Source organism: Herbaspirillum sp. RV1423 (genome assembly GCF_000577615.1).
Lineage (GTDB): Bacteria > Pseudomonadota > Gammaproteobacteria > Burkholderiales > Burkholderiaceae_D > Herbaspirillum.
This window is the reverse complement of sequence record NZ_CBXX010000012.1, coordinates 1-57,671: the sequence shown is the minus strand read 5'-3', so window position 1 is coordinate 57,671 and position 57,671 is coordinate 1. Positions and strand designations below refer to the sequence as shown.

Genomic DNA, 57,671 nt, shown 5'->3' with positions numbered 1-57,671 from the left:
ACCCGGCCGCCCAACAGAGGGAAGTCGTCTGCTGCCAAGTCCAGCACCGGGGGAGCATAGTCCAGTTTGCCTTGAAACCAAGGTTTGACAGTATGGCGGTCGCTGGACTGAACTTGAAGCAGGGGGCCAACCCGGAGTGAGCGGACATGGTCGGCGACCAGTTCTTCGTCGATTGAGTTCAGCAAGCTCAGTGGCGGTATACGGGGGGTGAGTAACAAAGTGAGGGCGACTCCGAACAGGAAACTGATGGCCAGGTTGCGCCATCCAATGAGGTCGATGGCCCAGCTCTTGCCCAACCGGATCTTGGGGCGAATAGATTTCGGGGCCTTGTTCTTTGAGGCCGGGTCAGGTTGTCCGGCGGAGGCCAGCAGCAGTTGAGTGCGAAATTTGGCGCGTAACTGATCGTCCATCTTGTAGCGGGTGGCTTGTTGTTGAATCAGTGCGGAGAGTTCTTCGTCTTGCTTGTCCTTCATCTCAGTTTCCTTCTTCAGTGCTCAGCAGCAACACCTTGAGGCGTGCTCTTGCGCGCGACAGGCGTGACATCACCGTGCCGATTGGTAGTTCCGCGATTTGGGCGATTTCGGCATATTCCAAGCCTTCTAGCTCTCTCAGCACGATGATCTCCCTTAATTTGGTGGGCAAGGCTTGCAATGCCTGGTTGACTCGACCCACTTCTTGTTTTTGGTGGATCAACGTTGCTGGGTCGGGCGAATGTTGTCCATCTTGGTGATGTAAGCTCTCCAGTACGTCGTCGTCAAATCCGGTGATTTCCAGATGACCATTTTGCTGTTGCAGATGGGTATAGCAGGCATTGCGAACAATGCCCAAAAACCAGGGGCGGGCATCGTCTCCCTGCAAGTTGCCGAGAAAGCGGAAGGCTTTCAATGAGGCCTCTTGCAACACGTCGCCGGCGGCGACTTCATCGTGCAGCAACCAGCGTGCCAGGTTATATCCGGCGTCCAGCCAAGGCAGGATGAGGGTTTCAAAGTTGCGGGTTGATGGCTTCATGAAGTCAGGATTCAAGGGGCTTTGCTGGCGGGCTTTGGTATGGGCTCGATGTGGATGGGGGGGACGCTTTTGAGGTAGACCGCCATGGCGCGAAGGTCAGCATCGCTGAGTTTGGACGTCCCTCGAACGACAGCCTTCATACCGGAGCCAACCAGGTCGGAGTCGGGTGTCATGCCTGTTTTGAGCAGATTCTGGATGTCCGCGACGGACCAGCCTCCGATGCCTGTGCTTACATCAGAGGTGATGTTGGGCGCATTCTGCCCATCAGGGCCGCCGACATTGCCTGAGAAGGCCAATGATGTTTTCAGTCCACCCATGACATTGCGAGGTGTGTGGCATTCCTCGCAATGCGCCACCGCATGAACCAGGTAGTTGCCACGGCTCCACGCGGCATCTCGAACCGGCGGTGCTTTTTTCAGATCTGAGTCGAAGAACAGGGTGCGCCAAAAAAACAGCAAAGGACGCCAGTTGAAGGGCGGCTTAACCTCGTGCGGTTTGTTGGGGGCTGGTACGGCAGGCAGAGTCATCATGTAGGCGTAGAGATCGGCTATATCACTATCGCTGAGCTTGGAAAAAGAGGGGTACGGAAACACGGGAAACAGGTATTCGCCTTGTTTGCCAACGCCTTCGCGCAAAGCGCGTTTAAAGTCAGCTTCGCTCCAGTTGCCTATGCCGAAACGTTTGTCGGGTGTGATGTTGGGCACTCTAAATGTACCAAAAGGTGTATCGAGACTCAAGCCGCCAGACGGCAGCGATGAACTACCGTTGCCCGCGTGACAGCCGATGCAGTCGGCCGCGTTGTAAATGTATTTGCCATTGGTGATGTTGGCCCCCGCGTTGGCAGCCGGGGCGATGCTTACGGCGCAAACCAACCCGATCATCCAAAGCCAAGGCTTTGATTGTTGTGCGTTTGTCATGGATGTGATTCCTTGTGCCAACGGGGGAGTCTTAGGCCAACGAACGACGGTTAGGTTTGGATTCCCCTGCATGCTCGGTAATGGTGCTATAGCCCAAACCCTTGAATGGATGTGCCGCATCCCAGGCGACGGGGGTCCGCTTGGGCTGGCTGCCAGCCAAGGGGAAGGGGAAGATCAGTGATTCCGCGGCGTGGTGGGCGATGCGCCCCGTCATCTGGTGGTGTTCTTGGTGGATGTGACCAAAAAACACGGTTGTGTTTTGATATGGGGTCAGGATGTCAATCGCTTTGGCGCCATCTTTGGTGGCCCAGTCCCAAGCCGGGTACATGTCAAACAATGGGCGATGCGCAAAGACCACCACGGGGGCGGTTTTGTCGAGCCGAGCCAGGTCGGCATGCAACCACTCCAGTTGCTGTTCGCCAATCAGGCCGTTAGGGTCAGACACATTGTCGAGCGCGACAAAATGAACGCCTTTATGCTTGAAGCTGTAGTGCCCCGTGCCAAAGACATGCTGGTACATTTCACCGTTGTCGAGTCCGGCGTCGTTCTCACCCGGGATGAAGCGAACATCTTTGACCTTGAGTTCGCTGACGATGGCTTTGAATTCGGTCATGCGGCGTTGACGCTCTTTTTCATCGGCAGCGGCGTGGGTCAGGTCGCCGGTGAACATGATGAAGTCGGGCTGGCGCTCGAGGCTGTTGACAGCTGCCACCGCTTTGCGAAGCGTGTTCTTGGCTTCTGGGTTGGGTGGTCCCTCAAAACCCCAATGGGTGTCTGTCATCTGGACAAAGAAGAAGTCTTCTCCAGCGGCTGCCTGGGCGCTTCCCCAAGGCCCCAGGCCCGAGGCTAAAACAGCGCCGCCCACGCCAGCAAGTTTGAGGAAATCGCGACGGTCAAAGGGTTGATTCATCATTTGTATGGCTCCAGAGTTGGGCATCGAAGGTCGACGCCTTATAGAAGCAATACCCTGATGACTTCGTTTTTATTCCAATCAACCGACTTTGTTACATATGTCCGCAGGAAAACGGGCTTCCTTTTAGTGATGTGACGGCCAGATCGCGAATTACAAAACGCAGCGAGCATGTGTCGGGTATATCGCCGCGCTCCTGAGACGGCGCAGCCGGAAATCAGTTTTGCCGGGCAACTTCCGTATGCGGCGGCAGTTGATAGCTCCAGGTCTCGCTCAGCGCTTTTCCATTTCGCACCAACGCCGCGCGCATTTCCACCGGCTTGCGGGGATCTTTCACTTTCACGCGCAGCGTCAGGCGCCAGCCCTGGATCGCCGAGTTGGGCTGCACGGAACTGCTGAGCAACTCGGCATTGTCGTCAACGCTGATTTGAGCGCTCACGCCGGCGTCGTGAGGCAGTCTGGCCAGCGTCGGGCCTTCAAAATCGATCAGCAACGCGGTGCTGCCATCCAGTTGGCGAATCAGGTTGGCTTGCGTGAACTCCCCGGCGGTATGGAAGGTTTGCCTGACCCAGGCGACTTCCTTGCCGAGCAGGGCGGGTTCGTTCATGGTCCAGTGCATGCGATAGGCGAATTCCAGCGGGCTGCCTTTGGGAGGCAGTGCATCTGGCCGCCAGAAGGCCACGATATTGTCGTTGGTCTCATCCGGCGAGGGAATCTCCACCAGCTCCACCGATCCTTTTCCCCAGTCGCCTTTCGGCTCGATCCAGGCGCTCGGACGCAGGTCGTAACGATCCTTGAGGTCTTCAAAGCGTGAAAATTCGCGGCCGCGCTGCAGCAGTCCGAAACCTTTGGGATTGTCTATCCGAAAGGCGCTTACCGCCAGGCTTTGCGGGTTGTTGAGCGGTCGCCACAGCCACTCGCCATTGCCGGCATGAATGGCCAGCCCGTTGGAGTCATGGAGGGCGGGGCGGTAGTTGCGCCGGTCCGATTGCTGGTTGGGGCCGAATAGGAACATGCTGGTCAGCGGCGCGATGCCCAGCGTGTTGACGCTGTTGCGCAGGAATATCCTGGCCTGCACATCGACCATCGCATCTTCGCCGGGACGCAGGGTGAACTGATAGGCGCCGGTCGCGCGCGGAGAATCGAGCAGGGCGAAGATGACCAGTTGTTCGTCCTTCGGTGCCGGCCGCCTGATCCAGAATTCGCGAAAGTTGGGGAATTCTTCGCCGCTAGCCACGGCGGTGTCGATCGCCAGGGCGCGTGCCGACAAGCCGTAGACCTGGTTTTTGCCGATTACCCGGAAATAACTGGCGCCCAGGACGCTCATGATTTCGTCTTCCTTGTCTTTCCTGTTGACCGGATACAATACGCGGAAACCGGCATAGCCCAGTTTGGCGGTGGCGTTCTTGTCAAATGCCAGGCTGCCGAAATCGAAGCGCTCCGGATCGTATCTGATCTCATCGATTTGCGCGCCGTGGATTTCGTTGATCTTCACCGGCGTATTGAACTGCATGCCTTGGTGGTAAAACGCCAGCTTGAATGGCGTGGCAAGATTGCGCCATTCGAACTTCTCCGGCCGCGGCTGGATCTGCTGGTAATCGGCGAACTGCATCTGGCTGAAGACGGGCGGCAGATTGCTGGCCGGCGCAACATAAGCTTGTTCCATCAGCGCCTTCGCTCTGGCGGTCACATCTTCCAACGAAAATGCCTGCGCCTGCAAGGCGCAGAGCAGCAGGGAGGCGGGTGCCAGGCATCGCAGGGCGGATTTCGTTTTTTGACGCACGGATATTTTTGCAGCGGTGAAGATCACGAATCTCTCCAGGAAAACGAGATAGGAATAGGGGTGGTTTGCGCGCCTGTCATGGCGGAATCGCGGAGGCGTTATTGTTGCCGCTGGCAATATTTGCCATTAAGCTTTCGCGTTTCGACGTCACGACGAGTTTTTGCTCTCTGGCGGAAACCTTAAAGGGTATCACAGCAGGCAAAGGGGAGCAGGGAGCGGAAAGAGCGGAGGAAAGGCGTTAATTCTTCGCTTGCATGGCACAATGCGCATCGATTCGCCGTGCTTCTTGCATCGTCGGCGTCGACGGCGTTGATGCTCCCCGCATGCCCGCGTCTTTTTCAATCAAATCAATGGATAAACGGTGTCAATCGACTACGACAAGAAACAGGATGGCCTAAGTATTTTTCAGATTTTCCGCACGACCCGGACACGCAAGCGAATGGAGGTGTCGTATTTGCTGGCCGCGGCTGCATGGCTCGCCAGCCCTCTGGCGTTGGCCGACATGAATGTCGCGCTGCTGGACAACAAACCGGCTTTCATCGCCGATGTGATGCGCCAGATGACGCTCGACGAGAAGATCGGGCAATTGCGTCTGATTAGCATCGGTTCCGACATGCCTCAGCCGCAGCTTCTCAAGGAAATCGCCGCCGGCCGCATCGGTGGCACGTTCAACACGGTGACGCGCGCCGACAACCGTCCTTTGCAGGATGCCGCGGTCAAACGCAGCCGCCTGAAGATCCCGCTGTTTTTCGCCTATGACGTGGTGCACGGCCATCGCACCATTTTTCCGATCAGTCTGGCTCAGGCGTCGAGTTGGGACATGGACGCGGTCAGCCTGAGCGCGCGCACTTCCGCGATGGAAGCCAGCGCCGACGGCATCGACATGACGTTCGCGCCGATGGTCGACATCTCGCGCGACCCGCGCTGGGGCCGGACATCCGAAGGTTTCGGCGAAGATCCGTATCTCGTTTCCGAGATCGCCAGGACCGCCGTCCATGCGTATCAGGGCAAGTCGCTTGCCGCCGCCGACAGCGTGATGGCCAGCGTCAAGCATTTCGCGTTGTACGGCGCCGTCGAAGGCGGCCGCGACTACAACACCGTCGACATGAGCCCGATGCGCATGTACCAGGACTACTTGCCCCCTTACCGCGCTGCTGTCGACGCCGGAGCGGGCGGCGTGATGGTTGCACTGAATTCGATCAATGGCGTGCCGGCGACTTCCAACACCTGGCTGATGCAGGATCTGCTGCGCAAGGATTGGGGCTTCCGGGGCGTCACCATCAGCGATCACGGCGCCATCGCCGAACTGATCCGGCATGGCGTCGCGAAAGACGGCCGCGAGGCGGCCAGACTGGCGATCCGGGCCGGCATCGATATGAGCATGCATGACTCCCTTTATCTTCAGGAGTTGCCCGGACTCGTCAAGTCGGGCGAAGTGAAAGAGCCGGAGATCGACAACGCCGTGCGCGAAATCCTGGGCGCCAAATACGACATGGGCCTGTTCCACGATCCTTACCGCCGTATCGGCGCCGCCGCCGGCGATCCGCCCGACGTCAATGCCGAAAGCCGCCTGCATCGCGCCGCAGCACGGGATGTGGCACGCAGATCGATGGTCCTGCTGGAAAACAGCAAGCAGATACTGCCTCTGAAAAAGGCCGGCGTCATCGCTCTGGTCGGCCCGCTGGCCGATGCGCCGATCGACATCATGGGCAGTTGGTCGGCTGCCGGCGTCGCCAGACAGTCCGTCACGCTCTATCAGGGTATGCGCACAGCGTTGGGCGACAAGGCGCGGCTGGTGTACGCGCGCGGCGCCAACGTCACGGACAATCAGCACATCGTCGACTACCTGAATTACCTCAACTGGGATAAGCCGGAGATCACGCAGGACAAGCGCTCTCCGGAGGCCATGATCGCCGAAGCGGTCAAGGCCGCCGGGCAGGCCGACGTCATCGTCGCAGCAGTGGGCGAGGCGCGCGGCATGTCGCATGAATCCTCCAGCCGGACCAGCCTGGACATCCCGGCCAGCCAGCACGCCTTGCTGGCGGCGCTGAAGGCAACCGGCAAACCGCTGGTGCTGGTCCTGATGAACGGCCGGCCGCTGGCATTGAACTGGGAGCGGGAGAACGCCGATGCCATCCTGGAAACCTGGTTCAGCGGCACCGAGGGCGGGAATGCGATTGCGGACGTGCTCTTCGGCGACTACAACCCTTCCGGGAAACTGCCGATTTCCTTTCCGCGCTCGGTCGGGCAGATTCCGATTTACTACAATCATCTCAGGATCGGCAGGCCTTTCATCGAAGGAAAGCCGGGCAATTACACGTCGCAGTACTTCGAGGAGGCGAATGGCCCCTTGTATCCATTCGGCTACGGCTTGAGTTATACCGATTTCAGCCTCTCCGACGTGAAGTTGTCGACGCGCACGCTGGACCGCGACGGCAAGCTCGACGCCAGCGTGACGCTCAGGAACACCGGCCGGCGCGACGGCGCCACCGTGGTCCAGTTGTATGTGCAGGATGTCTCGGCGTCCGTGGTCCGGCCTGTCAAGGAATTGAAGGATTTCCGCAAAATCATGCTCAAGGCCGGCGAGGAGAAGGTCGTCCATTTCACCGTCGATGCCGAAAAGTTGAAGTTCTTCAACGCAGGATTGCAATACGTGGCCGAACCGGGCGAGTTCAATCTCCAGATCGGACTGGACTCGCGGACGGTGCGGCAGCAAAGCTTCGAATTGCGGTGAGGAAAACCGTCCGTTTCGCATATCGCGAACCGGGCGGCAAGCCGGAAACAGGCGTGGAGAGTGGTAATATGTCGGTACTTGATGGTTGCCGTCCGAATAGCGGCATTCCCGCTGCCCTCAATCCATTTTTGCGCCATCGGCATTCCAGATCACCGTGACTTACAGCATCAAAGAAATTTTTTACACCTTGCAGGGCGAGGGCACGCATGCCGGTCGTCCGGCGGTGTTTTGCCGTTTCAGCGGCTGCAACTTGTGGACCGGCCGCGAAGAAGACCGCGGCAAGGCGATTTGCCAGTTTTGCGATACCGATTTCGTCGGCACGGACGGCGAGGGCGGCGGCAAGTTCAAAACCAGCGACGAGCTGGCGCAAGCCATCGATCGCTTGTGGCCGGCGTCGTATGCCGCCAGCAAATACGTAGTGTTCACCGGTGGCGAACCTTTGCTGCAACTGGACGAGGCTCTGATCGCCAGCATGCATGCGGTCGGCTTCGAGATCGCCATCGAGACCAACGGCACTATCCCGGTGCCGCGCGGCGTCGACTGGATTTGCGTCAGTCCCAAGATGGGGGCCGAGCTGAAGGTCTTTAAAGGCAGCGAACTGAAGGTCGTGATTCCGCAGCAGGCCCAGGTGCTGGCCGATTACGAGACGCTGGATTTCCAGCATTTCCTGCTGCAGCCGATGGACGGGCCCGACTCCGCGCGCAATACCAGGCTGGCGATCGAACTGGTCAAGAATAACCCCAGGTGGAAGCTGAGCATCCAGACCCACAAGTTGCTGCAGATACCTTGAACGTGGCCGCTCTTGGCGACACATGAATGCTTGCCATCGTCGGCGGCCGGGGCCGCCCGGCTATGCGCTTGATGACAATCCGGTTCCACCTTTAAACTGTAGAGCACTTGTACCGACCTTATGCTGACCATTACCCGTAAACTCGAATTCGACGCCGGCCACCGCATCCCGGATCATAAAAGCCAGTGCCGCAACCTGCACGGCCATCGCTATACGCTGGAAATCACTCTGGTCGGCAAGGTCATCGAAGTCGAAGGCAGTTCCGACAACGGCATGATCATGGATTTCTCCGACATCAAGACCTTGGCAAAACAGCATCTGGTCGATGTCTGGGACCACGCTTTCCTCGTGTACGAAAAAGACCGGCCGGTACGCGATTTCCTGGCCAGCCTGCCGGACCACAAAACGGTCGTGATCGACCGTATCCCAACCGTGGAAAACCTGGCGCGCACGGCATTCGACATTCTCAATGCCGCCTACAAGGATGCCTATGGCACGGGCCTGCACCTGCAAAAGCTGGTGCTGCATGAAACGCCCAACTGCTGGGCGGAAATTACTGCGGACTGAAGCATTAACGGACAACGGACCATGACCGAAGCGATCCGGTTAACGCAGATGCACCAGCACATGCGCCTGGCCTTGGCGCAGGCACAGCATGCCCGGGAACTCGGCGAAGTGCCGGTCGGCGCGGTGGTGGTGAAAGACGGCGAAGTCATCTCGACCGGCTTCAACCAGCCGATCGGCAAGCACGACCCGACCGCGCACGCGGAGATCATGGCCCTGCGCGCGGCGGCCGAGATCCTCGGCAACTACCGCTTGCCCGGCTGCGAGCTGTATGTCACGCTGGAACCTTGCGTGATGTGCGCCGGCGCCATGATGCATGCTCGGTTGGCGCGCGTGGTGTACGGCGCCGCCGATCCCAAGACCGGCGCCTGCGGCTCGGTGGTCAACCTGTTCGAACAGGAGCAATTGAACCACCATACCGAGCTGGTCGGCGACGTGATGGCGGAAGCCTGCGGCCAGATGCTGAAGGATTTTTTTGCAGAGCGGCGCGAACAACTGAAACAGGAGCGATTGCAGCGCCAGGCGATCGCGCATGCATTCGCAAACGCGCATTCAACCGATGATGAAGCCAATGACTGACCTCGCCCCCGATATCCATATACCCGCCGGCACCTGCGTCGCCATCGTCGCTCCGGGCGGTTACGCTCCCGACGAAGCCGCCGTCGGCCGCGGCATTGCCTTGCTGGAAGCGCAGGGATGCAAGGTCAAAAGCTACTATGATCACGCCGCGCGCCACCAGCGTTTCGGCGCTACCGATGCCGGTCGCGCCGCGCACATCCAGGAAGCGGCAGCCGACCCCGAAGTGCAGATCGTCATTGCATTGCGCGGTTCCTATGGCATGTCGCGCATCTTGCCGGTGCTGAACTATCGTGCGTTGGCAGCCAGCGGCAAACTGTTCGTCGGTTACAGCGACATTACCGCCTTGCACCTTGCCCTGCTGACGCAAACCAGGGCCGCCGGTTTCGCTGGGCCCATGCTGTGCGGTGATTTCGGCGCCGAAACGCCCAGCGCGATGACCATGAACAGTTTCTGGCGCACCGTCACGCAGCCGACGCAGACGATCCGCGTTGCCGAGACCGGCAACCCGACGCTGAAGACTTCAGGCATGCTGTGGGGCGGCAACCTGGCGATGATCGTGCATTTGCTCGGCACGCCGTATTTCCCGGAAGTCGACGGCGGCATCCTGTTCGTCGAAGACGTCAACGAGCATCCCTACCGCGTCGAGCGCATGCTGCTGCAACTGGAGCATGCCGGCGTGCTGGGGCGGCAGAGGGCAGTGCTGCTGGGCGATTTTTCCAACTACCGCCTGTCGGACTACGACAACGGCTACAACTTCGAGCAGATGCTGGCGTATGCGCGCCAGCATCTGTCGGCGCCTCTCCTGACCGGCTTGCCGTTCGGCCATATCCCCGATCGCGTGACCTTGCCGGTCGGCGCGCATGCCGACTTGCAGTCGGACGACAAGGGGTTTGTGCTGGAACTGAGCGGCTATCCTACCTTGCGCGCTTCCCTATAAAGGCTTGATCTCGACCTTGATGCCGTCGTTCAGCACCGTGATCGTGCCGGGTTCAAAGTGTTTGCCGTTCATCTCCAGTTGTTCCGGCTTGAAGGTATAGATCGGGTAGTCCTTCAATATCTGTTCGGCGGCGGCGTTGCCGATAGCATTGATCTGTGCCGCGTATAGCGCCGGCACGCCGGCAATGTCGACTTTTTCCACTGCCGGCGAGTCCAGGCGCACAGCGCGCGAGGCGGCATCATATTTGAGCGCGCTACTCAGTGACAAGGTGCCGACCACCGGCTTGCTCATCAGCAATTTGTTGTCGATCCGGGCATCCACCACCGTGGTCAGCCGATTGGCTGCTTGGTCCAGCGTCAGGCGCGGATTGCTGAGGTTGACGTCGAACATTTCCATATAACGCAGCTTGCGCGGGAATTGCGTGGCGATCGCCGATTGCAGGTCCTGCTGCGGGAAGGTGTATTCATTGGTCCAGATGTTGTAGGCCGCCCAACTGGCGCCGGATGCGGCCAGCGCACCGCAGGCGAGGATGGCGGCGCCCAACAGGCCGCGCAGGCGTTTGCCGGGGAGTCGTGTTGTCGTTTTGATCATGGGTCTTGTCCGGTGATGGGAAGAACTGGTTGGAACTCGTCCCGGCGCAATAATTCCTGGGCATTTTTCCTGCTCAGAGTGCCGGCGCGCCGGACTTTGCCTGCAATGGTAAAATTACCGGTTTACACCCGGCTCGTCAGACTCGATTTCGGGCAACTTTGATACGTAAAGGCTTTTTTCAGTGTTATCCACGGCAAACATCACCATGCAGTTCGGCCCCAAGCCGCTGTTTGAAAACATCTCGGTCAAGTTCGGCGAAGGCAACCGCTACGGTCTGATCGGCGCCAACGGCTGCGGCAAGTCGACTTTCATGAAGATCCTCGGCGGCGACCTTGAGCCCTCGGCCGGCAATGTCAGCCTGGATGCCAATGAACGCCTGGGCAAGCTGCGCCAGGACCAGTTCGCCTATGAAGAAATGCGCGTGCTGGACGTGGTCATGATGGGCCATACCGAAATGTGGGCGGCGATGTCCGAACGCGACGCCATCTACGCCAATCCGGATGCCACCGACGACGACTACATGAAAGCGGCCGACCTGGAAGCCAAGTTCGCCGAATACGACGGTTATACCGCCGAAGCGCGCGCCGGCGAGCTGCTGCTGGGCGTGGGGGTAGCGATCGAACAGCATCAAGGCCCGATGAGCAATGTGGCGCCAGGCTGGAAACTGCGCGTTTTGCTGGCGCAGGCGCTGTTTTCCAATCCGGACATCCTCCTGCTCGACGAACCGACCAATAACCTTGACATCAACACCATCCGCTGGCTGGAAGACATGCTCAACGAGCGCAATTCCACCATGATCATCATTTCCCATGATCGTCACTTCCTGAACCAGGTCTGTACGCACATGGCCGACATGGACTACGGCACGCTCAAGATTTATCCGGGCAACTACGACGATTACATGCTGGCGTCCTCGCAGGCACGCGCGCAGCAATTGTCGGTCAATGCCAAGGCCAAGGAAAAGGTTGCGGAACTGCAAGACTTCGTGCGCCGCTTCTCGGCCAACAAATCCAAGGCGCGCCAGGCGACATCGCGCGCCAAGCAGATCGACAAGATCAAGGTCGAAGACATCAAACCATCGAGCCGCGCCAATCCTTTCGTGCGTTTCGACGGCGAGAAGAAGCTGCATCGCCTGGCCGTTGAGACACAAGGCATCAGCAAGACCTACGATCGTCCGATTTTCAAGAACTTCAGCATCATGGTCGAAGCAGGCGAGAAGATCGCCATCATCGGCGCCAACGGCGTCGGCAAAACCACGCTGCTGCGCTGCATCGGCGGCGACGTTGCCGGCCTGCATCCCGACAGCGGACTGGTCAAGTGGGCGGAAAACGCCAACGTCGGCTACATGCCGCAGGACCCGACCGAAGAATTCGCCAAGGGCGAGACGCTGACCGACTGGATGGGCCAATGGACCCAGGAAGGCGACGACGACCAAGCCGTGCGCTCGATTCTCGGCCGCCTGCTGTTTTCCGGCGACGACGTCAAGAAATCGGTCCAGGTACTGTCCGGCGGCGAAAAAGGGCGCATGATGTACGGCAAGCTGATGCTGGGCAGGCATAACGTCCTGCTGATGGACGAGCCGACCAACCATATGGATATGGAGTCGATCGAATCGCTCAATATCGCACTTGAAAAATACGCCGGCACACTGATCTTCGTGTCGCACGACCGTGAATTCGTTTCGTCGCTGGCGACGCGTATTCTGGAAGTGAAGGAAAACGAGATCATCGACTTCCACGGCAGCTACGAAGACTATCTGGCCAGCCAGGGCATCCAGTAATTTTTTTCAGGCGCGCGTTTTTATGCGTCTTTTTCGCTCGCTTTTTTATCATCTAAGCCATGCAAGCAACCGCAATGAAGGTCGTCGAATTTGAGCGGCCGCAGATGGAGACCGGCAGTAGTTGCACAGCCAACGCGTGGGCCAGGGTGCCGGCTGCGCCCTCGGCCGGCGAGCGCCAGGCCCTGAAGGCGCGCATCCGGCAACTGCTGAAGGAAAAACAGGCAGTATTGGTCGCGCACTATTACGTCGACGGCGACTTGCAAGACCTCGCTGAAGAAACCGGCGGTTGTGTGTCCGACTCGCTGGAAATGGCGCGTTTCGGCCGCGACCACGCCGCGCAGACGCTGGTGGTTGCGGGTGTGCGCTTCATGGGCGAAACCGCCAAGATACTCAGTCCCGAAAAACGCATCCTGATGCCCGATCTGGACGCCACATGCTCGCTCGACCTCGGTTGCCCGGTCGACGAATTCACCGCCTTCTGCGACGCCCATCCCGACCGCACCGTGGTGGTGTACGCCAACACCAGCGCCGCCGTCAAGGCGCGCGCCGACTGGATGGTGACGTCCTCGATCGGCCTCGATATCGTCAAGCACCTGCATGAGCAAGGCAAGAAGATACTGTGGGCGCCGGACAAGCATCTGGGCAGCTACATCCAGAAGCAGACCGGCGCCGACATGCTGCTGTGGCAGGGTTCGTGCCTGGTGCATGACGAATTCAAGGGCGTCGAGCTGGAACTGCTGCGCAAGGAGCATCCCAAGGCCCTGATCCTGGTGCATCCGGAGTCGCCCGAAGCGGTGGTCGCGCAAGCCGATGTCATCGGCTCGACCTCGCAACTGATCGCGGCGGTGCAGTCCTCGGACGCCCGGGAGTTCATCGTCGCCACCGATAACGGCATCTTGCACAAGATGCGCGCCGCCGCACCGGGCAAGATCTTTATCGATGCGCCCACTGCAGGCAACAGCGCTACCTGCAAGAGCTGTGCGCATTGCCCGTGGATGGCGATGAACGGTCTGCAGAACCTGTTGCATGTGCTGGAAACCGGCAGCAACGAAATCCATGTTGATCCGACCATCGGAAAAAAAGCTGTGGTCTGCATCGACCGCATGCTGGATTTCGCGGCGCAAAGGAAAGCCAATGTGCGCCCGACCGGCGCCTTGGAGAATGAACAAAAACTGTTTGCAGGAATCGGCCCAGCATGAGTCTTACCGTCAGCAGTACCAGCAATCTGCGTAATCCGTTTGCGCCTTTCGACGCCGCGCTGGCGGCAGCCTTCGACGCCAATGTCAACCTCGCCATCGCCGAAGATGTCGGCAGCGGCGACCACACCGGCCAACTAGTGCCGGAAAACGAATACGTCAATGCACGCGTGATCGTGCGCGAGGAAGCGGTCCTATGCGGCGCCCCATGGTTTGAAGCGGTGATGGCGCGCCTTGATCCGCGTCTGCGTATCGACTGGAAATTCGGCGAAGGCGATCTGATGAAGGCCGATGCCGAAGTCTGCCGCATCGAAGGTCCGGCCCGGGCCTTGCTGACTGCGGAGCGCGGCGCGCTCAATTTCCTGCAACTGCTGTCCGGCGTGGCCACCGCGACGCATCGCTATGTCAATCTGGTCAAGGACACGCGCGCGCGCATCCTCGACACGCGCAAGACCTTGCCGGGACTGCGTCTGGCGCAGAAGTACGCGGTGCGCGTCGGCGGCGGCATGAACCAGCGCCTGGCGCTGTACGACGGCATCCTGATCAAGGAAAACCACATCGCCGCAGCCGGCGGCATCACCGCCGCGGTGACCGCCGCCATCAAGCTCAACGCCGGCGTCACCATCCAGGTTGAAGTCGAGAACATCGACGAACTGGGTGAAGCGCTGACTGCGGGCGCGACCTCGATCCTGCTGGACAATTTCTCGCTGGACATGATGCGTGAAGCCGTCATGATTACCGCGCGCCGCGCCGTGCTGGAAGCCTCCGGCGGCATCAACATGGAAACCGTGCGCGCCATCGCCGAAACCGGTGTGGATCGCATCTCGGTCGGCAGCCTGACCAAGGACGTGCAGGCCATCGATTATTCCTTGCGCATCGTGACCTGATCGACACTTCCGTTTTCTTTTTTACAAAACAACCCGCATTCCTTCGAGGCATGCGGGTTGTTTTGTTTTGGGGCCGGGGCCGTCGACGGCCCTGATAAAATGCCGCATCAAACGCTCGCGCCGCATCGGTCGATGCGCCCATCAGACCTGCCGCCAATCTCCGGGGAATCCATCGTGGAGTCAAACAATCTCGTCGCACCGTTGCTATGGGCCGCGTTGTACTTCGTATTCGGCTTCCTGTCGCATGCGCTGAACGGTTCCTTCGTCGCCACGGGATACATCTGGCTCCCCGCCGGCATCACTGTCAGCGCCTTGCTGCTGACGCCGACGGCGCGCTGGTTCCCGCTGGTGGTCTTGCTGTTCGCCGCACAGATATTGCTGGGATGGCTGGAGCATCGCGAACTCTGGCGCATGGCCTTATTCTGCTTCGACGAAATCGGCGTTGCGGCGATAGCCGTGTGGCAGGTGCGGCGCGCGCCTTTCCCGATGGAAGGACTGTATTTCGTGCGCGGCCTGCTGATGGTCGGCGTCGGCGCCAGCGTGATCAGCGGCATCTTCGGCGCGGCCTGGTTTGTGATGACGCAGGAGACGCCGTTCTGGCCGACATTGCGCGCGTGGGCCTTGTCGGATCTGGTGGGTATTCTCATCATGACGCCGGTGCTCGTCGGCTGGTCGCAGTTCCGGGCCACACGTTCGGGCGGCATTGCGCGGACCGAATTCCTGCTCGGGCTGGCGGCGTTCATCGCGGTGATTGTGAGCGGCTACGTGGCGTTCGACAGCGACCTTGACCGCGTTATTTTCGACATCGATTTTGCGTCGACCTATGTGCCGCTATTTTTTATCGCACTGGTCGCGCTGCTGTGGGGCGGTCGCGGCGGCGCGCTGGCGGTGGCGGTGCTGTCTCTGATGGCGTTCGTCTACAACTCGCTGGGACGCGGGCCCTTCGCTGAGCTGGTGCAACTGCATTCCAGCAATGCCTTGCTTGAGTTGCAGATCTACCTGGCCGTGGCGTCCATGCTGTCGCTGCTGATCAGCGCCCTGAAGACCACACGCGAACAATTGCATGAAAACGTCGCGCGCTGGAAGAGCGAAGTCGAGTTGGCGCTGGGCGTCAGTCGTCAATTGGTCTACACCATTGACCCGGTGCGCAAAACGTTCGCCTGGAATGGCAACGTGGCAGGCATGCTGGACCGGCCGGCCGAACAGTTGTCCACGCTCGATCAGGTACTGGCCTTGCTGCATCCGCTCGATCAGGCGCGCCTGCGCCAACGCTGGTTCGACGACGCAGGCGACGAGCGTGCAAGCATGAAGTTCCGCCTGCAACTTTCGGCAGGACGGACGATCACCGTCACCGACATGAGTCGCAGTCTGCTCGATCCGGACGACAGTCCGTCGATCATCGCCGGTGTCTGGCATGTAGACGATGAGGAAGCAATCGTATCGGAGCGGCGCGAATAATGACTGCTCGTGTCGGCGCCATGCCCATTCACGGGCTTGGCGGTACGCAATACGATCTCGGCGCGATGTACGAGATCCTGAAAAAGTCGGAGTGGAAACGCACGCCGTCACCTTGCCGGGCCACGGCACGCAGCCGGAGGAATTGATTGCGGTGCACGCCGAGCAAAGGATCGATGCCGTGATCGCCCAATATCGCGAACTGCAGTCGCAATACGAGCAGTTGCACATCATCGGCATGTGCATGGGGCCTTGCTGGCGTTGGTGTTGAGCGCAAGCGTTCGCGTCGCGGCGGCGACGATGCCGCCAACTGATTCCGCAGACGATTGTAGACGTCCACTGAATTGATTTGTCGTCAAACTGAGTTAGGAAAAACGCTGTTAGCGTCTCTCCATCACAATCAGATAAAACAAACAGGCTAATACCGCAATGTTCTTCGTAATAGCGCCAAATGGATGGACCAGGAAGACAGGTAACCATATGGCGATTGCGACAGAATAAGTGATAACTACCATACACTGCACTTGCCAAAGTCGCCGGCTAGCAAAAAATAAGGAAGCCAAGCCAAGGCCAGCATCGAGTAAACATGCAGAGGAAAATATCTGCTCTGTCTGATATGTGAGTCCTAACGTGCGCAACCATTCAAGCGATATGGCATGAGGATAAAAAAACCAGGAAGTAATGGCCGTCCATATCCAAATAAAGGCGATCCCTGTCCGCGTGATCCAATAAAGCCGGCGCAAGCTTGTTTCACGATCATCTTGGCTCATAAATCTCTTGTATTCACAGCGTTGGTTTAAAGACCATCAGCCAGTACACTACAATCAACGCACTGAAAGCCGGCACGCCAAGCCAAAACCAGATTCTGGCATGACGCCAATATTGTGCCGGTAGCGGTATTCCACGCCGATCTGCAATTCTTGCAAGATCGCGCATTTTGATCTGCAGTACGAGCACGGGTAACCAGCAACATCCGGCAAATAGATACAGTAAAAACGAATAAAATACCCAGCCGCTCAGTAATGGAAATCCAGCCAAATAAACCAAAATCAGTCCGGTTACCGGCTGTAATATCACTGCCGGAGTTGTAAATATCCAATCCGCAATCACCGTGCGCTCGGTGACGATGCGGATTGCCCGCACATCGCTGCTGCGATCCGTGATCCATTTGAAGAATGCGATCCCGATCCCGGTGCCGAACAAGACGGTGGCGCTGAGAATATGCAGCCATTTGATCAGGAAATAGATACTCAAGCGGCCACCTCATGAACGTCCAAACCGTCGAGCGCTGTCAGATAATCTTTCACGCTGAGCATGCCCATGCATGGCTGGGCACCGAGGTGTAATTTATCTCCTCTAGCCAGTTTTATCGCCAAGGCGATCGATGCACCGCACGGGATATGCGGGCCATGATTGCTTCCGGCAATCAAATGCCACGTCAAGGTTTGAGGTAATCCATTTACGTCGTCACCTTCCATAGAAACAAACATCCCACCTTTGTCGCTCACAAGCGGCTCAAGCCATTGGCTGATCTTATGCAATGGCCCGACAAGAGGAACTATGCTGCGCAATAGTCCGAGGCGAACAAGTTGCGAGGCCGCTGCTACAAGAAGATGTCCCGAGACACTGGCGAAACCAGCGTGGAAACTGACCGTCGTGACCTGTGGATAACGTTTGGGGAAAAGGATGAGATCCGGCACATCACAACTACCCAGAAAACGTGTCCCGACCGGAGAAGGAAACCGGTGACGTCGCGTATCAAGCCATCCTCTTACAGAAGTCCAGTGACCGGAATCTAAACGGAGAAATGGCTTCCCGCAATATCCGAACACTCCCCGCATGGTGGCCATTCCCGGTGCTCGAGCTCCCGATCCGATTCCATGACGTATTGAAGTCAGCCGGCTGAATCTGCTCAAATAGTGATCGACCACTGCCGAGGAAAGCGCAGGCAAGGAACTGGCACCACTGGTGACTACTAAGCCTCGCTGACGGGCAGATTGGTCCAGATTGACGATTCCGGCAACAAAATCGCGCCCATCGGCCAAGTCAATGTAATTGGATTCTGCCGCTATAGCGGCACGCGCTACACCGTAATCTTGCCCTTGAAACGGCCCGGCAGTATGAATGACCGTGTCAACGTTGAGCGCCAAAAGTTGTTGCGCAAGGTCTGCTGCATTGGCGTCAATAGATAGACCTTGAGAGGCGTCTAAACCAAGTCGTTCCGCCATCGACTGTGCCTTGTCAGCGTTACGCCCACCAACGAGAAGATGGATGTTTTTTTCTTTGGACAAGGCATGACAGATACGACTCCCAAAAAAACCGTAGCCACCAAGAACAAGAATAGTGTGCATATTTGAATTGTTTTTGCATCCAAAATGGGTTTATTAATCTCACAGAGTGCCGCCTCTTGGCGCAATCATGGTTTAGAGCAACTTATCATTCGCATTTGCGGCCCCCAAGATTTCTTGTCTGGCATTTTTAATAAATTGATCAACGGCAGCTAATGGTGGCGGAAGCCGACACCCGAATACTCGACGTTCCGTTGCGTTTAAAACAGCATCGTCACTGTGCTGATCTCGAATCGCGGCTAGACCTCGAACAAAGTCATCCAGTTGTGCCGGATTAACGCGCAAATGGACTTGCTTTCATTTGCAACAGTCTTCCCGCCAAACTCAAAGAATTCTGACTGTAAATGCGCAACGATATCTAGCTTTCCACGAGCATTGGAATGCAAGAACAGATGACAAGCACCAGCTCCAACCTCAGGGGAAAACTCTCCAAACTGCATATCACATTGGCCTCTTCCTCAGGATGTCAGCGTCTGGCGATTGCGAACATCGGACGCCGGTTGAAGCAGAACTCTATCAGGATTTCTCGCTGGGGAATATTGCGACCAAAGCACGATCAATGAGGACTTGGCATGACTTTGCAGAACGCCGCCGATATGTTCTTTTGACGTCATTCAGAATACCCGCCCCAGTTGCAGATACAGATTCCACACGCCCTGTTCGCCCAATGCCGCGCCGAAGTAGAGCGGTCCGACCGGGCTGCTGCCGCCGAGGAACAGGCTGATGCTCTTCTTGTAAGGACCGTCGCCGAAGGCCTCGCGCGTCTGCCAGACGTTGCCTGCTTCCAGGCTGGTGCCCAGCACAGGATTGCGCAAACCAGGGATCGTGAATTCGTTGAGATCGCGTAAATAGGTCAACCGACTGTACAGCAGGTAATTGCCGAAGAACTGGTCTGCCGCATACGCCGACAAGCGCTGGAATCCTCCTAGAGAAAATCCCGTACCTGAACGGTTGGAAGACAGGCTGTTGGCAGCCTCCAGCGCGACATTCACCGTGTTGCGGTCGTGGCTGAAGGCCCAGAGCGTTCGCAACTGGACATCGCTGTAACGGTCGTCGCGGCTACCGAAACCGCGATGCGCTTCACCGAAGATGTAATACCCCTTGCGCGGAAACAGCGGATCGTCGAGCTGGTCTATCGTCAGTCGTGCGCGGGCTACCGGCTGCCTGCTTTGCGTCGTGTTGTACAGGGAGCCGAAGCTTGGGTCGGTCAGGTTGTAGGTCGGCGTGTATTTGTTGTACTGGTAGCTGACGCCGAGTCGCACTTCGCCCAACCGGGCCAGCGGCATGCCGATATCGAGGCCCGCAGAATCGGTATCGATGCGGTACTGCGTGACAGGAGAATCCTTGGCGTCGCTGCCGTCGGCATAGATGTCGACGTAGCGGCGATTGATGTCGAGATAAGGAGACAGGTAGATGCCCGAGGTGCCGAGAATCGGCTGCCGCAGTTCGCTGTGCAAGTTGGCCTGCTTGTTGCCCAACACCAGGTCGTTGCGCCATTCCAGGCCGCTCTGGTTGATCCACGGATAGCGATGGCCGATCTGCAAGTTGACGCCGCCGCGCCCGTTGAAGTTGTTGGACAGGCCGAGCCCGAACAATAGGTATTGCGGCCCCCAGGATTTTTCCTCGGCATCGATCACCAGCACGTTGCGGCCGTCCTTCCTGATCAATTCCTGGGTCAGCGCATTGAAGTCGCCGTTGGTCGAGAGCCGCGACAACTCCTGGTTGATCCGGTTGCCGTCATAGATGTCGCCTTCCTTCACGTCCAGCCTGCTGCGCACATAGGCGGTGGGGATGCGCCCTGTTGTCTTGATGTCGATGGCGTCGATGCGCGTGTCTTTTGCCAGCGCGAGGTCGGTACGGCGCGCCGCCAGATAACTCTGCCATTCGGCGGGCGGCAGCGACAGTTCGGTCAGCCGCGCGCTTTGCGCCTGGGCCGCGTTCCAGCCGGCATTGACGCCGTCCCTGCCGCGCGCGAAGTCGGTGAAGGACACGCCGCTCAATTCCGGTTCGATCAGGATATCGTTCTTGCCCAGCAATGCTTTCTGCGTCTTGACGTTCTGCTGGATCAGGATGCCGACCATCTGCTGGGCGACGGCGGTCGGCGATTGCAGGTTGGCGGGATCCTGCAGCGGCGTCGCGATGTTGACGGCGATGATCACGTCGGCGCCCATGTCGCGCGCTTCCTGGACCGGCAGATTGCTGACCAGGCCGCCGTCGACCAGGGTGCGGCCATCGATCGCATAAGGCGCAAACAGTCCCGGCACGGCCATGCTGGCGCGCATGGCGCGCGGCAGGGAACCTTTGTCGAGAATGACCTCCGTGCCTTTGCCCAGGTCGGTGGCGACGGCGCGGAAAGGAATCGGCAAGCGCTCGAACGAGATATCCGCAGGCAATTGCGCCGTCCAGTTTTGCAGCAACGCCAGCAGGTTGTTGCCCTGTACCAGGCCGGGCGCGAGCTTCAGCTTGCCGTCGTCGTAGCCGGCCGCGATGGAAATCGGATACTGGAAATCGTCTTCGCGCTGCGCTTGCGGCAGCCTGGAGCGCTCATTGCGGTCGAAAGCAATATCGCTGAGATTGGTCTGCGACAGGCGCTGCTCCAGTTCTTCCGCCGAAATGCCGCTGGCGTACAGGCCGCCGACCAGTGCACCCATGCTGGTGGCAGCAATATAGTCTACCGGCACATGCAATTTTTCCAGGTATTGCAGCACGCCCAGGTGCGCGTAGCCGCGTGCGCCGCCGCCCGACAGGACCAGACCCACGCGCGGCCGCGTTTTGCTTGCCGCAGCACTGGCCGGTCCGGTATCGGCGGCGATGGACGGCGTGAAGCATGCGGTCAGCGCGACGCCAAGAAGCAGGCAGGAGAAAAGATGCAAACGGCAATGACGTATCACGGATGAGGGCAGATGAAGATGGCGATACGACAAGTGTAAATCGGCCCGTGCAGAACAGGCAATGCGGGACGCGGTAGGCGCCGGATCGCCGTACAACAGATCTCCCGCTACTACTGGTAGTAGCCGCCTACCGGAGGCGCAGCCAGTATGCTCTTCACCTGATCGATGCTTTCCTGCGAGACGTGCAGCAACGATTCATGATGCGCTTCGATGCTGTCCCAGATTTCGATGATCACCATGCGCGCCGGGATGGTCTGGTCCTGCAGCAACTGGCAGGACTGGCAACCGGTCGAGGCGCGGATCGTCGGCAGCAGCGACATCAGGAATTTCTTCAAATCGTCGACATGATCGTCGAGCGCCCGGAATGTATTGATACGCGTGATGCTCATCGTTTCCTCCTTCAGCAAGCCTGGGTTGAATGGCGTTGTCGTTGCTGTTGTTGCGTCTATTATTACTCCGAAGCCGCGTCCCTCGCTTTTATTTTTGTGGCGACAACACCGTCGGCAAAGCCTTCGCCAGCGTGTCCGGATAGTCCAGGCTGTAATGCAGACCGCGGCTTTCCTTGCGCGCCAGCGCGCTGTTGACGATCAGCGAGGCTACTTCGACCAGGTTGCGCAGTTCCAGCAAATCGCGCGTGATGCGGAAGTTGGCGTAGTACTCGTCGATTTCTTCGCGCAGCAGGCGGATACGGTGCTGGGCGCGTTCCAGACGCTTGTTGGTGCGCACGATGCTGACGTAATTCCACATGAAGCGGCGCAGCTCGTCCCAGTTGTGCGAGATCACGACTTCTTCGTCGGCATTGGTCACGCGGCTCTCGTCCCAGGCCGGCAACGCGCGTTGCGGCGTCGGTGCTTGCCGTTCGATGTATTGTGCAGCGGCGCGGCCCAGCACCAGGCATTCCAGCAGAGAATTGCTGGCCAGCCGGTTGGCGCCGTGCAGGCCGGTGTAGGCGGTCTCGCCGACCGCATACAGGCCGGGAAGGTCGGTCCGGCCGGCCATATCGGTCACCACGCCGCCGCAGGTGTAATGCGCGGCCGGTACCACCGGGATCGGTTGTCTGGTGATGTCGATGCCGAACTCCAGGCAGCGCGCCTGGATGGTCGGAAAATGTTCCTTGATGAATTCCGGCGGCTGGTGGCTGATGTCGAGATCGACGTGGTCGAGGCCGCGCTTTTTCATTTCAAAGTCGATGCTGCGCGCGACGATATCACGCGGCGCCAGTTCGGCGCGCTCGTCGTGTTCGGGCATGAAGCGGGTTCCCGCCGCCGCGCCGGCGGCGGCCGGCAGCTTCAGCAGCGCGCCTTCGCCGCGCAGCGCTTCGCTGATCAGGAAAGACTTGGCGTAAGGGTGATACAGGCAGGTCGGATGGAACTGGATGAACTCCATGTTGGCGACCCGGCAGCCGGCGCGCGACGCCATGGCGATGCCGTCGCCGGTGGCGGAGTCCGGGTTCGAGGTGTACAGGTAGACCTTGCCGGCGCCGCCGGTGGCCAGCACGGTGTGATCGGCGGCGATGGTGACGACCTTGCCTTGCTTGACATCCTGGACATAGACGCCGACGCAGCGCGGCGTGCCTTTGCTGTTCGGGTCCAGTTTTTTGGTGGTGATCACGTCGATGGCGCAGTGATGTTCCAGCAAGGTGATGTTGGGATGGGCGCGCACCCGTTGTTCCAGCGTGACCTGCACGGCGTGGCCGGTGGCATCGGCGGCGTGGATGATGCGACGCTGGCTATGGCCGCCTTCACGCGTCAGGTGATAGCCGAGTTCGGCGCTGTCGTCGCGGGTAAACGGCACGCCCTGTTCGATCAGCCATTCGATTGCCTCGCGGCCGTGCTCGACGATAAAGCGGGTAGAGGATTCGTCGCACAAGCCGGCGCCCGCAACCAGCGTGTCGCCGATGTGCTGCTCATGGCTGTCGCCGGAATCCAGCACGGCGGCGATGCCCCCTTGTGCCCAGTTGCTGGCGCCGTCGAGCAGTTCGCCCTTGGAGATCACGACGACATTTTTCTTTTCGGCAAGATGCAAGGCGACCGACAAACCGGCAAGTCCGCTGCCGATGATGGCGACATCGAATTTCATGAGAGCTGACGAAGATGTTGAATGGAATGCGCAATTATATCCGGCAATCGCACAACACCGTTTGACGCCGGCGGAACGGCGATGATGCTGCATCATTGCATCGCCGAGAGGCGGCGCAGCGATGCAGCGAAGGTAAGAAACGCTGTTACGCAGTCTTGACCGGCTTGACCTTGGCGGCGGCCTGCTTGGCGCGGATGCGCGCGTCGCCGACGTTGTCCGCCGCGGCCAGCGCCACACCCATGCGGCGGCGTTCGAAGGATTCGGGCTTGCCGAACAGGCGGATGTCGGCACCGGGGATACGCAGCGCATCGGCCACGCCTTCAAACGCGATCGCCTTGGCGTCGTGCTGGCCGTAGATCACGGCCGAGGCGCCCGGTGTGCGCAGCGCGACGTTGACCGGCAGGCCGAGGATAGCCTTGGCGTGCAATTCGAATTCGCTCTGCACCTGGCTGACCATGGTGACCATGCCAGTGTCGTGCGGACGCGGGCTGACTTCGGAGAACCACACCATTTCACCCTTGACGAACAATTCCACGCCGAACAAGCCGAGGCCGCCGAGATTTTCGGTGACCTTGCGCGCGATGTCGCGCGCCTTGTTCAGCGCGGCAGGATGCATCGGATGCGGCTGCCACGATTCGACGTAATCGCCCTTGACCTGGACGTGGCCGATCGGCTCGCAGAAGCTGGTGATGGTGTCGCCGTTTTCATTGAGCGAGCGCACCGTCAGCAGTGTGATTTCGTAGTCGAAATCGATAAAGCCCTCAACGATCACGCGACCGGAATCGACGCGACCGCCGGCTGCGGCATACTTCCAGGCGGCCTCGACTTCGGCGACGCTGTCGATCTTCGACTGGCCCTTGCCGGAAGACGACATGACCGGTTTGATCACACAAGGAAAACCGATTTGTTCGGTAGCCGCTTTCAGTTCTTCCAGGCTGTCGGCGAAACGGTAAGGCGAGGTCGCCAGACCCAGGGTTTCGCCGGCCAGGCGACGGATGCCTTCGCGGTTCATGGTCAGCCAGGCGGCGCGAGCGGTCGGGATGACGCGCGCCTTGCCGGCTTTTTCCAGTTCGACCAGGGTTTCGGTGGCGATGGCTTCGATTTCAGGCACCACCAGATCGGGTTGTTCCTTGGCAATTAATGCAGCCAATGCCACGCCGTCGGTCATGTTGATCACATGGGCGCGATGCGCGACCTGATGGCCGGGCGCATCGGCATAGCGGTCCACGGCAATCACTTCCACGCCCAGGCGCTGCAGGGCAATGATCACTTCTTTACCAAGCTCGCCGGAGCCCAGCAGCATGACTTTGGTGGCCGAAGGGGAAAGTGGGGTGCCGAGGCGGACTGGAGTTTTCATGGAAATAAATGCGAATTGAAAGTCGACGAATCGCGCGACGATACCAAATCCTGGCGGTTTTGGACAGTCATACTTTCAATGCCGTAACGGCATGAACCACGATGCCGGGATATTGGCATTCTTGAAGTTGTTATCGACAGGCATTGATATTTCAATAATATTTTCCCAGAAAAAAACGGAAAAATAACAGATTAATGCGCTTGGTGCGATTGAAGGCCTCACATTTCTGTTTCAATCTTCTTCCTCGTCTGTCAGGTCGCAAGATGTTTTCTTGAACATGACATTCGACATGACTCTCATCGGCTAGCCAATCGTCAAGCCAATTTCCGCAATTCCGTTTTTTAATCTTTATAAAAAGTCAATCACATGCATCGCCTCATCATCGGCATGGGAGTTCTCGTGCTCCCGTTCACAGGCGTTCTGGCGCAATCCAGCATTACGATCTACGGCATCGCTGACGCCGGCATACAAATTTCCCGCTTTGGCAACGGCACGCAATCCAGCCTCGCCAGCGGGCAAGCCGACGGATCCAGGCTTGGAATAAAAGCAATGGAAGAACTGGGCAACGGCTATAAAGCCATGATCAATCTGGAAAGCCGGGTAGAACTGGATACCGGCGGCATATCGAACGGCTATATCGCACACAACATCGGCGTCAATCTGACGCGCGGTCTTCCCGTTGCGCTAAGCCGCACTCTCGGTTCGCAACTGACGCCTCGCACCGTCGTCAATCCCGACGCCGCGCTATTCGACCGGACGTCGGCAATCGGCCTCATCGCTCCCGCCGGCGCGATTCTGGCGGGAAGACAATACACACCCGCCTATGAAGTTGTCGCAATGGCCGACACCTTCGAAACGGGGACCGCTGCCGGCTGGGGGCAGATCTTGCAAGGCGCCGGAGGATTCATCACTTCCGGCGTGGCGATCCGCGCCAGCAATGCATTGCAGTATCGCGTCAAATCGCATGGCGTCGGCGCATCGCTGATGGCGGCCTTCGATCGCACCGGTTCGCTCAATCATTCCCGGCGTTTTTACGGCGGCAACCTGCGTTTCAAAAACAGTACGTGGAATGCAGGCATCAGCTATCAGCAGGAACAGGATCAGCACGGGCGCGCATCGCTCACCAGCATCGTCGCCGGCGGCTCATACATGATCGGCAAGGCGAAATTATTGGCCGGATACGCACGCATGCGCAACGACCATTCGGCCATCGTGCCATTGTTGACATCCGTGATTGGCGCAACCTACGCCAATATCGTCGGCAACAACGCCAAGCTCGACGCGCATAGCATCACCATCGGCATGCAATACCGCCAGGGGCGCGGCAGGATAGTGACGGCCATGTCCCACACCGACGACCACGCGTCGCATAGCAAGGTCTGGCTCTACGGGCTGGGCTACCTGCATGACTTGTCCAAACGTACCGACATATACACGATACTTGCCCACGCTCGCAATCGGGACAACGCCCAATATGCTGTGGGCGGCGCCGGTTATGCGGGAGGCTTCACCAGCAGGAGCGGACAGAATGCAAGCGCCTTACAGTTTGGCGTCCGCCATCGTTGGTAGGTCCTCATCGCCTTGCGGTCCATGCGTGCGTTGCCGACCATCCAGAAGGCCCAGCTCAATCGCCATGGCAACCGCATGCATTCTCCCCGAAGCGCCAAACCTGCGCACCAGGGCGGCGACATGATTGTCCACGGTGCCAGGACTGATTCCCAATTGGGCTGCGATTTTTTTCGACGAGAATCCGCGCTGAAGAAGGCAGAGCATTTCCTGTTGCCTTGGCGTCAGCAACGCGGCACAAAGCAGCGGCGAAGAGCTGTCCTGATAAGTGGCCTCTCCCTTGAGCGTCGAAACCAGGCTGTTCTTGAAATCCTGAATCAGCGAATTTTTTTTGATAAACCCCAATGCCCCGATTTCTTTCACCTCTTCGCTGCGTTGCGTCGAACAGGTTCCGCTCACGATCACGCAGTGTTGCGCGACTTTCAATTCAGCGCAGCGCTGCAAGAGGGACAGACCTTGCGAACCCGGTATGTCCAGGTCCAGAAAAATGCGGAACCAGGGCTTTTCCTGTCCGTCTTTCTGCAACGCCGCCAAGGCAGTGTTGGCACAGGATTTGATCGTGATTTCCAGATCCTTGTCGATATCCAGCAACATCGAAGTCATCACGTGAGAGACGATGGGATGGTCTTCGACGATCAGTATGCGTTTATTTTCGGTAGTCATTTAAAAATATGTTTGGTTGTCTGAATTATTTTTCATTTTTCAGGCATGACTGCGATGTCGGATGAGTAGCAGTCCTGGTTGCCAATTACACTTTTAACTTCGAATTGTGCGGTCCCATGATATCGGGAAATTTTCCCGTGACAACCACCCAGCGTCTTCAGAACAACGCAATTTTTCGAGCTTTTCCATTTATTTTTGATCACGACAAAATACGCAGCTTCCGATGGTGACGAATCAATTGATCCAGCGATGAAAAATATCCCGACAACTGCGCCTGCCTCACGACAAAAAACAGGTGCGACAGAAGTGCATAGCCAAGCGGTCATCATTTGCGACGACCATGCCGCCATACGTGCCGGCGTGACCCGCATCCTCGAAGAACGGAACAAGAGAGTCGTCGGCGGCTGCGGCGCCGTCCCCGACTTGCTGGCGCTGGTCAAGCAGTATCCCGGTGCAGTCGTAGTCATGGACCTGGGAATCGATCAACTACCGTTTCCGGAATTGATGACCATGTTGCGCGCGGCATCCCCGGGCTGCCGGATCGTCGTCTACAGCATGCGCGAAGCGCCCGGCACCATCGCGCTGTGCTACGACGCCGGCGCGATCGCATTCGTACCGAAAAGCGCTGATCCGGAGGAGATCGTCAAGGCGGTGGATTGCGCACGCCATGATGAAAGATATCTTCCGCCGTCCGTGGCGGCAGCCCTTGCCAATTTTCATATTGAAGATCGCCGGTCGCCGCTGGCAACGCTGTCGGCGCAGGAAAAAGAGATTTTTATCGGCTATGCGAAAGGAGAAACGGTGGATGCATTGGCCAGAAGACTGAGCGTATCCGAGAAGCGGATACAAAACCTGTTGTCGCAGATCGCCAAAAAAATAGACGCTCCGAGATCGACATTCTTTCAGGTGGCGCGACGGCATGGAGTGATCGATGTGGAATAAAGGAGCGCGTATGTGTTTACCGACGACGCCGGTATTGCGAGCTGGTACTGCGCTCGGACGACCGTTAAAAATTTTCGGATGAAGATCAAACATTCATGCCCAACATGACTACTTTCCGGTTTGGCGATATAAAAATCGTCAGCATATTTATCTGTTCACAAATCTACTGATGCATCCCAAGAAATTTATTCTCAAAGCGATCCATGCGATCCATGCAATTGGACTTCTCGTGCTTCTGGTTTACACCGGCTCCTCGTTCGGAGGAACACATATGGCGGTATTCATGCCGACAGGGAAGATGACGCAAACCTTATCTTCCTATCTGCAATATCTGGAAGATCCGAACGGCACATACACGATCGATGAGATGCCTGCCAGAAGCCAGGCCTTTCATCCCGTCAACGGATCCACCAACCTCGGTTATACCAAGGCTGTTTATTGGGTCCGGTTTACTGCGGATCTGAGCCGATATACCGATCCTTATTGGTTTCTCACCAAAGAGTTTCACCGTGGCGGCGTCACTTTGTACTACCCGACAGCCAATGGTTTTTCGTCGTTTCACGTCGATGACCAGTTGCCTCTGGAAAGCCGGAACTTCAGAACCAGGGACTATATCTTCAAGGTTCCTGTTTCAAGATCGGGATTGACAACTTATTACATGAGGATCGATCCGCGCGGCAATACCATCGATCTGAATTTTTCGTGGTCGACGATCAAAGGAGTCCTGGAAAACACCTACAGAATGGATTTCTGGCTCGGCCTGTTCTTCGGCGGACTGGTCATCATGTTGTTCTACAATTTGGTGCTCTACATCTCGGTTCGCGATCGCGCCTACCTGTATTACGTCTATTACCTTGGTTGCTTCATCGGTATTTTTCTCGATGCAACAGGAGTACTGGCCTTATTTTTTGATATTCCCCAATTCTGGATCGGTTTCCTGCCGCTTTGCACCTATGGTGCATCACATGGCGCATTGTTATTCACCCAGCGTTTCCTGAATCTGCAATCCACCTTGCCATGGGTGAACGATTACTTAAAATATTTCCAATGGATATTGCTGGTCAGTGCCGCCAGTACATTATTTCTCCCGGCAGGCCTGAGCTTTCACCTGACGGGCTACGTGGTCCTCGCCGTCTTTCCCGTTCTGCTTGGCGCGGGTCTGTATTGCTGCTACCAGGGTTATGCCCCGGCGTGGTTTTATTGCGCTGGATGGCTGGTGTTCGGAATACTCACCATACTTTACATTTTCTGCATACAAGGACTGATTCCGGCTACACCGATTGCGTCAAATGGTGTTTACGTCGGCGCCTTGTGGGAAAGCGCCTTGTTCTCGCTGGCCCTCGGCTACCACATCAGGCTGCTCGACAAGGAAAAAGAGATCGCCCTTGAAAATGAGCGAAATCAACTTGAACAGCGCGTGACGGAACGCACAGAACTGCTGAAAGCCTCGCTGGAATCGCGTCGCATGATGCTCTCCAATGTCAGTCGGGAGCTGCGTACGCCGGTCAACGCACTATGCCTTCTGCTCGACTCCGCGTCGGATCCGGTCAGGATCAACACCAGGGTGATCTCAAGCGTCTCCAGCATCGCCGGCCACATGTCCCAGTTGGTTGAAAATCTTTTACTGCTGGACGACGGCCAGGGAACAGTGCAATGCGGCCTGATCCAGGATTTTGACCTGGGCGACGAAATCCGCGCCACCGCCAGCATGTTGGGCCCGTTGCGACACGGTTCGACAGCGCAATTCGACCTCGACATCGACCCACGCCTTCGTACCACGGTACGCGGCGACCTGACCTCATTGCGGCGCGTGATCATCAGCCTGCTATCCAACGCGTTCAAATTCACAGAACGCGGCACGGTCTTGTTGATCGCAACAATGATCGACGTGGCCGCAACGGACAAACTCCACTGCCTCATTCATGTGACCGACACCGGTATGGGTATTCCGCTTCCCATGCATGAACAAGTGTTTGGCGCTTTTGTGACCAGCGGCGGACAGGAAGGCCGTACCGGAACAGGCCTGGGCCTGGCGGTTTCGCGACAGCTTGCATTGAACATGGGCGGCAATCTGACATTGACCAGATCGACGCTGGATGCCGGCAGCGAGTTCTTGTTCCGCGTCTGCTTTAACGTACCAAGGTACCGAAAAGCAGAACTCGCCGATGGGCAGTCGCCGATGTTGTCCGCGACCCGTCTGAATGTGCTGGTGGCGGAAGACGACCCCATCACGGCAGAGGCGATCCTGCTGATTGTGCGGCAGTTGCGGCATGACGTCACGCATGTCGCGACCTATGCTGAACTCACCAAAGCCTTGCAGCAATCCGAGCCGGCATATGACGTTGCGTTGATTGACCATCGACTGCCCGGCGGCAACGGCCTGGGCGCAATCGTCGATTGTCGTACCTCGGGCCGTGCTGCAACGACACGCATGGTGCTGGTCACCGCCGACGTCACACCCGAAGTACTCCACACAGCCCGGGAGATATGCGACGACATTGTGACCAAACCGACGACGGCACAGGTCTTGCGCAAATTGCTGGGAGCAGGGCCCGACGATGGATATTCGTCTCGGGAAGGGGCGGAAATGGTCGATGGCGGTCCCTTGAAAATGCTGCGCCGTTGCGGTGCGAGGCATGAAGCCCTGGTCCGCATGTGTGCAACATTCAACAAAACCATCGGCGAAACCCTGATTGACATCGAATCGCGATTGGCGGCTTCCGGCGAAATCGGAGCGATGTTGGCCGATCTGGAAAAACTCATCCATCACATGCGCGGATCTTGCTCCACCATCGGCGCCACGGCGCTTTCCGAAGAGTTCCGCAAATTTGCCGCATGCGACGGCCGCCTGGCCGCGCAACGGCAATACGCGGCGATGGTCACTACCTTCCATTCCACCCGCAGGGCATTGCATGCTTTGCTCGCCAGCATGAAGAATGTGTGATCAATTCAGACTAGACCTTGATGCTGATCGTCGATGACGAGAGGCGATTGTTTCAGATTCTATTTATTATTTTTTACAACTAGCAAAAAGCAAAGAGATTATGCAAATCACCGACCTGACTTCTCCAGAATTTTATGCCGATCCCTATCCTTTTTATTAGCAGGTGAGAGAGCAGGGGCCTATCGTTAATCTGGCACCCAAGCTTTGGGTCACGGCAAGTTAGATTTTTTTTGTTTTCGGACGACGACCAGAAATTGACGCTGAAGACTACCCCTTTTCAACTAAATAATGAAGATATTGTGGGGACGTTAATTTGGTCAAAAATAATTTGAGATGCTCGAATGCATAAAGCCATTCACATATATGGAAAGATTTTCTAATGCGGCCTAAATTATTGTTTTCCCATGTGATTCGTGCGATTTTTTGTATTTTATTTTTGGGCGCTGTTCATTCTTCATTTGCTAATGGACCGGACAAGATTTTTCGTCCAACAGAAAATAAAGCGCAGTCGCTATCCGCCTATCTTCAATATTTAGAGGATCCAGAGGGGATATACAACATTGACGATGTGGTCCATGAAATACCTCATTTCAAGCCTGTGAGCGGATCAACTAATTTAGGCTACACGAAGGTGGTCTATTGGATCAGATTTACTTTGGATCTGAGTCTGTATACCGATTCAGAGTGGTTTCTGATTAAAGAATTTTATCGCGGCCTCATCACACTATATTACCCAACGACCAATGGATTTTCTACTCTATCTGTTGATGATACTTTGCCGCTGAAAAGCCGAGAATCAAAACTTCGAGATTATATTTTCAAGGTTCCTTCTCCTGGCTTGGGGGCGGTTACTTACTATATGAGGATTGATCCCAGAGGTAATGCTATCGATTTAGACTTTGAATGGTCAGGTATCAATGGCGCATTGGAGTACATGTCTCAGAGAGACTCTTGGTTGCATCTCTTTTTTGGTTGCTTGTTGGCGATGTGGCTTTACAACGCATTTTTATATTTCTACATTCGTGACAAGGCATATCTTTATTACATTTATTACCTGGGATGTTTTATAGGGATTTTTCTCGACGCTACGGGAACGATCGCGTTATTCGTCGATATTCCTCCGTTTTTTATTGGTTTATTTCCCATATTCACATATGGAGCGCTACACGGAGCATCATTATTTGCGCAACGATTCTTGAATCTACAATTTACGTTACCGCGGGTAGATCAATATCTGAGATATTTAAAATGGGTTCTGTTATTGGGGGCTTCCAGCACATTGGTTCTTCCAATCAGCCTTAATTTTTATCTGACCAGCTATGCAGTCTTGGCAGTTTTTCCAGTCTTGCTTGGGGCAGGTCTATATCGTTGCTATCAAGGCTATACCCCCGCTTGGCTCTATTGCGCGGGATGGTTGGTATTTGAAATTATTTCCATACTTTATATCCTTTTTACACAAGGAATATTGCCTGCCACTTCAATTGCATCGCATGGAATTTATATCGCTGCAGTATGGGAAAGCATTCTCTTTTCACTTGCACTTGGTTATCGCATAAAACTGATCGATAAAGAGAAGAATGAGGCACTTGAAGTTGAGCGCAATCAACTGGAACAACGCGTAGCCGAGCGCACAGAGTTGCTAGAGGCATCGCTGAAATCGCGGCGCATGATGCTCGCCAATGCCAGCCACGAGTTGCGCACCCCCGTCAATGCGCTGCGCCTGCTTCTTGATTCCGGATCGAACCATGTTGCGTCGAACGCCAAGATCATCTCCAACGTCTCGACTATCACCAACCACATGTCCCAGCTTGTCGAGAACCTGTTGCTATTGGATGAGGGCGCGCAGGCCGATCAACGAGGTCCGATCAAGGACTTCGACCTGGGCGACGAGATACGCGCCACCGCCACCATGCTCGGCCCGCTGCGGCATGGATCGGCCGCCACATTCAATCTCGATGTCGATGCCTGTCTCGGCGTCATGGTGCGCGGCGACCTGACTTCATTACGGCGGGTCATCATTAACCTGCTGTCCAATGCATTCAAGTTCACAGAGAGAGGATTGGTGACGTTGACAGCCGCCGTCGGCGATACCTCAGACGAGGGCAAGACCCATTGCATCATCAAGGTGGTCGACACCGGTTCAGGTATTCCGGCAAACATGCACGACCAGATATTCGGCGCCTTTGTGACCAGCGGCGGACAGGGCGGTCACACCGGCACCGGCCTGGGTCTCGCCATTTCGCGGCAGCTTGCGCACAACATGGACGGCAGCCTGATCCTGGTCAGGTCTGCGCCGGATGTCGGCAGTGAATTTGAGTTCCATGCCTGCTTTGAAGCAGCGGCGTATCACGAGGCGGAACCGCCTCATGGACAGCCGGCATTGCCGCAAGCGGCACCGTGCGGGCGTCGCTTGAATGTGCTGCTAGCGGAAGACGACCCGATCACGACCCAGGCGGTGCAATTGATTGTGCGTCAGTTGCAGCACGACGTCACTCACGTCGCGACTTATGAAGAATTAAGACAAGCGCTGATGCAAGCCGACACCGCCTACGACATTGCCTTGATTGACCATCGTCTGCCCGGCGGCAACGGCCTGGGCGCAATCATCGACTGTCGCGTCCTGGGGCGTGCGACGACGACGCGCATGGTGCTGGTCACCGCCGACGTCACGCCGGAAGTACTCGACGCAGCGCGGGAGATATGCGACGGCATCGTGACCAAACCGACAACGGCACATGTCCTGCGGCAGCTATTGGGCGAGGGGCCGCGGACTGCGCCGCCGCTCGCGGGTGCGTCCGCGGTGGTGGATGTCGAACCGCTTAAGATGCTCGGCCGCTGCGGGGCGAAGCCTGATGCCTTGGCCAGGATGTGTGCGACTTTCAATCAGACAGTCAGCGAAACCCTGGCCGATATCGAAGTCAGGTTGACGGCTTCCGGCGAAACCAGGTCCGCCCTTGCCGAACTGGAGCCGCACATCCATCGCATGCGCGGTTCCTGCGCCACTGTCGGCGCCACGGCGCTTGCCGAGGAGTTCCGCAAACTGGCGGCATGCGATAGCCGCATGACGGCGCAACGGCAGTATGCGTTGATGGTCGATACCTTCCATTCCACCAGCAAGGCATTGGACGCCTTGCTCGCCACCCTGCAGACAGCATGATTAATACCAGCAAAATCCCCATTCTGATCGTTGATGACGATCCGGTGTTTCGTCAATCGCTGTGCATTGTGTTGGGCCAGGCGCCAAACGAATGGCATTGCTACGAGGCGGAAAACGTCCGTCAGGCCACGACCTTGATGACGGAACACGTCATTGCGCTGGCCATCGTCGATATCAATCTGCCGGACGGCACCGCCGCCGATGTCGTGCGCAATCCTGACGCGCCGCCGTGTCTGCTATGTACTCAGGACGACAAGGAACCAACCTTTCAGAGCATGTTTGCCGATCCATCGATTGCGCAGAATCTGGTCGGATATCTCATCAAGCCCATGCAGCAAAGTGCAATCTGGAGCATCCGCGCCGGACTGGAAATCGGACGCGAGCGCCAGATGCGCAGTCGCCTGATCGCAGAGGCGACCGCGCAACTCGAAGAAGAGCGGCGCCTGATTGCACAGAACCTGCATGACGCAGTGGGCGCGGCCATTACCCAACTGACCTGGATATTCGCCGGGATCGGAAAAGCGGCATCGACACTGTCGGTCGATACCTCGTTGTCGCAACATATGCAGCATATTGAAACGTCCTGCATGGACGGAAAGAAAATTCTCGCGCAGGCACACGCCGACGTCTCGCAGGCAATCACGCAACTCCGTCCCGAGGCGATCAGCGTGGGAGGCTTGACGATTGCGATTGAGGACATGGTCGGGCAATGGCGCAAAGCCGCGCCGCAGGTTTCTTTTGCGCTTGCTCATGGCTCGTGTCTCGACAAGGTCGATGCGCGTCGCGCCGGTACACTCTATAGGTTGGTTCAGGAGGGTATCACCAACGTCATGCGGCATACGGACCCGGCCGAAGTGTTGATCGAGATGATCGACAGGGGACCGAGCCTGATCCTGAAGATACTCTCCAGGGGAAAAATACTGGTGGAGAAAGATACCTACAAACTCACGATATTGCGCGAGCGGACCTCGTCGCTTGGCGGCGTGTTGCAGTTTTTCTGCGATGCGGAGCGGGAGGAGACTTGTCTGGTGGTGAGTATTCCTGTGTAGTCATCCATTGTCGGCGAAGTCTGTGTCTGTATCGTTGTGAGTGACGCCACGATGTCTTTGGTCTGCTCAAACGACTGGGTCGTATCTGGAAAGCCCGAGCAAGAAAATCTTTCCTCTCCCTACAAGGAAGTATGAGAGGCGACAACTTTTTGCCCGATCATTGTCTTGTATCCCGCTCAGGTTACGTCAGATATATCCATCCCCAACATCGCCCCGCTCAGACATTTCCCATGCGCATCAAGCGCCAGCGAGCGTGTCACGCCGCCGCCCAGCGCATGCTGCATGACGAAGTTCAGCGCGCCCAGGTGAGGCAATGCATAGCGCACGACGTCGCCGAGCACGATACCTGCGAAATGGGCCTTGACGCGTTCCGGCGTCAAATATTTTTCCAGCAGGGGATAGTCGTTGACGTCGTAGGCGATGACGGAGATATTGGAGATGTCGCCCTTGTCGCCCGCGCGTGAATGCGCGATGTCTCGCAGCAGCATGTCAGCTCTCCTCGAAATGGATGGTCGGTGTGATGAGGTCGCGCGGCACCAGCGCAGACAGCACGGCGACGATTTCCTTGGCCGATTTGGTGGCGCCGCCGCCGCCGGCTGGGCCGCAGGTGTAGAGCGTTTCAACCTCGTTGCCGATGCGGACGGCTTCGCGCATGTTGTTTGTCCTGCCGGCGACGCGGGCGCGGACTTCATATGGTTCCGTCGCTGCTGCCGTTGCCGCGATGTGCGGCCCGTGGATGGCGTTGACGCCGATCAGGTCGTAGCGCATTTCATCGGCCTGCACGCCCATGATAGCCAGGCGTTCCTTGACGATGTCCAGCGCCAGTTGCCCGCGTGCCCGGGCGCCGGGGCCTGCGTAAGATATCTGGCCTTCGCCGATGTAACTGTCGACGTAGCCGAGCGTGGTCTTGAGCGTGTCGGGGTGGGCGCGTCCGCTGCCGCCGCTGACGGCGACGCGGTCCGGACCGATTTCCGTGATGTGGACTTGCGAGAAATCGGCGATGACGTCGGGCGTCAGGTAGGCGTGCGGGTCGTGGATTTCGTACAGCAATTGTTCCTTGCAGGTGGCGGCGCTGACTTGTCCGCCGGAGCCTTCCACCTTGGTAATGACGGCGCTGCCGTCTTCGGCCACTTCGCCGATGGGAAAGCCCAAGCGCGCCAGGTCTTTGACGTCCTTGACGCCTGGGTCGGCGAAATAGCCGCCGGTGATCTGTCCCGCGCATTCGAGCAGATGGCCGACCAACGTGCCTTGTCCGAGCAGTTTCCAGTTATCCAAGGCCCAGCCGAACTCGTGGATTAACGGGCCCAGCACCAGCGCCGGGTCGGCGACCCGGCCGGTGATGACGATGTCGGCGCCGGCTTGCAAGGCATCGACAATCGGTTGCGCGCCGAGATAGGCGTTGGCCGAAATCAGTTTGTCGCCGAGCGATTTGACGGGCTGGCCGTTGTCTTCGATGCGGTAGTCGCCGTTCTGCAAGACGTCGAGCACGTCGTCGCCGGTGATGGCGGCGATCTTCAATCCATGCAGTCCCAGTGAGGCGGCGATCTCCTTGATCTTCGCGGCGCCCGCGAGCGGGTTGGCTGCGCCCATGTTGGTGACGATCCGGATGCCCTTGTCGGCGCACAATTTGAGCACGGCGTGCATGCGCTCGGCCAGCAGCGGGTCATAGCCTTTTTGCGGATCGGCGCGGCGCGCCTGCTGGCCGATGGCGATGGTGCGTTCGGCCAGACATTCGAAGATCAGGTAATCGAGGTTGCCTTTTTCGGCTAGCTCGACGGCGGGTTCGATGCGGTCGCCGGAATAGCCAGCGCCGGCACCTATGCGGATACGTTTCATGATGGCTTCTTTACAGCAGGGGGAACAGTCCGAGCAGCACGCAGGCAATCGTCATGACCACCGATGCGCCGAAGAGGAAGGGAATCGTGTACTTCTGGTGATCGGCCAGTTCGATGCCGGCCAGGCCGCACACCAGGAAGGTCGCGGGTGTCAGCGGGCTGACCGGGAAGCCGGTGGTCATCTGGCCCAGCAGCGCTGCTTGCGCGACCTGGATGGATGGCACGCCGAGCATATGGCTGACTTCGGCAATCACCGGCAGCACGCCGAAATAGAAGGAATCGGGATCGAACAACAGGCTCAGCGGCATCGACAGCAGGCCGAGCACGACCGGGATGTGCGACGCCATTTCCGGCGGCACGAAGCCGACTGCCGTTTTGGCCATTGCCGACAGCATGCCGGATTTGGTCATGATGCCGGTGAACACGCCGGCGGCGAACAGGATGCTGGCCATCAGCAAGGCTGCCTTGGCGTGCGCATCGATGCGGGCGCGCTGCATGTTGACGTCGGGGTAGTTGATCATCAGGGCGAGCACGACGCCGATCATGAACATGACGACGGGATCGACCTTGCCGCTGATCATGACGCCCAGCACGAATACCGTCAGCACGATGTTGATCCAGAAATTGCGTGGACGGCGGATCTTCTTTTCTTCTTCGGTCAGCGTGTGTTCCTGCACAAAACCGGCGGCGGCGCCTTTGCTCAGGCCTAGGCGCTTTTCTTCCTTGAGACCGAGCAGGTAAGCGGTGATGAAGACAAACGCCAGACCGACCAATTGCACCGGGATCAGCGGCGTGAAGATGTCGCTGACGGGGATATGCAAGGCGGCGGAAGCGCGGATCATCGGTCCGGTCCACGGCAGGAAGTTGACGCCGGCCGCCAGCGAGGCTACGCACGCGAGGATGCGTTTGTCGATGCCGAGGCGGTTATAGAGCGGCAGCATCGCCGGAATGGTGATCAGGAAGGTCACGGCGCCGGAACCGTCGAGGTGGATCAGCAGCGCCAGCAGAGCGGTGCCCGGCACGATGCGGCTGGGGCGGCTGCCGACGGTACGCAGGATGCGACTGATGATGGGGTCGAGCATGCCGGCGTCGGTGACGATGCCGAAGAAGAGGATGGCGAATACGAACATGCCGGCCACCGGCGCAATCGAGGTCACGCCGGAGACGATGAATTTCGATGTCGACATGCCGAAGCCGCCGATCAGGGCGGCGGCAATCGGGATCGCGATCAGCGCGACCAGCGGCGACATCTTTTTGGTCAGGATGGCCGAGAACAATAGAACAATCGTGATAAAGCCGAGCAGGGCAAGCATGCGTGTCTCCGGTATTTTTTTGTTGTGGCATCCCGGGGTGGGAGTGCCGTGGATTCTTGTCGATCCGTCTGGCGACGTCTGGTCCAGACGCTTTGCAAGGAATGCAGGGCGAGTGTAGGCGGCGAGCGATTTTGTTGTAAAGTGCATTTTTTCGATTGATTAATCGTTTTTACCGATTAATTGGGAGCCGCCATGCAAGCCAATATTTCGACCCGACTGTTGCAGGGATTCCTTGCGCTGAACGATTGCCGCCATTTCGGCCATGCGGCAGAACGTTGCCACGTCTCGCAATCAGCCTTCAGCGTGATGATCCAGAAGCTGGAGGCAGCCGCCGGCGCAAGATTGTTCGAGCGCGATACGCGCAACGTCACGCTGACGCCGGAGGGGGCGTTGTTCGTCGAAGTCGCCCGACAATTGATGGCCGATATCGACGCCGCGTTTTCCAACATGAGCGACTATGTTGCGCGACGCAAGGGCAAGGTGTCGATCGCTGCCTTGCCGTCGCTGGCGGCGGGCTGGCTGCCACCGGTGATTGCCGCTTACCGGATGCAGCATCCCGGCGTGACGGTGGAGTTGTTCGACGCGTTGTCGGACCATTGCCTGAATTATTTGCGTCAGGGCAAAGCGGATATTGCGTTGACCGCCCCAGGACCGAATCTGATGGAGTTCGATACCCAGCCGCTCTGCGAAGATCCGTTTTACCTGGTGTGCAGGCGCGACCACAAGCTGGCGAAAAAGCGCATCATCCAGATCCCGCAACTGGCCGGCTGCGAGTTGATCCACCTGGCGCGTTCGACCAGCGTGCGCCAGCATCTGGATGCCTTGTTGCAGCCGGTGGGCGTGATCAATACAGGCTTGGAAGTGGAGCACCTGGCGACGGTCGCCGGGCTGATTGAAAGCGGCCTGGGCGTGAGCCTGGTGCCGGAGTTGACGCTATTCCAGTTCCGCCATCCGAATCTGGTGGCGATTCCGCTGAACGCGCCGGACCTGGTGCGGCCGCTGCTGATCGTCAAGGCCAAGGAGCGTAGTTTGTCGATTGCGGCGCAGGGCTTGCTGGAGCTGATCCAGGAAAAAAGCCGGTCAGGATTTGCACCCTGACCGGCCGACGTTCTCTCTCACTTGTATTTTCTACCGCTTTCAAGCAAGGGAGTCGTCTGGCTTCCCCCTCGTGATTCTTTTAGTCAGCAGCGTAGATGTCGTTGTCTTTGGTTTCTTTGACGAAGAGCAGGCCGATGACGAAGGTGATCATGGCGATCACGATCGGATACCACAGGCCGTAGTAGATGTCGCCCTTGAACGCCACCAACGCGAACGATGTGGTCGGCAGCAAGCCGCCGAACCAGCCGTTACCGATGTGGTAGGGCATGGACATCGAGGTGTAGCGGATACGTGTCGGGAACATTTCCACCAACGCGGCAGCGATCGGGCCGTAGACCATGGTCACGTAGATGACCAGGATGAACAGCAGCAACAGCACCATCGGCTTGTTCATTTGCTCAGGATCGGCCTTGGTCGGATAGCCTGCCAGCTTGATGTCGTCAGCCAGTTCTTTTGACAGCGCCTTGTCCTTGGCTGCGGCATCTTCCTTGGACAGGCCGGCAGCATCATACGAAGTGATGATCTTCTCGCCGATCTTGATGGTGGCGACCGAACCAGGTGCGCCGGCTACGTTTTCGTAATTCACCGATGCGGCGGACAGCTTTGCCTTGGCGATGTCGCACGACGACGTGAACTTCTTGGTGCCGGTCGGGTTGAACTGGAATTGGCAGGTCGCGGGATCGGCAGTGACGATCACCGGCGATTTTTGCAGTGCGGCTTCCAATGCCGGGTTGGCGTAGTGGGTCAGCCCCTGGAAGATCGGGAAATAAGTCACTGCCGCAATCAGGCATCCGCCGAGGATGATCGGCTTGCGGCCAATCTTGTCGGACAGCGAGCCGAACACGACAAAGAACGGTGTTGCCAGCAGCAGCGCCAGTGCGATCAGGATGTTGGCCAGTGCGCCGTCGACCTTCAAGGATTGCGTGAGGAAGAACAATGCATAGAACTGACCGGTGTACCAGACCACAGCCTGGCCGGCAGTCAGGCCGACCAGCGCCAGGATCACCAGTTTCAGGTTTTTCCATTGACCGAAAGCTTCCGTCAGCGGCGCCTTGGAGAGCTTGCCGTCGGATTTCATTTTCAGAAACGCGGGCGATTCATTCATCGACAAGCGGATCCAGACGGACACACCCAGCAAGATGATCGACACCAGGAAGGGAATACGCCATCCCCAATCGGCAAATGCGGCTTCGCCGACGGCAGTACGCACACCCAGAATCACCAGCAACGACAGGAACAGGCCCAAGGTTGCCGTGGTTTGGATCCATGCGGTAAATGCACCGCGTTTGTGATCCGGAGCATGTTCAGCAACGTAAGTCGCGGCACCGCCGTATTCGCCGCCCAATGCCAGACCTTGCAGAATACGCAGGGAAATCAGGATGATCGGTGCAATGATGCCGATGGAATTGTAGTTGGGCAGAATGCCAACGATGAAAGTCGACGCACCCATGATCAGGATGGTCATCAGAAAGGTGTATTTACGACCGATCAGGTCGCCCAGGCGGCCGAACACCAGCGCGCCGAAAGGGCGCACGATGAAGCCGGCAGCGAATGCCAGCAAGGCGAAAATGAATCCAGTGTTGGGGTCTGTACCGGCAAAGAACTGCTTGGCGATGATCGCTGCCAGCGAGCCGTACAGATAGAAGTCGTACCATTCAAAAACGGTACCCAGCGAAGAGGCAAAAATAACTTTGCGCTCTTCAGGCGTAATGACGTGCGCAGTGGAAGCTGTCGCCATGCTTGTCTCCTTGATTATTAATGTAATGGATGTACAAACGGGCGACCAAACTGCGCTGGCGCCATTTGTGCACGCATGGAGTGTGCGACGCTAACCTTACGCAATACTTGCTTGAAACTTACACAACCTTACAGCGAATCCGCAAGACGCAAGCGGGCGGTCAGGCTGCCTGTTGTTGCAGAAAAGCCGGCACTTTGGCGGCGGGCAGGCGATTGATCGCCGCCAGCAGCGGGGGATCGATCCGGCGGCATTGGTGATGTCTGCGCAGCCGATCGCTCAGATGCCGCAGCAATTCGGCAGAGACTTCGGCATCGGCTTCGGCGCGGTGGGCATGGCCGCTGAAACGGATTCCCAGGCTGTCGGCCAGGCTGGACAAGCGATAGCTGGGCAGGCCCGGCAGCAGGCGGCGCGACAGCAGCAGCGAACAGACCAGTTCGGAATGGCCGGTTTGCAAATCGAGGCGCTCGGCTTCTGCGCTCAGGAATTTTGAATCGAAACTGGCGTTGTGCGCCGCAAGGGCATCGCTGCCGATGAAGCGCAGCAGTTCCGGCACGATGCGCTCGACCGGCGGCGCAGTATCGACCATTTCCTGGGTAATGCCGGTCAGCGCAGTGATGTCGTACGGGATCTCGGCGCCGCAATTGATGAGGGAAACGAAGCGTTCGACAATGCGGCCGTCGACGATGCGCAGCGCGGCGACTTCGGTGATGCGGGCGCCTTGCGCGGGACTCAGGCCGGTGGTTTCAAAGTCCAGCATGACGACAGGTTGGTTGATCACAGCTAACGGCAATTCAAGAATGGCGAGAGACGGATTTTAATACGCACTGGCTTATCTGCGTCGAATCGTGTAAAGCGCGCTGCTCAGCCATCGCTTATCATTACGGCTTTGCCTATTTGCGGAGAGAGACGCCATGCTGAAACATATCGTGATGTGGAAACTGAAAGACCAGGCCGAAGGCGCCGACAAGGCAAGCAATGCGCGCAAAATGAAGGCTTTGCTCGACGGTTGCGCGGGCCTGGTGCCGGGCATGCTGAAGTTCGAAGCCATGCTGGCCCAGCCGGGATTGGAAGCGACTTACGACGTTGTGCTGTACTCCGAGTTCGAGTCCAGGGCGGCCCTGGATGCGTATCAGGATCATCCCGACCATGTCGCCATCAAACCGTTCATCGGCGCGATCCGCGAAGGTCGCCAATGCATGGATTACGAGATCTGAGCGGCGCATAAGGTATTTATATGAGTCACTCCTTATCCGAAGTGTTCAGCAACGGCAATCCGTATCTGGAAAGCCTCGGCGTCGAGGTGCTGGAATACGGCGACGGCAAGGCTTCCATGGCGCTGCTGCTGCGCCCCGAATTCATGAACAGTTGGCACGTCGCCCAGGGCGGCATTTCGATGACGCTGATGGATGTCGCGATGGGCCTGGCGGCGCGTACGGCAATACCGGAGGCGAAGTCGTCGGCCACGGTGGACATGAGCACCAGTTTCCTGCTGCCTGCCGGCATGGCCGGCGAGACCATCGTGGCGAAGGGCGTTGCCTATCATCGCTCGACCACCATGTGCTTCTGCGAAGCGGAACTGTGGAACGGCGACAAGCTGGTCGCCAAGGCGATGGGCACATTCAAGGCGGTCAAGCGCGTCGATATTGCGAAAAAGCTGACGCATGAAAAATGAGAGACCTGCAAGAGACATCCATATATGAAATACGACATCAAGATTGCCGCATGGGCCGACCTGCGTGAAGATGCTGCGCTGATCCGCAACGAAGTCTTCGTGGTCGAGCAAAACGTTCCCGCCGAACTGGAAATGGACGAGATGGATGCCGTCTGCGTGCATGCCGTGGCGTACGACGAAACCGGCGTGCCTGTTGCCACCGGCCGTTTGCTGCCGGACGGCCACATCGGCCGCATGGCGGTGCGCAAGCACGGTCGCGGCCAGGGTATTGGCGGTGCAGTGCTGCAGGCGTTGATGGCGGCGGCGCGGCAACGAGGTGACCGTGAAGTCGCGCTGAACGCACAAACACACGCGGCGTCTTTCTATGGCAGCCACGGCTTCCGGCAGGAAGGAGAGGAGTTCATGGAAGCGGGCATCAGGCACATCCATATGCGTGCGGGACTAAGCTGATTCAGCCAGACGAGGGGAGTGGTGGCTTGCTATTTTCATTCAGCGCAAACGGACGCGGTCGCGTTGCGCAAAGGCCTCACTATTTCCGTTTGGTAATAATTCAAGGTTTTGTTGTGGTTTCCCACAATATCTAGGGGTATGCTGGTCGGGCATACTTGCGCCCGCAGCGACTCTAGGCGTTTCTTATGGACCTCTGGCAATGTCGGCTGCACGACAAGTTTCCTGAGATCTCATAATAAATGGAGAACCGCATGGCCAAGACGCCACTTTATAAGTCTCTTTACTTCCAGGTGTTGGTGGCGATTGCCATCGGTGTGCTGCTTGGTCACTTCTATCCGCATTCCGGCGAGGCGATGAAACCGCTTGGCGACGGCTTCATCAAGCTGATCAAGATGATCATTGCGCCGGTGATTTTCTGTACTGTCGTGCTGGGCATCGCCGGCATGGAAGACATGAAAAAGGTTGGCAAGACCGGCGGCCTGGCGCTGTTGTACTTCGAAGTCGTCAGCACGCTGGCGCTGATCGTCGGTCTGGTGCTGGTCAACTTCCTGCAGCCCGGCGCCGGCATGAACATCGATCCGAACACCATCGATACCAAGAGCATTACCGCCTACACCGGTCCGGGCAAGATGACCAGCACGGTTGACTTCTTGATGAACATCATCCCGACCAGCATGGTCGATGCGTTTGCCAAGGGCGACGTGCTGCAGGTGCTGCTGGTCTCGGTACTGTTCGGCTTTGCGCTGCATCGCTTCGGCGGCCGGGGCACGATGATTTTCGATTTCATCGAAAAGATCTCCCACGTCCTGTTCGCCGTGGTCGGCACTATCATGAAGGTTGCTCCTGTTGGCGCTTTTGGCGCAATGGCTTTCACTATCGGCAAGTACGGCGTCGGTTCGCTGCTGTCGCTGGGCAAGCTGATGGGGACGTTCTACCTGACCTGCCTGTTCTTCATCTTCATCGTGCTGGGCACTATTACCCGTCTGCACGGCTTCAGCGTGTGGAAGTTCGTCAAGTACATCAAGGAAGAGCTGCTGATCGTGCTGGGTACATCCTCGTCCGAGTCGGTGTTGCCGCGCATGCTGGCCAAGATGGAGAATCTGGGCGCCAAGAAGACCGTGGTCGGCCTGGTGATTCCTACTGGTTATTCGTTCAACCTGGACGGCACCGCGATTTACCTGACGATGGCGGCGGTCTTTATTGCGCAAGCCACCAACACGCCGATGACGCTAGTGCAGGAGCTGACCTTGCTGGCCGTGCTGCTGCTGACATCCAAAGGCGCGGCGGGCATCACCGGCAGCGGTTTTATCGTGCTGGCGGCGACCTTGTCGGCGGTGGGACACTTGCCTGTGGCCGGCCTGGCGCTGATCCTCGGCATCGATCGTTTCATGTCGGAAGCGCGTGCGTTGACCAACACCATCGGCAATGGCGTGGCGACCATCATCGTGGCGAAGTGGAGCAACGAGCTGGATGAGAAGCGTCTGCACGCGCAGTTGAATAACGAAACCTCGGAAGAGGCCAATGAGCCGGAAGCTGTGCTTGATCGCACTGAAGCGAAGATTCATCGCTAATCTCGGGGCGTCATTCTGGAATATGGATTGATGCAGGAAAAAGCGGCGGCGGGACTGATTGTCCCGCCGCCGCTTTTTATTGCAGCAACAGCAAAGCGTTCGTGCAAAAAGGGCCGCACAAAAGAAAAGACCCATAACGAAAGGGGGCACGTTACGGGTCTTGGTCTCCTCGCAGCCTCTTAAGGACTGGATTTATTTGAATGCATTGTGTTCCCTTTGGCGGCATTAGTCATTCTGCGGTGCAGCATACGTTCTCGGGGGAACGACTTCATTGGCATCGGCGCGCGAATACCGGAGGCGCTGCGGAACCTGGCGGCTGGTGAAAAAAAAGCCCGCAACCTTGCGGTGCGGGCTTAAATCCAATTCTTTAAGGAGGAAATTGGAGGAGACAGGTGCAACTTTAATGCTCCGCACAAAAACCATCTACTTTATTTCTCAAATATCAGATATGCGTTTTGGTGATAATGTTTCCGGCTAACGCCGTCAACTGGGGCTTTCCGGGCTGTTCACGTCGGGTTTGAGTTTCAGTTTGCACAGGGAGCTTTTCTTTTGTTGCTCCGTGGCGGGGGCGGCCTGGCAGGATGTGATCGGATCGACAACAAGTTCGTTCAATACCGGTTCGCCGACGATGGGAACGCGCACGACCGTGGAGGCGCGGGTGCCGTAATCGGGCGAACAGATGAAAATCGACGAAAGCACGCGTTCTAATTCGAGGCTGACGCCGGTGCTGGGCAGGCGGCAATCGTTGGCGCGCGTGCTGTCGCTGAGCAGTTCGAAGAAGGTTTCTTCCGGCGCTCCCTGGCACAGCAGGCTGGCGAACTGCGCCTTGGCACGCGTCACCTTGGGCCACGGCGTGTCGAGCAGGGCGTTGGACAGGCCGTAGACGCCGTAGCCCAAAGGCTGGCCGTTGCGCGGATCTTCATCGCCCTTGTTGGAATACCATAGCAAGGTGTCGCGATCGCCGGCGATCAGGTTGAAGCCGTTGTATTGCCCGGCGTCGGCCCGGATATGTTCGACATACTGTTGCGGCGTGAAATCGCCGGCCAGGTAATCGGAAACCAGTTTGCCGCGCGTCGGCGCGTCGGGACGCTTTTCGGACGGCGCACGGACGTTGGTCAGCGCGGCAAAGCGGCCTTCACGCGTGACGCCGAGCCAGGTGCCGCCGGCTTGCAGGTCGCGGCCGGCGTAGATGTCGGGGCGGTCTTCCCACCAGCCTGCGGCGCTGGCCGGGCGCTGATAAAACTCGTCGCGGTTGGCCGCCGCGATCAGCGGCATGCCGGGAATGACTTTCCATGCAAAAATGATCAGGCACATGGCGAAAAGTCCAGAAAGTGTTCGATATGGCGCGCGCCGTCGATCAGGGCGTCCAGGCCGGTATCGGCAACTGCCTCCTGCAGGGCGGCTTCGAAACCGTCCGGCACGTCGAGGTAGACTTCCATCCAGGTATGCATGCCATCCTTGTCCTGCGGGCGGCGCTTGAGTTCGGTTGCCACCTTCAGTTGTTGCGACAGGCGGGTTTGCAGCGCAGCGGCCTGCCGCTCCAGTTGCGCCGAATTACCGACGGGCACGCGGTAATAAATGTAGAGGTCCATCGGCAAGCTCCGGTCGCTTATAGCGTTATTGCGGGTCCGTCAACTCGTAGGGCAGCGTCTGCAATTGCAGCGCCGGGCCGTCGACGGCGCCGAGATGGATGCTGCCGGACTCGGAGGCTGCCAGCTTGATTTCCACCAGGCATGCCGAATTGCCGGCGCCGTCCGGTTCCGCATTGACGACCATGCCGCAAGGCTGGCCGGGGTCCTCGCTGGAGAATACTTCGGCGCCGGGCTGTACTTGCCCTGAGGCCACCAGCGCCAGCACGCTGCGGCGCTTCAGCTTGCCGAGATATTGGCTGCGGGCGACAATTTCCTGTCCCGGGTAGCAGCCTTTTTTGAAGTTGACGCCGCCGATCAGCTCGAAGTTGATCATTTGCGGCACGAACTGTTCTTGCGTCGGTTGAGTGATGGTCGGCACGCCGGCGTAGATGTCGCCCAGACGCCAGGCATGGGCACCGCTTGCACTGAGCTTTTGCGTCAGGACCGGCCAGGCGGCCATGGCTTGCTCCAGCGTCGTGATCCATTGATAACGCGGCGACCGGCGGCTGTCGGCGACGCGCACCAGGGTGCCGTTGTCGTTGTCGGTCTTGCCGTAAGGCTGTGCCGGCAATTGGGGAAACCATTGCTGCAAGGCTTCCGCAGCGGTATTCCCGGCCAGGCCGAGCACCACGCGTTGCTCGCCGATGTCGGCCAGCTTGGCCTTGGCGCGCAGGACGAACATCTGCAGGCGCTTCTGGATTGCAGGTTGCAGGGCGTGCGGCAATTCCAGCACGATTTGCCCGGCATCCTTCCACATCAGAAATGTGGCCAGCAGGCGACCTTTGGGTGTGCAATAACCGGCCAGGCGCGCGGTGGCAAGGTCGAGTTTTTCAACGTCGTTGGTGATCTGGTTGTGCAGGAAAGAGGCTGCATCATCGCCGGTCAGCGAAATCAGGCCCACGTCCGTGAGGGGGGCGACGAAATGATCAGGCAAGGCTGTGTCGGCGACGGCGCCGAAATGGCTGACCTCTTGTGCAGAGGCATCAAACCGGGCGCCTTGCTGTTCCAGGAAGGTGTGCCATGCAGTGCGCGCTGAGGTCGAATCGGTCATAAATTAGGTTACTGGGCTAACAGCGATTATCATTGATGGCTCGATTATAGTGGCGCTGGAAAAAGCGCGTTGGATTGCACCGGATTTTGCCTCAACAATGAAAAAGATATTCAACACCATCGTCCTTCTTTTGGTTGCCCTGGGATGCGGGGCGGCATACTGGCTGAGCCAGCCTATCCTCGGAGAAGGTCAGAAATCCGTTGAATTCACCATCACTCCCGGCGCCGGCATCAACGGCGCTGCCCAGCAGATCGCCGACGCCGGCGCGCCGGTCAACCCCATTCTGTTCGCCTTGCTGGCGCGCGGCAGCGGCAAGGGCAACCGCATCAAGGCGGGCAGCTATGAACTCAAGCCGGGCGCGACGCCCTTGCGCTTGCTGGAACAACTGGTGCGCGGCGAATTTGCCCAGGAATCGTTGACCATCATCGAAGGATGGAGCTTCAGGCAGATGCGCCAGGCCATCGCCGACCACAAGGGACTCAAGCACGACACTGCTGCCTTGTCCGACACGGAACTGCTGGCCAGGGTCTCCAATGAGTTCGTCGCGCCTGAGGGCTTGTTTTTCCCCGATACCTATCTGTTTGCCAAGGGCGCCAGCGACATGCAGATATACCGCCAGGCGTTCACTCTGATGAACAAGCGCCTGGGCGAAGCCTGGAGCAAACGCGACCTGTCGCTGCCGTACAAGACGCCGTACGACGCCCTGATCATGGCCTCCATCGTCGAAAAGGAAACCGGGCAAAAGTCCGAACGCGGCATGGTGGCCGGCGTTTTCATCAATCGCCTGAAGACCGGCATGTTGCTGCAGACCGACCCGACAGTAATTTACGGCATGGGGGAGCGTTACCAGGGCGTGATCCGCAAAAACGATCTGCTGACCGACACGCCGTACAATACTTATACCCGCAAGGGCATGCCGCCGACGCCGATCGCCTTGCCGGGGGCCGCGTCGTTGGCAGCGGCCTTGAATCCGGACAAGACCGACGCCTTGTACTTCGTCGCCCGCGGCGACGGCACCAGTCATTTTTCCAGCAACCTGAGCGAGCATAACCAGGCGGTCAATAAGTACCAGCGCTAACTTATCGTCATATTTTTAACCGACCCACGCTCCCCACTACCCACTATGGCATCAGGCAAATTCATCACCTTTGAAGGCATCGACGGCGCCGGCAAGTCGACACATATCGCTTTTGTCGCGGATCTGCTGCGCGCGCGCGGCCTGACTGTCGTGACCACGCGCGAGCCGGGCGGCACCGAACTGGGCGAAAGCCTGCGTTCCCTGGTGCTGCATCAGAAGATGCACCTGGAAACCGAAGCGCTGCTGATGTTTGCCGGTCGCCGCGAACATCTGGCGCAGGTGATCGAACCGGCCCTGGCGCGCGGCGACTGGGTGATTTCCGACCGCTTTACCGACGCCACCTTCGCTTATCAGGGCGGCGGTCGCCACCTGGCGCTGGACAAGCTCGATGCGCTGGAGCAATGGGTGCATCCGCATCTGCAGCCGGACCTGACGCTCTTGTTCGACGTGCCGCTGGAAGTGGCGCGCGCGCGTCTCGACGCAGAACGCGCGCTGGACAAGTTCGAGCAGGAAAAGGCCGATTTCTTCGCCGACACGCGCGCCGAATACCTGCGCCGCGCCGCGCAGTTTCCGCAACGTTTCCGCATTGTCGATTCGACGCGCTCCATCGCCGATATCCGGCAGGAGATCGTGCAGATACTTGCCGATATTTAAGATGCACAGGATTTTTTTGATCACCGCTTCATCCATGATTGATCACGCATGAGCAATACCGTTTTCCCCTGGCTTGAGGACAGTTGGCTGCAACTCCAGCAACTGCGTGCACGCCTGCCGCACGCGATTCTGTTTTACGGCCCCGAAGGCATCGGCAAAACCGATTTCGTCGAGTCGTTCGCGCAGTCGCTGCTGTGCGAGGACATCCAGCCCGATGGCCATGCCTGCGGCGCTTGCCCTTCGTGCGGCTGGTTTTCGCAATATAACCATCCCGATTATCGTCGTGTGCGGCCGGAGGTCCTTGATGGGGATGATGCCGCAGAAGACGCCGAAGGCGGTGACGAGAAGAAAACCGCCAAGGCCGGCAAAGCGCCGTCCAAGGAAATCAAGATCGACCAGATTCGCGCGCTGGCCGATTTCATGAACGTGTCGACGCACCGTTCCGGCATGCGCGTGGTGGTGCTGTATCCGGCCGAAGCCTTGAATACCGCCGCCGCCAATTCGCTGCTGAAAACCTTGGAAGAGCCGCCGCCGAACACCATGTTCCTGCTGGTTTCCAATCGCCTCGACCGGTTGCTGCCGACCATCCTGTCGCGTTGCCGTAAATTTGCATTGGCCTTGCCGTCGCACGACGCGGGCTTGGCATGGCTCAAGCAGCAAAACGTCAAGGACGCCGACGTCTGGCTATCGGAGCAGGGCGGTGCGCCGCTGGCGGCGTTCCATGCATCGCAAGGCGACAGTCGCGAGATCATGGACGAGTTCCTGCGTTCGCTGAGCCATCCCGGCATCGACGTTGCGTTGAAGACGGCCGAGCGCCTGCAAAAGACGGCGGTGGCAGAACTGGTCGGCTGGCAGCAGCGCTGGCTGTACGATCTGTTTGCGCTGAAGTCGGGCGGGGTCATTCGCTACTATCCGCGTTACGGCAAGGAACTCGGCGCATTGAGCGCGCGCGTCGATACCGTGACGATTGCATCCGCATTGAAAGCCGCCAACGAGCGCCGTGCGATTGCCGATCATCCCTTGTCCGCGCGGTTGTTCATCGAGGAAATGCTGATCGAGTATGCGTCGCTGTTTGCCTGAGCGAGCGGCAGCGGCCCTAGATCGTTACCGGGATGCGCTCCTTGCGGGGCGCATCCGTCAAGACCTGACAATGACCACCTGAAACGTTTTCATGAGCACTGCATACACCCATCGCCTGGCGCGCCAGGAAGATCTGAACGCCATCGTCGCCATCTACAACAGCACCATCGCCTCACGTCAGGTCACTGCCGATACCGAGCCGGTTTCGGTGGCGTCGCGCCAGGACTGGTTCGACGAACATACGCCCGACAGGCGTCCGTTATGGGTGGCTGAGTGCGACGGCGAGGTTATCGGCTGGCTTTCCTATTCCAATTTCTATGGGCGCCCGGCCTATGCCGGCACCGCCGAGCTGTCGGTCTATCTGCGCGAAGAGGCGCGCGGCCAGGGGCTGGGACGTTACTTCCTCGAGCAGGCCATTGCTTTCGCGCCGTCGATCAAGGTGCATACGCTGCTGGGGTTTGTGTTCGGTCATAACGAACCGAGCCTGAAGCTGTTTGAAGCATTCGCCTTCGAGCGCTGGGCGCACATGCCGGGCGTGGCGACGCTGGACGGGGTGGAGCGGGATCTGGTGATTTTGGGGAAGCGGGTGGCCTGACCTTTTCGCAACATGCCATGCGCATGACAAAAGGGCGCACAAAGAAGGGAAGCATATAGGCTTCCCTTTTTCATGGTTTCATGGCGACGCGTTCGTCAGAAATCCACGGAAGCGGACATGACATAGGTTCGCGGCGTTCCAAGCACCAGATAGCCGACGTTGGAAGCGCCGCCCGCCGATTCCCAATAATTCTTGTTGGTCAGGTTTTCAATAGCGCCGCGCAGCGTAACGACACGGCCGCCGATTTGCGTGGCGTAACGGGCGCCGATGTCATATCTCGTCCAGGATGGGACTTCCTGCAAATTGGCCGAGTCCAGATATTGGGTCGAGGTATGGATGGCGCGGCCGTTCAGCGTCAATCCTTTTACGCCGGGGATATCCCATTCCGCTCCGATGTTGGCTTGCGTCTTGGGCACGCCGATGGCGTAATGGCCGTTGTTGAGGCCACCGTTGGTGTTTTCCAGTTTAGCGCGCAGGAAGGTCAGGCCTCCCAGTACGCGGACGCCGCGCATCGGTGCGCCGAAGACCGAAAATTCCGCGCCGCGATTGCGTTGTTCGCCGTTGGTGCTTTCGATATGGGTAACGGTATCTTCGTAGGCGCTCGGTTGCGTCGTGGTGAACAACGCCACCCCGAAACCGATCTTGCCGGCATCATATTTGGCGCCGATCTCTTTTTGTTTCGACTTGTACGGCGACAACACCTGGCCGAAATTGACGGCGGTGCTGCTCGTGACCTGTTTGCCCTTTTGCAACCCTTCGATGTAATTGGCGTAAAGGGAGAGGTCTTTCAACGGCTTTATCACCAGACCGACGACCGGCGTTATGGCGCTCTTGTCGTAGTGGTCGGTTTCCAGATGCGTGTTGTAGTCGTAGCTGTTGTTCTTGACGGTCTGATGACGGGCGCCGAGCGTCACGGCGATGCGGTCATCATAAAACGACAGCGTATCGGCAAGGGCGAAACTCGACAACTGGGTCTTGGTGGTCGTCCGCGGGTCGGCAAGATCGCCGCCGAAGAAATCCAACGCAGGCTGAGTCGCGGTGACCGGCGAATAGAGATTCGACGTGGTGGCCGTCCCCAAAGACATGGCATAAGCGTTGCGCGAATCCTGCCAGTAGCTGGAAGCGGTTGCGCTCACCGCGTGCGAAATCACGCCGGTCTTGAACTTGCCGCGAATGCCGGCTTCGCCGGTGCGTACGGTATCCCGGCGGGCATTGTCAAAGCGGTTTGCCGTCGTGTCGCCAGCAGTATCGGTAACGGTCGGGCCGGCCAGCACATTTCTTTCCGTGCCGTAGCGGGTGCCGAGGGCTGCCCAGGCTGTCACGCTGTCAGACAAGTCCCATTCTCCGCGCAGCGTGCCGAACACATCGCGCTCGTTGGAATACAGCCAAGGCTGGCCGAAGTTGGTCGCAGCGCTGGGTGCGGACGGAACGGCGAGGCCGGCTGCAACCCGTACGCTGGGACGAGGGTTCTTGAGGTTGTGTTCCTGGTAGCCGACATCGGCGGACAAACGGAAGCTGTTGCCGCGATAGTCCAGGCCGACCGTGAGCATGCCCAGTTCGCGGTTTTCTCCATTCACAGCGGTTCCGCCTTCGCGACGCACTGCATTGACGCGGATGCCCAAACGGTCGTCCGGGCCAAAACGGCGGCCGATGTCGGTTGCAAAATATACCTGGCCGCCGGTTTCGTAGCCCATGGTGGCCTGGGTGATCGGATCGGAAGACGCTCTTTTGGGCAGCAAGTTGATGGTGCCGCCGATGCCGCCGTCGCCGGGCGCCGCACCATTGAGGAAAGCGCTGGCGCCGCGGAATACTTCGACGCGTTCGAGCATTTCGGACGCCACGTATTGGCGAGGCAACAAGCCATACAATCCGTTGTAGGCCAAGTCATCGGAATTCGCCATGAAGCCGCGGATCATGTATGCCTCCTGGTAGTTTCCGAATCCGCGGGTGACGCGAATGGACGGATCGTTCAGCAAGACTTCGCCGACGCTGTGCGCCTGCTGATCTTTGATCAGGTCCTGGGTATAGCTGGTGCTGCTGAAAGGCGTATCGAGAAAATCCTGATTTCCCAGGAAGCCCACCCGACCGCCGCGCGCCACCTGGCCACCTGCATACGCTTCCGGTAAACCGTTCGCGGACGCATCCGCGGAGGCATTGACCGTGATCGACGGCAGCGCCTGGTCGGCTTTGGCGTCCTTGCCGGTCGTCGTTTGCGCCTTGGCGGTGTGAGAGCAGGCCAGCGGAACAATGAAAGCGACAGCCAGCGCTGTGGCGATAGGAGTCAGGCGGTATTGCATGGGGTCCTTTTCTTTTTGGCGGATACGTCTTTGCCTCCGCGACAGAAGGTAAAAACGGGATTAGGTGACGAGTGAAATTTTATTGCTCAATTATAATTAAGAATAATTATCGTTTGTATTTATATTTATAATTTTGTCTAAATTGCCATTAAAAAATTGTTGAATTGATATCGATTTATTCGCGGTCTCGCTTTTTTGATTCTTGATAAGAAATTGTTTTCATATTTGAAAAGGCTTCCGCAGTCGTTTTTCCTGAATTGCCAGGCTTTGGAAAGCGGTAGTACCAAGCTGCGACATATAATCGCTGCATGCCGATACTTGCCCTTTCTCGTCCGTTGTCGCAACATCAGTTGCTGCTGCGCCTATTCTGGATGCGTTGCATGACGACGCTGGCGCAGGCATTGCTGGTGGCTGGCGCGTACTACGGGATGGGGGTGAATTTGCCGCTTACGCCGCTGTGCATAGTGCTGGCCCTGATGGTGGCGTTCAACGGGCTGACGTGGCTGCGTATGCGGCTGGCGCAGCCGGTGCGCGAGTCCGAACTGCTCGTTCAACTATTCATCGATATCAGTGCGTTGTCCGTCTTGCTGTATTTCAGCGGCGGAGCGACCAATCCTTTCGTGTCTTTTTATCTGCCTGCGCTGGCGGTGGCAGCGGCAGTCCTGTCGCCGCGCTATGCTTTCACGCTGGCGCTATACTCCTTCGCTTGCTATTCGGGTCTGACCTACTTGTACGAGCCGCTGCACATCCATGATCACGATCAGGCGATGGCCTACCATCTGGCGGGAATGTGGGTGAACTTTCTGATGTCGGCGGCCTTGATTACCTGGTTTGTGACGCGCATGTCGGCCACGGTGCGGGCGCGCGACGCCCAGTTGGCGCAGGCGCGCGAACAGCAGTTGCAGGACGAGCGCATCGTTGCTCTGGGCACGCAGGCAGCCAGCGCCGCGCATGAGATGAGCACGCCGCTGGCGACCGTGGCCGTGATTGCCGGCGAACTGCGTATCGAGGCCGGGCGCAACCAAGCGCTGACCATGTATCGCGATGATCTGGCCATCGTCGAAGAACAGATCGCCGTTTGTAAAACCGCCCTGGATCGCATGGGCATGGATGTGCAGATGCGACACGCTGATGCCGACGCTGTACCGGTCAAACTGACCGACTGGCTGCGACACTTTGTCGATGTCTGGCGCCTGCGCCATCCGGCCGTTTCAATACGCTTGTCGCTGCCGCAAGATGCGGCGCCGGCGCGCCACCAGCAACTGACCGGGCAAATCTTGCTGACCTTGCTCGACAATGCCGCCCAGGCGGTGGCGGAAAGCGGGAAGATCGACGTGACCTTGAGCGTGCAACGCGATGAAGCGATGATTCGCGTCGCCGACGACGGTCCCGGCATCGCCCCCGAGTTGTTGAGACGCCTGGGCTATGAGCCGGTGCGCAGCAGCACCGGCGGCAAAGGCATCGGCCTGATGCTGGCCTTTGCGACTGCCAGGCAGATGGAAGGCCGGTTGACGTTGTCTTCCGATACCGGATGCGGCGCCAGCGCGACGCTGACGATGCCTGTGTGAACCGACGGAGAAATCAGACGAAACAATGAGCGCCGCTTTCCTTATCCTCGACGACAACGAAGTATTTGCATCCACGCTGGCGCGTTCGCTGTCGCGCCGCGGTTTCGCGGCGACCATTGCGCATAGCGGCGAAGCAGCCTTGCTGGCGGCTGGCGGCATCGCATTCGACTACGCCACCATCGACCTGCAATTGCAGCAGGATTCCGGCCTGCAATGGATCGCACCGCTGCGCGAGAAGTTGCCGCGCGCGCGTTTGCTGGTGCTGACCGGCTACGCCAGCATTGCGACGACGGTGCAGGCGATCAAGGCGGGAGCCGACAATTATCTCGCCAAGCCGGCTAATCTGGATTCGATCCTGTCGGCGCTGGAGCACAATGCCGAGGACGTTGCGGCAAATACGGGCGAGAGCGCCACGCCACTGTCGGTCGAACGTCTTGAATGGGAACATATCCAGCGGGTGCTGGCGGAACATCAGGGCAATATCTCCTCTACCGCGCGGGCGCTGAACATGCATCGCCGCACGCTGCAGCGCAAGCTGGCCAAACGTCCGGTCGCCAGATAGCTGGCGGCGATGGCATAAAATAGCGCCTATCATGTATATCGATTCCCATTGCCATATCAATTTCCCCGAACTCGCTGCGCGCTTGCCGGACATCTTCGGCAAGATGGCCGAGAACCGGGTCAGCCACGCGCTGTGCGTATCGGTCAACCTGCCGGAGTTTCCGCAAGTGCTGGAGCTGGCGGAACAGTACCCACACATCTATGCCTCGGTCGGCGTCCATCCCGATTATGAAGACACGCCGGAGCCGACCGTCGGGCAACTGGTCGAACTGGCCGATCATCCGCGCATCGTCGCCATCGGCGAGACCGGCCTCGATTATTATCGCCTGCAAGGCGACCTCGAATGGCAGCGTGAGCGTTTCCGCACCCACATCCGCGCCTCGCGCATTACCGGCAAGCCGCTGATCATCCATACCCGTTCGGCGTCGGAAGACACCATCCGCATCCTGCGCGAAGAAGGCGCCAGCCCGGACGCGGGCGGTGCCGCCGGCGTCATGCATTGCTTCACCGAGTCGCAGGAGGTGGCCGATGCGGCGATCGGACTGGGTTTCTATATTTCATTCTCCGGTATCGTCACGTTCAAAAGCGCCAAGGCTTTGCAAGAAGTCGCGCGTACCATTCCGCTGGAACGCATGTTGATCGAAACCGATTCGCCTTATCTTGCGCCGGTGCCGTATCGCGGCAAGACCAATGAGCCTGGGCTGGTGCGGCATGTGGCGGAATTCATCGCCGACTTGCGCGGCATTCCAGTGGACGAAGTGGCGCGTCACACCACCGAGAATTTTTTCACGCTGTTTCAAATGGCAGGCAAGGATCGTGCACATGCTTAACCGGTTTTCCCGTTTCTGCGTAGCGGCGTTGTTGGCGCTGACGGCATCGGCCGGCCTGATGCCGGCAGCAGCACATGCCGGCACCTACGACGACTATTTCACCGCCGTCAAGATGGATGCGCCGCGCGAACTGCAGGATTTGATCAAGCGTGGGCTGGGGCCGAACATGGTCGAACCGCAGCGCGGTTATTCGGCATTGATGTTGTCGATCCGAGAAGACTCGATGAAAGCCTTCGATGTGTTGTTCAACACGCCCGGCGTCGATCTCGAGATCAAAGCCAAAAACGGCGATACAGCCATCATGGTGGCGGCGTTTTACGGCAATCTGCCGGTGGTGAAGCTGCTGCTCGACAAAGAAGTCGAAGTCAACCGCCCCGGCTGGACGGCATTGCATTACGCCGCCATCAACGGCAATGCGGCGATCATCAAGCTGTTGCTGGATGCATCGGCATATATCGACGCCGAATCGCCCGACGAGAAAATGACGCCCGTGATGCTGGCGGCAGTGCGCGGCCGTACCTTCGCGGTCAGGCTGCTGAAGGAGGAGGGGGCCGACATCAGCCTGAAGAACGCCGACGGCATGACCGCGCTCGATCTGGCGCGCCGGTTCAATCAACAGGACGTGGTGGAAGAGTTGACCGGACAGCATACCTCGTGGTCTGCACAAAAGCCGGGGTCATGAGCGTAATACCGTTCAGTTAAGCCCATTCCTGCCTATAGCAGTCGTCCCGGCGAAAGCCGGGATCCAGTATCGTGAAGACGGTCAATACGACGCTGGGTCCTGACCTACGCCAGGATGACAGTGATGTGCAATGAGGAAGAATGTTTCTACGCTTAACTGAACAACATTAGGGCCGTGAGCGGGAAATATGTTCTACGGTCATGTATAAAAAATCCCGGTCCGCGTCAGGCAAGAACCGGGATTTTTATTTGCTAAGTTGGTCGGTCAGCGGCGGATCAGAATCTGCGGTCCCACGTCCTTGATGTCCTTGGTGCCGGTCAGCGCCATGCTGACGTCGAGTTCCTTGTGCAGGATCTGCAGCATTTTGGTGACGCCTTCGCCGCCCATGGCGCCCAGGCTGTACAGGAAGGCGCGGCCGATCATCGTGCCCTTGGCGCCCAGCGCGGTGGCCTTGAGGATGTCCTGGCCGGTGCGGATGCCGCCGTCGAACCAGACTTCGATCCGGTCGCCGACTGCTTCGGCAATCGCCGGCAAGGCTTCGATCGACGAGATCGCGCCGTCCAGTTGGCGGCCGCCGTGGTTGCTCACGACCAGCGCGTCGGCGCCGGTCTGCGCGGCGATCCTGGCGTCTTCCACGTCGAGGATGCCTTTGAGGATCAGCTTGCCGCCCCATTGTTCCTTGATCCAGGCGACGTCGTCCCAGTTCAGGGTCGGGTCGAACTGGCTGGCGGTCCACTGGCTCAGCGTCTGGATGCCGCTGCCGCCGCCGGTGATGTGGCCGGCCAGGTTGCCGAAGGTCTTGCGTCCGCCCAGCGCGCGCAGCGCCCAGCCGGGTTTTCC

Annotated in this window: 52 protein-coding genes (1 of these 52 running past the window's edge); 28 read left to right on the top strand and 24 right to left on the bottom strand. The window is 58.3% G+C overall.

All coding sequences use genetic code 11. The annotated features are described in order from the left end of the window. The 5 genes from RV1423_RS28560 to RV1423_RS13555 form a co-directional block, all read right to left on the bottom strand. Positions 1-473, bottom strand: partial view of an anti-sigma factor gene (locus RV1423_RS28560; RefSeq protein ID WP_051516677.1) — the 5' portion only. 238 nt of this gene lie to the left of the window's left edge; the window shows 473 of its 711 coding nt (coding positions 1-473); its start codon is at positions 471-473; its stop codon lies beyond the left edge, outside the window. Between the two features lies 1 nt (position 474). Continuing rightward, positions 475-1,023 carry a sigma-70 family RNA polymerase sigma factor gene (locus tag RV1423_RS13570; protein WP_051516676.1) on the bottom strand — a complete coding sequence of 183 codons (549 nt, stop codon included), beginning with the start codon at positions 1,021-1,023 and terminating at the stop codon, positions 475-477. Continuing rightward, positions 1,020-1,925: a cytochrome c gene (locus tag RV1423_RS13565; protein WP_051516675.1), complete on the bottom strand. Its 906-nt coding sequence runs from the start codon at positions 1,923-1,925 to the stop codon at positions 1,020-1,022. The genes RV1423_RS13570 and RV1423_RS13565 overlap by 4 nt, the downstream gene beginning before the upstream one ends. Positions 1,926-1,956: 31 nt before the next feature. Continuing rightward, a complete protein-coding gene (locus RV1423_RS13560; RefSeq protein WP_231502277.1) occupies positions 1,957-2,838 on the bottom strand; it encodes a metallophosphoesterase in 882 nt (293 codons plus the stop codon). A gap of 214 nt (positions 2,839-3,052) precedes the next feature. Beyond that, a complete protein-coding gene (locus RV1423_RS13555) occupies positions 3,053-4,618 on the bottom strand; it encodes a glucan biosynthesis protein G (RefSeq protein WP_231502283.1) in 1,566 nt (521 codons plus the stop codon). Between the two features lie 439 nt (positions 4,619-5,057). Here RV1423_RS13555 and bglX point away from each other — a divergent pair, with 439 nt between their 5' ends. The 5 genes from bglX (at position 5,058) to ldcA (ending at position 10,222) form a co-directional block, all read left to right on the top strand. Beyond that, the gene (bglX, locus tag RV1423_RS13550; RefSeq protein WP_034297382.1) at positions 5,058-7,352 is read left to right on the top strand and encodes a beta-glucosidase BglX; all 2,295 of its coding nucleotides are present in this window, start codon (positions 5,058-5,060) and stop codon (positions 7,350-7,352) included. Between the two features lie 154 nt (positions 7,353-7,506). Further along, positions 7,507-8,142: a 7-carboxy-7-deazaguanine synthase gene (gene queE, locus RV1423_RS13545; protein WP_034297380.1), complete on the top strand. Its 636-nt coding sequence runs from the start codon at positions 7,507-7,509 to the stop codon at positions 8,140-8,142. Positions 8,143-8,262: 120 nt separating this feature from the next. Further along, positions 8,263-8,709: a 6-carboxytetrahydropterin synthase QueD gene (gene queD / locus RV1423_RS13540; protein ID WP_034297377.1), complete on the top strand. Its 447-nt coding sequence runs from the start codon at positions 8,263-8,265 to the stop codon at positions 8,707-8,709. Between the two features lie 21 nt (positions 8,710-8,730). Next, on the top strand, positions 8,731-9,285 hold the full coding sequence (gene tadA / locus RV1423_RS13535; protein WP_034297375.1) for a tRNA adenosine(34) deaminase TadA: 555 nt from the start codon (positions 8,731-8,733) through the stop codon (positions 9,283-9,285). Continuing rightward, entirely contained in the window at positions 9,278-10,222 is a 945-nt protein-coding gene (gene ldcA, locus RV1423_RS13530) for a muramoyltetrapeptide carboxypeptidase (protein ID WP_034297373.1), read from the top strand. The genes tadA and ldcA overlap by 8 nt, the downstream gene beginning before the upstream one ends. On the opposite strand, the gene RV1423_RS13525 is transcribed toward ldcA, so the two are convergent. Further along, positions 10,217-10,813 (bottom strand): DUF1439 domain-containing protein, encoded by a 597-nt coding sequence (locus tag RV1423_RS13525; protein WP_081768820.1) that lies wholly within the window; start codon positions 10,811-10,813, stop codon positions 10,217-10,219. The genes ldcA and RV1423_RS13525 overlap by 6 nt on opposite strands. Before the next feature lie 181 nt (positions 10,814-10,994). Between RV1423_RS13525 and RV1423_RS13520 the strand changes: the two genes are divergently transcribed. From RV1423_RS13520 to RV1423_RS30640, 5 genes are all read left to right on the top strand, one after another. Then, complete coding sequence (locus RV1423_RS13520; RefSeq protein ID WP_081768819.1) at positions 10,995-12,593, top strand: ABC-F family ATPase; 1,599 nt, start codon at positions 10,995-10,997, stop codon at positions 12,591-12,593. Between the two features lie 59 nt (positions 12,594-12,652). Next, the gene (nadA, locus tag RV1423_RS13515) at positions 12,653-13,792 is read left to right on the top strand and encodes a quinolinate synthase NadA (RefSeq protein ID WP_197034939.1); all 1,140 of its coding nucleotides are present in this window, start codon (positions 12,653-12,655) and stop codon (positions 13,790-13,792) included. Then, on the top strand, positions 13,789-14,676 hold the full coding sequence (gene nadC / locus RV1423_RS13510; RefSeq protein ID WP_034297366.1) for a carboxylating nicotinate-nucleotide diphosphorylase: 888 nt from the start codon (positions 13,789-13,791) through the stop codon (positions 14,674-14,676). The genes nadA and nadC overlap by 4 nt, the downstream gene beginning before the upstream one ends. A gap of 174 nt (positions 14,677-14,850) precedes the next feature. After that, positions 14,851-16,134 (top strand): MASE1 domain-containing protein, encoded by a 1,284-nt coding sequence (locus tag RV1423_RS13505; protein ID WP_231502275.1) that lies wholly within the window; start codon positions 14,851-14,853, stop codon positions 16,132-16,134. Between the two features lie 91 nt (positions 16,135-16,225). After that, a complete protein-coding gene (locus tag RV1423_RS30640; protein WP_231502266.1) occupies positions 16,226-16,402 on the top strand; it encodes a hypothetical protein in 177 nt (58 codons plus the stop codon). Between the two features lie 109 nt (positions 16,403-16,511). Here RV1423_RS30640 and RV1423_RS29060 read toward each other — a convergent pair whose 3' ends face one another. The 7 genes from RV1423_RS29060 to purT form a co-directional block, all read right to left on the bottom strand. Next, on the bottom strand, positions 16,512-16,901 hold the full coding sequence (locus tag RV1423_RS29060; protein ID WP_081768817.1) for a DoxX-like family protein: 390 nt from the start codon (positions 16,899-16,901) through the stop codon (positions 16,512-16,514). Between the two features lie 13 nt (positions 16,902-16,914). Next, positions 16,915-17,385, bottom strand: coding sequence for a DUF2269 domain-containing protein (locus tag RV1423_RS13495; RefSeq protein ID WP_231502264.1), 471 nt, complete (start codon positions 17,383-17,385; stop codon positions 16,915-16,917). Continuing rightward, positions 17,382-18,482, bottom strand: a complete 1,101-nt coding sequence (locus RV1423_RS29055) for a saccharopine dehydrogenase family protein (RefSeq protein ID WP_034297364.1) — start codon at positions 18,480-18,482, stop codon at positions 17,382-17,384. The genes RV1423_RS13495 and RV1423_RS29055 overlap by 4 nt, the downstream gene beginning before the upstream one ends. Positions 18,483-19,093: 611 nt before the next feature. Continuing rightward, complete coding sequence (locus RV1423_RS13480; protein ID WP_197034938.1) at positions 19,094-21,352, bottom strand: patatin-like phospholipase family protein; 2,259 nt, start codon at positions 21,350-21,352, stop codon at positions 19,094-19,096. Between the two features lie 128 nt (positions 21,353-21,480). Continuing rightward, positions 21,481-21,759: a putative quinol monooxygenase gene (locus RV1423_RS13475; protein ID WP_034297360.1), complete on the bottom strand. Its 279-nt coding sequence runs from the start codon at positions 21,757-21,759 to the stop codon at positions 21,481-21,483. A gap of 88 nt (positions 21,760-21,847) precedes the next feature. Next, positions 21,848-23,449, bottom strand: a complete 1,602-nt coding sequence (gene nadB, locus RV1423_RS13470) for an L-aspartate oxidase (RefSeq protein WP_034297358.1) — start codon at positions 23,447-23,449, stop codon at positions 21,848-21,850. 145 nt (positions 23,450-23,594) lie between these two features. Beyond that, on the bottom strand, positions 23,595-24,806 hold the full coding sequence (gene purT / locus RV1423_RS13465; RefSeq protein WP_034297356.1) for a formate-dependent phosphoribosylglycinamide formyltransferase: 1,212 nt from the start codon (positions 24,804-24,806) through the stop codon (positions 23,595-23,597). Positions 24,807-25,172: 366 nt separating this feature from the next. Here purT and RV1423_RS13460 point away from each other — a divergent pair, with 366 nt between their 5' ends. Then, a complete protein-coding gene (locus tag RV1423_RS13460) occupies positions 25,173-26,375 on the top strand; it encodes a porin (protein ID WP_051516672.1) in 1,203 nt (400 codons plus the stop codon). On the opposite strand, the gene RV1423_RS13455 is transcribed toward RV1423_RS13460, so the two are convergent. Next, entirely contained in the window at positions 26,346-27,035 is a 690-nt protein-coding gene (locus tag RV1423_RS13455; protein ID WP_034297353.1) for a response regulator transcription factor, read from the bottom strand. The two genes, RV1423_RS13460 and RV1423_RS13455, sit on opposite strands and share 30 nt — an antisense overlap. A 249-nt stretch (positions 27,036-27,284) precedes the next feature. Here RV1423_RS13455 and RV1423_RS13450 point away from each other — a divergent pair, with 249 nt between their 5' ends. From RV1423_RS13450 to RV1423_RS13430, 4 genes are all read left to right on the top strand, one after another. Next, entirely contained in the window at positions 27,285-27,977 is a 693-nt protein-coding gene (locus RV1423_RS13450; protein WP_081768816.1) for a response regulator transcription factor, read from the top strand. A 169-nt stretch (positions 27,978-28,146) separates the two neighbouring features. Continuing rightward, on the top strand, positions 28,147-30,921 hold the full coding sequence (locus tag RV1423_RS13445; RefSeq protein ID WP_081768815.1) for a 7TM diverse intracellular signaling domain-containing protein: 2,775 nt from the start codon (positions 28,147-28,149) through the stop codon (positions 30,919-30,921). Between the two features lie 379 nt (positions 30,922-31,300). After that, positions 31,301-34,078, top strand: coding sequence for a 7TM diverse intracellular signaling domain-containing protein (locus RV1423_RS29050; RefSeq protein ID WP_081768814.1), 2,778 nt, complete (start codon positions 31,301-31,303; stop codon positions 34,076-34,078). After that, complete coding sequence (locus RV1423_RS13430) at positions 34,075-35,127, top strand: response regulator (RefSeq protein WP_034297341.1); 1,053 nt, start codon at positions 34,075-34,077, stop codon at positions 35,125-35,127. Before RV1423_RS29050 ends, RV1423_RS13430 begins: the two co-directional genes overlap by 4 nt. A 176-nt stretch (positions 35,128-35,303) precedes the next feature. On the opposite strand, the gene RV1423_RS13425 is transcribed toward RV1423_RS13430, so the two are convergent. Genes RV1423_RS13425 through RV1423_RS13415 form a run of 3 tightly spaced genes read right to left on the bottom strand, consistent with a single transcriptional unit; the run spans position 35,304 to position 38,275 of the window. Beyond that, positions 35,304-35,615, bottom strand: coding sequence for a hypothetical protein (locus RV1423_RS13425; protein ID WP_034297339.1), 312 nt, complete (start codon positions 35,613-35,615; stop codon positions 35,304-35,306). Between the two features lies 1 nt (position 35,616). Further along, a complete protein-coding gene (locus tag RV1423_RS13420; RefSeq protein ID WP_034297338.1) occupies positions 35,617-36,963 on the bottom strand; it encodes an acyclic terpene utilization AtuA family protein in 1,347 nt (448 codons plus the stop codon). Positions 36,964-36,973: 10 nt separating this feature from the next. Then, on the bottom strand, positions 36,974-38,275 hold the full coding sequence (locus RV1423_RS13415) for a CitMHS family transporter (protein ID WP_034297335.1): 1,302 nt from the start codon (positions 38,273-38,275) through the stop codon (positions 36,974-36,976). A gap of 192 nt (positions 38,276-38,467) precedes the next feature. Between RV1423_RS13415 and RV1423_RS13410 the strand changes: the two genes are divergently transcribed. Next, positions 38,468-39,373 (top strand): LysR family transcriptional regulator, encoded by a 906-nt coding sequence (locus tag RV1423_RS13410; protein WP_034297333.1) that lies wholly within the window; start codon positions 38,468-38,470, stop codon positions 39,371-39,373. Positions 39,374-39,452: 79 nt separating this feature from the next. Here the strand turns inward: RV1423_RS13410 and RV1423_RS13405 are convergent, their stop codons facing one another. Together RV1423_RS13405 and RV1423_RS13400 are read right to left on the bottom strand one after the other, a co-directional pair. Continuing rightward, a complete protein-coding gene (locus RV1423_RS13405; protein WP_034297330.1) occupies positions 39,453-41,111 on the bottom strand; it encodes an MFS transporter in 1,659 nt (552 codons plus the stop codon). A 160-nt stretch (positions 41,112-41,271) separates the two neighbouring features. Continuing rightward, positions 41,272-41,889, bottom strand: coding sequence for a PolC-type DNA polymerase III (locus RV1423_RS13400; RefSeq protein ID WP_034297328.1), 618 nt, complete (start codon positions 41,887-41,889; stop codon positions 41,272-41,274). 133 nt (positions 41,890-42,022) lie between these two features. Here RV1423_RS13400 and RV1423_RS13395 point away from each other — a divergent pair, with 133 nt between their 5' ends. The 4 genes from RV1423_RS13395 (at position 42,023) to RV1423_RS13380 (ending at position 44,804) form a co-directional block, all read left to right on the top strand. Continuing rightward, positions 42,023-42,325 carry a Dabb family protein gene (locus tag RV1423_RS13395; protein WP_034297326.1) on the top strand — a complete coding sequence of 101 codons (303 nt, stop codon included), beginning with the start codon at positions 42,023-42,025 and terminating at the stop codon, positions 42,323-42,325. 20 nt (positions 42,326-42,345) lie between these two features. After that, a complete protein-coding gene (locus RV1423_RS13390) occupies positions 42,346-42,783 on the top strand; it encodes a PaaI family thioesterase (protein WP_034297324.1) in 438 nt (145 codons plus the stop codon). Between the two features lie 24 nt (positions 42,784-42,807). Next, entirely contained in the window at positions 42,808-43,233 is a 426-nt protein-coding gene (locus RV1423_RS13385; RefSeq protein WP_051516671.1) for a GNAT family N-acetyltransferase, read from the top strand. A 251-nt stretch (positions 43,234-43,484) separates the two neighbouring features. After that, a complete protein-coding gene (locus tag RV1423_RS13380; protein ID WP_034297322.1) occupies positions 43,485-44,804 on the top strand; it encodes a dicarboxylate/amino acid:cation symporter in 1,320 nt (439 codons plus the stop codon). Positions 44,805-45,287: 483 nt separating this feature from the next. Here the strand turns inward: RV1423_RS13380 and RV1423_RS13375 are convergent, their stop codons facing one another. The 3 genes from RV1423_RS13375 to RV1423_RS13365 are packed head-to-tail and all read right to left on the bottom strand — an operon-like array spanning position 45,288 to position 47,486. After that, a complete protein-coding gene (locus RV1423_RS13375; RefSeq protein ID WP_034297320.1) occupies positions 45,288-46,118 on the bottom strand; it encodes an NRDE family protein in 831 nt (276 codons plus the stop codon). Continuing rightward, positions 46,109-46,396: a DUF4936 family protein gene (locus tag RV1423_RS13370; protein WP_034297317.1), complete on the bottom strand. Its 288-nt coding sequence runs from the start codon at positions 46,394-46,396 to the stop codon at positions 46,109-46,111. The genes RV1423_RS13375 and RV1423_RS13370 overlap by 10 nt, the downstream gene beginning before the upstream one ends. 25 nt (positions 46,397-46,421) lie before the next feature. After that, positions 46,422-47,486, bottom strand: coding sequence for a folate-binding protein YgfZ (locus tag RV1423_RS13365; protein ID WP_034297314.1), 1,065 nt, complete (start codon positions 47,484-47,486; stop codon positions 46,422-46,424). Between the two features lie 97 nt (positions 47,487-47,583). Between RV1423_RS13365 and mltG the strand changes: the two genes are divergently transcribed. The 4 genes from mltG (at position 47,584) to RV1423_RS13345 (ending at position 50,893) form a co-directional block, all read left to right on the top strand. Continuing rightward, the gene (mltG, locus tag RV1423_RS13360; RefSeq protein ID WP_034297312.1) at positions 47,584-48,564 is read left to right on the top strand and encodes an endolytic transglycosylase MltG; all 981 of its coding nucleotides are present in this window, start codon (positions 47,584-47,586) and stop codon (positions 48,562-48,564) included. Positions 48,565-48,609: 45 nt separating this feature from the next. Beyond that, positions 48,610-49,218, top strand: coding sequence for a dTMP kinase (tmk, locus tag RV1423_RS13355; protein ID WP_034297310.1), 609 nt, complete (start codon positions 48,610-48,612; stop codon positions 49,216-49,218). A gap of 48 nt (positions 49,219-49,266) precedes the next feature. Further along, complete coding sequence (locus RV1423_RS13350) at positions 49,267-50,298, top strand: DNA polymerase III subunit delta' (protein ID WP_034297308.1); 1,032 nt, start codon at positions 49,267-49,269, stop codon at positions 50,296-50,298. A 91-nt stretch (positions 50,299-50,389) separates the two neighbouring features. Further along, a complete protein-coding gene (locus tag RV1423_RS13345) occupies positions 50,390-50,893 on the top strand; it encodes a GNAT family N-acetyltransferase (protein ID WP_034297305.1) in 504 nt (167 codons plus the stop codon). A gap of 95 nt (positions 50,894-50,988) precedes the next feature. Here RV1423_RS13345 and RV1423_RS13340 read toward each other — a convergent pair whose 3' ends face one another. Then, positions 50,989-53,190: a TonB-dependent siderophore receptor gene (locus RV1423_RS13340; RefSeq protein WP_034297304.1), complete on the bottom strand. Its 2,202-nt coding sequence runs from the start codon at positions 53,188-53,190 to the stop codon at positions 50,989-50,991. 308 nt (positions 53,191-53,498) lie between these two features. Here RV1423_RS13340 and RV1423_RS13335 point away from each other — a divergent pair, with 308 nt between their 5' ends. Genes RV1423_RS13335 through RV1423_RS13320 form a run of 4 tightly spaced genes read left to right on the top strand, consistent with a single transcriptional unit; the run spans position 53,499 to position 56,831 of the window. Next, positions 53,499-54,758, top strand: coding sequence for an ATP-binding protein (locus RV1423_RS13335; protein ID WP_034297302.1), 1,260 nt, complete (start codon positions 53,499-53,501; stop codon positions 54,756-54,758). A gap of 25 nt (positions 54,759-54,783) precedes the next feature. Then, positions 54,784-55,320 (top strand): response regulator transcription factor, encoded by a 537-nt coding sequence (locus RV1423_RS13330; protein WP_034297300.1) that lies wholly within the window; start codon positions 54,784-54,786, stop codon positions 55,318-55,320. 31 nt (positions 55,321-55,351) lie between these two features. Continuing rightward, positions 55,352-56,149 (top strand): TatD family hydrolase, encoded by a 798-nt coding sequence (locus RV1423_RS13325; protein ID WP_034297298.1) that lies wholly within the window; start codon positions 55,352-55,354, stop codon positions 56,147-56,149. Continuing rightward, positions 56,142-56,831 carry an ankyrin repeat domain-containing protein gene (locus RV1423_RS13320; RefSeq protein WP_034297297.1) on the top strand — a complete coding sequence of 230 codons (690 nt, stop codon included), beginning with the start codon at positions 56,142-56,144 and terminating at the stop codon, positions 56,829-56,831. The genes RV1423_RS13325 and RV1423_RS13320 overlap by 8 nt, the downstream gene beginning before the upstream one ends. Positions 56,832-57,095: 264 nt before the next feature. Here the strand turns inward: RV1423_RS13320 and RV1423_RS13315 are convergent. After that, positions 57,096-57,671, bottom strand: a 576-nt coding sequence (locus RV1423_RS13315) for an alpha-hydroxy acid oxidase (RefSeq protein WP_034297295.1), incomplete at its 5' end; no start/stop codon positions are given.

What these genes read in the sequence shown, in the direction of transcription:
- RV1423_RS13445 (WP_081768815.1), top strand. Translation starts at nt 28,147, where the DNA reads ATGCATCCCAAGAAATTTATTCTCAAAGCGATCCATGCGATCCATGCA.
- RV1423_RS13350 (WP_034297308.1), top strand. Translation starts at nt 49,267, where the DNA reads ATGAGCAATACCGTTTTCCCCTGGCTTGAGGACAGTTGGCTGCAACTC.
- RV1423_RS13415 (WP_034297335.1), bottom strand. Translation starts at nt 38,275, where the DNA reads ATGCTTGCCCTGCTCGGCTTTATCACGATTGTTCTATTGTTCTCGGCC.
- tadA (WP_034297375.1), top strand. Translation starts at nt 8,731, where the DNA reads ATGACCGAAGCGATCCGGTTAACGCAGATGCACCAGCACATGCGCCTG.
- RV1423_RS13405 (WP_034297330.1), bottom strand. Translation starts at nt 41,111, where the DNA reads ATGGCGACAGCTTCCACTGCGCACGTCATTACGCCTGAAGAGCGCAAA.
- RV1423_RS13425 (WP_034297339.1), bottom strand. Translation starts at nt 35,615, where the DNA reads ATGCTGCTGCGAGACATCGCGCATTCACGCGCGGGCGACAAGGGCGAC.
- ldcA (WP_034297373.1), top strand. Translation starts at nt 9,278, where the DNA reads ATGACTGACCTCGCCCCCGATATCCATATACCCGCCGGCACCTGCGTC.
- RV1423_RS13335 (WP_034297302.1), top strand. Translation starts at nt 53,499, where the DNA reads ATGCCGATACTTGCCCTTTCTCGTCCGTTGTCGCAACATCAGTTGCTG.
- RV1423_RS13375 (WP_034297320.1), bottom strand. Translation starts at nt 46,118, where the DNA reads ATGTGCCTGATCATTTTTGCATGGAAAGTCATTCCCGGCATGCCGCTG.
- RV1423_RS13380 (WP_034297322.1), top strand. Translation starts at nt 43,485, where the DNA reads ATGGCCAAGACGCCACTTTATAAGTCTCTTTACTTCCAGGTGTTGGTG.
- RV1423_RS13475 (WP_034297360.1), bottom strand. Translation starts at nt 21,759, where the DNA reads ATGAGCATCACGCGTATCAATACATTCCGGGCGCTCGACGATCATGTC.
- RV1423_RS13390 (WP_034297324.1), top strand. Translation starts at nt 42,346, where the DNA reads ATGAGTCACTCCTTATCCGAAGTGTTCAGCAACGGCAATCCGTATCTG.
- RV1423_RS13385 (WP_051516671.1), top strand. Translation starts at nt 42,808, where the DNA reads ATGAAATACGACATCAAGATTGCCGCATGGGCCGACCTGCGTGAAGAT.
- nadC (WP_034297366.1), top strand. Translation starts at nt 13,789, where the DNA reads ATGAGTCTTACCGTCAGCAGTACCAGCAATCTGCGTAATCCGTTTGCG.
- RV1423_RS13565 (WP_051516675.1), bottom strand. Translation starts at nt 1,925, where the DNA reads ATGACAAACGCACAACAATCAAAGCCTTGGCTTTGGATGATCGGGTTG.
- bglX (WP_034297382.1), top strand. Translation starts at nt 5,058, where the DNA reads ATGGAGGTGTCGTATTTGCTGGCCGCGGCTGCATGGCTCGCCAGCCCT.
- RV1423_RS29060 (WP_081768817.1), bottom strand. Translation starts at nt 16,901, where the DNA reads ATGAGCCAAGATGATCGTGAAACAAGCTTGCGCCGGCTTTATTGGATC.
- RV1423_RS13420 (WP_034297338.1), bottom strand. Translation starts at nt 36,963, where the DNA reads ATGAAACGTATCCGCATAGGTGCCGGCGCTGGCTATTCCGGCGACCGC.
- RV1423_RS13525 (WP_081768820.1), bottom strand. Translation starts at nt 10,813, where the DNA reads ATGATCAAAACGACAACACGACTCCCCGGCAAACGCCTGCGCGGCCTG.
- RV1423_RS29050 (WP_081768814.1), top strand. Translation starts at nt 31,301, where the DNA reads ATGCGGCCTAAATTATTGTTTTCCCATGTGATTCGTGCGATTTTTTGT.
- RV1423_RS13370 (WP_034297317.1), bottom strand. Translation starts at nt 46,396, where the DNA reads ATGGACCTCTACATTTATTACCGCGTGCCCGTCGGTAATTCGGCGCAA.
- mltG (WP_034297312.1), top strand. Translation starts at nt 47,584, where the DNA reads ATGAAAAAGATATTCAACACCATCGTCCTTCTTTTGGTTGCCCTGGGA.
- RV1423_RS29055 (WP_034297364.1), bottom strand. Translation starts at nt 18,482, where the DNA reads ATGCACACTATTCTTGTTCTTGGTGGCTACGGTTTTTTTGGGAGTCGT.
- nadB (WP_034297358.1), bottom strand. Translation starts at nt 23,449, where the DNA reads ATGAAATTCGATGTCGCCATCATCGGCAGCGGACTTGCCGGTTTGTCG.
- RV1423_RS13340 (WP_034297304.1), bottom strand. Translation starts at nt 53,190, where the DNA reads ATGCAATACCGCCTGACTCCTATCGCCACAGCGCTGGCTGTCGCTTTC.
- RV1423_RS13410 (WP_034297333.1), top strand. Translation starts at nt 38,468, where the DNA reads ATGCAAGCCAATATTTCGACCCGACTGTTGCAGGGATTCCTTGCGCTG.
- nadA (WP_197034939.1), top strand. Translation starts at nt 12,653, where the DNA reads ATGCAAGCAACCGCAATGAAGGTCGTCGAATTTGAGCGGCCGCAGATG.
- purT (WP_034297356.1), bottom strand. Translation starts at nt 24,806, where the DNA reads ATGAAAACTCCAGTCCGCCTCGGCACCCCACTTTCCCCTTCGGCCACC.
- RV1423_RS13450 (WP_081768816.1), top strand. Translation starts at nt 27,285, where the DNA reads ATGAAAAATATCCCGACAACTGCGCCTGCCTCACGACAAAAAACAGGT.
- RV1423_RS13560 (WP_231502277.1), bottom strand. Translation starts at nt 2,838, where the DNA reads ATGATGAATCAACCCTTTGACCGTCGCGATTTCCTCAAACTTGCTGGC.
- RV1423_RS13365 (WP_034297314.1), bottom strand. Translation starts at nt 47,486, where the DNA reads ATGACCGATTCGACCTCAGCGCGCACTGCATGGCACACCTTCCTGGAA.
- RV1423_RS13330 (WP_034297300.1), top strand. Translation starts at nt 54,784, where the DNA reads ATGAGCGCCGCTTTCCTTATCCTCGACGACAACGAAGTATTTGCATCC.
- RV1423_RS13320 (WP_034297297.1), top strand. Translation starts at nt 56,142, where the DNA reads ATGCTTAACCGGTTTTCCCGTTTCTGCGTAGCGGCGTTGTTGGCGCTG.
- RV1423_RS13455 (WP_034297353.1), bottom strand. Translation starts at nt 27,035, where the DNA reads ATGACTACCGAAAATAAACGCATACTGATCGTCGAAGACCATCCCATC.
- RV1423_RS13460 (WP_051516672.1), top strand. Translation starts at nt 25,173, where the DNA reads ATGCATCGCCTCATCATCGGCATGGGAGTTCTCGTGCTCCCGTTCACA.
- RV1423_RS13430 (WP_034297341.1), top strand. Translation starts at nt 34,075, where the DNA reads ATGATTAATACCAGCAAAATCCCCATTCTGATCGTTGATGACGATCCG.
- RV1423_RS13325 (WP_034297298.1), top strand. Translation starts at nt 55,352, where the DNA reads ATGTATATCGATTCCCATTGCCATATCAATTTCCCCGAACTCGCTGCG.
- RV1423_RS13345 (WP_034297305.1), top strand. Translation starts at nt 50,390, where the DNA reads ATGAGCACTGCATACACCCATCGCCTGGCGCGCCAGGAAGATCTGAAC.
- tmk (WP_034297310.1), top strand. Translation starts at nt 48,610, where the DNA reads ATGGCATCAGGCAAATTCATCACCTTTGAAGGCATCGACGGCGCCGGC.
- RV1423_RS13395 (WP_034297326.1), top strand. Translation starts at nt 42,023, where the DNA reads ATGCTGAAACATATCGTGATGTGGAAACTGAAAGACCAGGCCGAAGGC.
- queD (WP_034297377.1), top strand. Translation starts at nt 8,263, where the DNA reads ATGCTGACCATTACCCGTAAACTCGAATTCGACGCCGGCCACCGCATC.